Below are 57,671 nucleotides of genomic sequence, written 5' to 3'. Positions count from 1 at the left end.
AACGAAACTGTAGAATTAGCAAGAAGAGATACGTTTACCAAAGAGATCGTTGCATTAGACAGAATTAATGTTGTTGTAAAGGATTTATTAGAAGAGATTCAAAACAGCTTATTTAATAAAGCTTTAGATTTTAGAAATAGTCATATAACAGAAGTAGATACTTTTGATGAGTTTAAAGCAGTATTAGAAAGTAAAGGCGGTTTCATTTCTGCGCATTGGGATGGTACTATAGAAACAGAACAAAAGATAAAAGATCTAACAAAAGCGACAATACGATGTATTCCTCTAGAAAATAAAAAAGAAGAAGGAAAGTGCGTATTTACTGGTAATTTGTCAACTCAAAGAGTGTTGTTTGCAAAAGCATATTAAATTTTTTGAAAAAAAAATTAATTAGTTGTTGCAATATTGAAAAAGTACTGTATATTTGCACCCGCAATGGAAACATTGTTGGTTCATTAAAGAATGATAATAACCAAATGGCCCGTTCGTCTATCGGCTAGGACGCCAGGTTTTCATCCTGGTAAGAGGGGTTCGATTCCCCTACGGGCTACAATTTTTAATTAGAAAAAATAAAATGGCAAATCATAAGTCAGCTTTAAAAAGAATTAGAAGTAACGAAAAGAAAAGAGTGCTTAACAGATACCAGCACAAGACTACTCGTAATGCTATAAAAAAATTACGTGAGTTAACTGATGCTAGCGAGGCAAAAACAATGTTGCCATCTGTTATTAGTATGATTGATAAGTTAGCTAAGAAAAATGTTATCCACTCTAATAAAGCTGGTAACTTAAAATCTCAATTAACTAAACACGTTGCTGCGTTATAATCGTAGAAACTGCTAAGAATATATAAAGGCTTTCGATTTCGGAAGCCTTTTTTTGTGTCTATATATTTATAATTGATTACTATGTTTGTTAGAATCAATTAATAAAAAAGCCTTGAAAACTAATTCAAGGCTTTTTTTACATTATAAAATTGTTTGAATACGGTGTGTGTTACCCATTCATAGAGATTAAGAACTCTTCGTTATTTCTGGTTTGTTTAAAACGATCGTTTATAAACTCCATAGCTTCCACAGGGTTCATATCAGCAAGGTATTTGCGCATTACCCACATTCTTTGAATCGTGTTGTCGTCTAATAATAAATCATCACGTCTTGTGCTAGAAGAAGTAAGGTCTATCGCTGGGAATATACGACGGTTAGAAATCTTACGATCTAATTGTAATTCCATATTACCAGTACCTTTAAATTCTTCAAAGATAACTTCATCCATCTTAGATCCTGTTTCTGTTAATGCTGTAGCGATGATAGTTAAAGAACCACCATTTTCAATATTACGTGCTGCACCAAAGAAACGTTTTGGTCTGTGCAAAGCGTTTGCATCAACACCACCTGATAAAATTTTACCAGATGCAGGTTGTACTGTATTGTATGCTCTTGCTAAACGTGTAATAGAGTCTAGTAAGATTACAACATCATGTCCGCACTCTACTAATCGTTTTGCTTTTTCTAAAACAATATCTGCAATTTTTACGTGTTCGTGCGCTTCTTTATCAAAAGTAGAGGCAATCACTTCGCCACGTACATTACGTTGCATGTCTGTTACTTCTTCAGGTCTTTCATCAATTAGTAAAATCATTTGATATACTTCAGGATGATTAGCTGCTATAGCGTTAGCAACATCCTTTAGTAACATAGTTTTACCAGTTTTTGGTTGCGATACAATCATACCACGTTGCCCTTTTCCTATTGGCGAAAACAAATCCATTATCCTTGTAGAAATAGTGCTTTGTTTTTCAGCAATATTAAATTTCTCTTTAGGAAAAAGAGGAGTTAAGTGTTCAAAAGCAACACGATCTCTTACAACATTAGGATCTTGGCCATTGATTTTACTTACCTTAATAAGGGGGAAATATTTTTCACCTTCTTTAGGAGGTCTTACATGACCAAGAACAGTATCACCTTTTTTAAGTCCGAATAAACGTATTTGAGATTGCGATACATAGATATCATCAGGTGAAGTTAAGTAGTTGTAGTCAGATGATCTTAGGAATCCATAACCATCTTGCATTATATCTAGCACACCTTCACTTTCAATAATAGCATCAAATTCAAAATCTGGCTCACGATAACGGTTTCTATTATCTTTATTACCATTGTTTTTTTGATTGTTATTATTGTTGTTGTTTCGGTTTTGTCTATTATCGTTTTTTTGATTGTTGTTGTTAGAGCGTCTGTTGTCTTCCTTACGATCGTTAGACTTATTGTCTTGACGTTGTTGTTTTTGAGGAGCGTCGTTGTTAGACTTTTTTTCTTGAGGCTTAGAGTTTTCCTTTTTCTCAGATTTCTCAGAAAATTCTATAGACTTCTGATCGTTATTTTCTTTTGGTTTTCTCTGTACTCGCGCTCTTTTTTGTTGAGGCTTGTTTTGTTTTGGCTCTGGTTTAGAGTCTGTTTCAACTGTAGATTTTACAGCTTCAGGATTAGCAGCTTGATAATCTAAGATTTGATATACCAAGTCTAGCTTTTTCATAGAGCGATACTTAGGTACATTGAGTTGTTTAGCTATATCCTGTAACTCAGGAAGCTTTTTAGCTTTTAACTGTGAAATTTCAAACATTCGTATGTAATATAATGTATTATAATTTGATATTATTAATTCAAGATTTTCTAAATGAAATAAAAAGAAAAAAAGTGAAATTAATTTGGAAGATAGAACTATGCAAACCAGTGTGTTGCTTCATTCTATTGCAATAATACAATTTTATTTTAAAACAATTTCTATCTTTTTAAAAAATAAACTGCTAATTTTGCAACGCAATTTTTTAATTGAAGATATGATTCAGCGCATACAAACACTTTATTTATTTTTATCTGTTGTTATTTCGGCAGGACTAATATTTGTGTTTCATTTGTGGACTAACACAGAAGATGTAAAAGTTTTTGCAGCAAATGATTATTTGTATTTAAGCTTGTTTTTAGCTTCTGCTTTATTATCTTTAATCGCGATTTTTAGTTTTAAAAATAGAAAGTCTCAATTTGTAATGGGACGAGTGAATATAATATTAAACTTTATTTTACTAGGAATCTTTGTATATCAATCTCTAAATATATCTGGAGAAACGAATGTTTCTGAGAAAGGTATTGGGATTCTTCTTCCTATTTTTTCTATTGTGTGTTTAGTCTTGGCAAACAAGGCTATTAAAAAGGACGAAGATCTTGTAAAATCTGTAGATAGATTACGATAGAACCTAAAATCTTAGTAGTATTAGTGCGAAAAACCCAGACGCTGCCGTCTGGGTTTTTCATTTTTATCTGTCAAATTCTATAACTTCTAAGTCTTTAATATTTTTACCTTCTATATTAAATCGTAGCATGGTTCTTTTTTGATGAAATCCATGTTTGCCAACAGCACCAGGATTCATGTGTAAAAGATTTAGTTTTTTGTCTGGCATTACCTTTAGAATATGAGAATGACCACAAATAAATAAATCTGGTGGGTTATTTTGAAGTGCTTCTTTAACCCAGCTATTATATTTTGGAGGATATCCTCCGATATGAGTGATGTAAACATCAACCTCTTCGCATTGAAAACGAAGATTCAAAGGGAATTCGGCTCTTGCTTTGGTGTCATCAATATTGCCATAAACTGCTTTTAGTGGCTTGTATTTTTTTATTTCGTCTGTTACTTTTAAATCTCCAATGTCACCAGCATGCCACACTTCATCAGCTTGCTTTACGTATTTTATAATAGTGTCATCAATGTAACTATGTGTGTCTGATAAGAGCAGTATCTTTTGCATTAAGATAATATTGTGATTTTAACTAACGATTCTATGTATCTTTGTGACTTTAAAAAGCAAAAATAGCCAATCTTTTGAGATATTTTTTAGAGTTGTCATACAATGGTAAAGCCTATCATGGTTGGCAAAATCAGCCAAATGCTATTTCGGTACAAGAAGTTATAGAAAAAGCGTTGAGTACTATTCTAAAGGAAAAAATAGATATTGTCGGTGCAGGTAGAACAGATGCAGGCGTACACGCGTCTCAAATGTTTGCCCATTTTGATTTTGATAACCCAATTAAACCTGAAGATTTAACTTATAAGTTAAATTCTTTTTTGCCTAAAGATGTTGCAATACAAGATGTTTTTAGTGTTAACGCTGAGGCACATGCAAGGTTTGATGCCTTAAGTAGAACATATCATTACAGAGTTTCAACTTTAAAAAATGTGTTTGATTATGATTATTCATATCAAATGCATTTGCCTTTAGATATTGATGCTATGAACAAAGCTTGTAAAATCTTATTTGAGTATAACGATTTTCAATGCTTTTCTAAAAGTAAAACAGATGTAAAAACGTATAATTGTGATATTATGGAAGCTATTTGGGTACAAAACGGATCTGAACTACTGTTTACCATAAAAGCTAATCGTTTTTTAAGGAATATGGTGCGAGCCGTTGTTGGTACAATGGTTAATGTAGGTTTAGGAAAATTAAAGCCTGAAGATTTGCATCAAATAATAGAGTCAAAAGACAGAGGTAAAGCTGGTTTTTCAGTTCCGGCACATGGATTATATTTGGTGCGTATTGCATACCCAGAAAATATTAGATAAGAATAAACATTTATAGGGCTAATTTTGGCTTAAAGATGGCAGAAAAAAATAAAAAGAAAATATTCGATACATCGCTTTTTAAGCGATTACTACATTATATAAAGCCTTACAAAACAGTATTTATAATTTCTTTAGTCTGTGTTGTAGGTTTAGCTGTTTTTGGTGCGCTTAGACCAAGGATTTTAAAAGATGCAATAGATGTAAAAATAGCTAACAAAGAGTATGGTGGTTTCATGTTTTATATGGGTATTATGCTGGTGCTTCTTGTTTTGGAAGTAGTGTCTCAGCTACTATTTATCTATTATGCAAGTTGGCTTGGACAGTCTGTTGTAAAAGATATACGTGTAAAACTTTTTAAGCACATTCTAAAGTTTAAAATGACCTACTTTGATAAATCTTCTGTAGGAGTTTTAATTACCAGAGCTGTAACCGATATGGAACGTATTGCAGATATTTTTGGGCAAGGTTTGTTTATGATATTTAGTGATATGCTAAAGATGTTAGTTGTTGCAGTGTTTATGGCATTTATTAACTTAAAATTGAGTTTGATTGTTTTTGCAACGATGCCTATTATTATAGTTGCTACTAAAATTTTTCAGAAGTATATGAAACGTGCTTTTGAAGATGTACGTACAGAAGTATCTAACCTTAATTCTTTTGTGCAAGAGCGTGTAACAGGAATGAAAATTTTACAGTTGTTTACGCGAGAGGCAACAGAATACAGGAAGTTTAAAGCTATAAACGAGCGTCATAAAAAAGGATGGTTAAAGACTGTTTGGTACAATTCTATTTTCTTTCCTATTGCAGAATTTGTGTCTTCACTTACAATGGCTTTGGTTATTTTGGTAGGTGGTTTTACAGCTTTAAATGTTGGAGCGACTACAACTTTAGGGGATCTTATTTCTTTTACCATGTTTATTCCAATGCTATTTAGGCCGTTGTATCAAATAGCTAACAAATTCAATACATTACAAATGGGAATGGTAGCTGCTGATCGTGTTTTTAGAGTTTTAGATACGACTTCTAATATTAATGATCATGGTACTATTGAAGCCAATCATTTTAATGGTAAAATAGAATTTGATAATGTTAGATTTTCTTATATTAAAGATGAAGAAGTCCTTAAAGGAGTTTCGTTTAATGTTGAAGCAGGTGAAACTGTGGCTATTGTTGGTGCAACAGGAGCTGGTAAATCTACCATAATTAATTTATTGAACCGTTTTTATGAAATAGATTCTGGTCATATTAGAGTGGATGGCACAGACATAAAAGATATGACTCTAAGCTCGTTGAGAAATCAAATAGCAGTAGTGTTACAAGATGTGTTTTTGTTTGCAGATACTATTCTAAACAACATTACACTAAATAATGAATACATCACAGAAGAGGATGTAGTCTCGGCAGCTAAAGCTATTGGTATACACGATTTTATAACAAGTCTGCCAGGTGGATACCACTACAACGTAAAGGAACGTGGTGTTATGTTATCTTCAGGTCAACGTCAGTTAATTTCGTTTTTAAGAGCTTATGTTACCAATCCTAGTATTTTAATTTTAGATGAGGCAACATCATCTGTAGATTCGTATTCAGAGCAATTAATACAAGATGCTACAGATACAATTACTAAAGGAAGAACATCAATTGTAATTGCGCATAGATTAGCGACTATTCAACAAGCAGATAAAATTATTGTTATGGATGCTGGGCAGATTGTCGAAATGGGAACACACAAATCTTTACTAAAAAAGAAAGAAGGGTATTATAAAAACCTTTACGAAGTTCAGTTTTTAAAAGCCGAAGCAATATAGCTTATAGTAGGTTTTTTAATATTTTTCTAAAGCATACCACTTAAATATAACACCACATTTGTTGTTATATAATATATAGGAAATATCAAGGGTTAAGCTGTCCTGTGGAAATTAAATAAATAACAACTACTACAGTTATTGCAAACAGAATTATACCAAATACAATCATATATAAAATGTAGGCTATAAAGTATCTAATAAAGGCGTCTATAAATTTTGTAGAATAGAGTTTTTTAAAGACATAAGCTCCATAAACTATTAGAGGCAAAGTAATTATTATAGATATAAAAAGGTAATCTTTAATACCAAAGAGAGCCATCAAAATATATACAAAAAAGCTAATATAAATTGTTTGAGCTGTTAGATACAAATTAATTACAAGGTGCTCTGTGTAGTTATATTTGGGTTTGTTTAGATAAATCAGCCAAGTACCAATAGCAATAAAAGGCATAAAAAGCGAAAAGAAAACACCTTGATAATTATTAAAAACATCAGGGAAATTTTCAAACAGATTTTTATTTCCGTTTCCAGCCATTTTAAAACTTTCATCAAAAGCTGAACTTTGAGATTCAATAAATTCAGGAAAAAAGTTTTTCAGAATAAACATTTGAAAACCTAAAACCGTAAGTGAAATAGCGTAGTAGGTAACAACATTTAAGTGTGTTTTTCTTTGTCCATTTATAAAGCCATCAATGACCTTATCTGGTTTAGTGAATAGAGAAATAAATGTTTTTAAAAACTTATTGTCAATAGATAAAAACTGCTCGTTTAATTGTTTTATGAGCACTTTAGGTGTCAGGCGATTGTTAATCACTTTTGCACCACACTCATCGCAATACTTCTGAGTGTCCTTAAGCGTGTTATTGCAATTTTTACAGTTCATTTAGTTTAAGTCTTCTTTAATCTTTTTTACAAGATCATCTGTGTCTTTAAACATCACAAATTCACCATTTTTAATGTAAGATAATTGCCCTGTTTCTTCACTCACAGCAATGGCAAGAGCATCTGTTTTTTCGGTAATACCAATCGCAGCTCTATGTCTCAGCCCAAAACGCTCAGGTATATGTTTTTCGTTGTTAACAGGTAAAATCACACGTGTGGCTTTTACCACATTTTTATCAATAATAATAGCACCATCGTGCAACGGACTGTTTTTAAAAAAGATACTTTCAATAATAGGTTGAGAGACCAAAATATTCATCTCATCACCAGTGTTAGTTAAAAAGTCAAGGTTATTGTTGCGTTCAATAACAATTAATGCTCCAGTGTTTGTAGCACCCATTTTATTGCAAGCCGTTATAATTGCATCGACATCTGTAGAGGTTTGGTCGTCGTTTTTTAAGAATTTAAAATTTTTGAAAATCCCCTTTTTACCACCAATATTTGTTGAGCCTACGAGCAATAAAAACTTTCGGATTTCGGGCTGAAAAACTACAATAAGTGCAATAATACCAACCTTCATAAAACCATCAAAAATGCTGTAAAGCATCTGCATTTGCAGGTAGTCTGTAAGTCGCCAGGCAAAATAAATAATAAGAATACCAATAAAAATATTGATAGCAACTGTGCCTTTTACAAGCTTGTAGATGTAATAGAGTAGAATAGCCACTAGGAAAACATCTACAAAGTCTATAAATCTAAATTCCCAAAGTTGTAAGTTTTCCAAAGTTAGTGCTTTTTGCTAATTTAATAATTTATGTTAATAAATGAATTCGTTATTAGATATACTATTTTGAAAAGTAGCTAAGTTGTTTTTAATTGTAATGTAATCTTGAAAACTTAAAGATTCATTAAAGCTCATAATAAGTTTGATCGATTCACCAAATTCAGATTTTAAAATTGGTAATACTGAAGAAAAGTTTTCCTTTGAAAAACTAATATTTAAATTTGCAGAGCTTGAAAAGGTTATTTCTTTCAAGCTATTAACTGTCATTATACATGTCTTGTAGTCTTGTGATATTTCACTTGAATTAGAATAATTCACATCAGAAAACTCAACAAACCCCAAATTCTTAATACTTTTATCATTACAAGTAAAGTAATTCTTTGCGGCTTCATTCTTATGCATAGAAGCTTTTTTACGTTTATCTTGTAGATATTGAATATGAGGAATAGCTTGTTTTAACGTTAAACGCTTATCTACATTAACTAGCCAGTTTGTTGTGCCAATAAGGTTTTTTCTGTTAAAAAGCGTTGAGTCAGGTTGTGTTTCATCATAAAAAATGTAAGCATGAGAGACATCTAAAACTTCAGTGATTTCTGCACTTTCAATTTTTGGTAGTTCTAATACACGCTCGTTGTTGCAGTTTAAAAATGCAGTTACCAATAAGAGATATAAAAGCTTTTTCATTTATTTCTGCTTTAATTGATTAAATAGAGTGACACACTCCATAGCTTCTTTTACATCGTGCACTCGTAAGATTTTTGCACCTTTTTGCAACGCAACCATGTGTAAAGCAGTTGTGCCATTAAGTGCATTTTCAGAAGTTGTATTTAATGTTTTATAAATCATAGATTTTCTAGAGACACCTGCTAAAATGGGTTTGTCCACAATTTGCAATAACTCCATATTGTTGAGGAGCTCGTAATTTTGTTTTGTTGTTTTAGCAAAACCAAAACCAGGATCTATAATAATATCGTTGATTTTTGCAGCATGCGCTTTTGCAATACGTTCGGCAAAATAGCTGTTAATGTCTTTAATTAAATCGTCATAATCGGTTTGCTGCTGCATGGTTTCAGGATTTCCTTTCATGTGCATCATTATGTAAGGCACACCAAGTTGTCCAACGGTTTCAATCATGTTGTCGTCTAAATGACCAGCCGAAATATCATTAATGATTGCCGCTCCAGCTTCAATACTTTTTTTTGCAACTTCACTTCTAAACGTGTCAATAGAAATTAGGGTTTCAGGATAATGCTTCAGAATAAGTTGTACAACAGGCACCACACGACTTAATTCTTCAGCTTCACTTACGTAATCTGCTCCTGGACGCGAACTGTAACCACCAATATCTACAAAAGCAGCACCTTCGTTAAGTATCGTTTCAACCTGATTTAGAATTGATTTCTCGTCTTTGTATTGTCCACCATCATAGAAAGAATCTGGTGTTACGTTAAGGATTCCCATCACTTTGGGAGTAGAGATGTCAATAAGTTGGCCTTTGCAGTTTATGGTCATGCTAGAGTTGTAAAATTTCATTTTAAAAAAGCCAAAGTTAACATATTCATAAACTTTTAAGTCCGAAATAAATGAATGGATACAGAACTTTGAACTTTAAACTAAATAAGCGAAATTTACAGAAATTTTTACGGAATTATATGCAAGATACATCAAAACAATACAATGCTGTTATAGAAAAGTGCAGAACACTTTTTGTAAATAAAATGAGCGATTACGGAAGTGCATGGAGAATATTAAGATTACCATCGCTTACCGATCAGATTTTTATAAAAGCACAACGTATTAGAGGGTTACAAGAAAACGATGTAAGAAAGGTTGATGAAGGTGAAGTAAGTGAGTTTATAGGTATCATTAACTACTGTGTTATGGCATTAATTCAGTTAGAAAAAGGTGTTGTAGAGCAGCCAGATATGGATACGGAAGAAGCAACAAAATTCTATGATGAAAAAGTGGCACTCACTAAAGAATTAATGATGAACAAAAATCATGATTATGGTGAAGCTTGGAGAGATATGCGTGTAAGCTCGTTAACCGATTTAATTTTACAAAAACTATTGCGTGTAAAGCAGATTGAAGACAACGCAGGTAAAACCATTGTAAGCGAAGGTATAGATGCTAATTATCAAGACATGATAAATTATGCTGTTTTTGCAATGATTCATCTTGGTGAAGGTGAATAAATTTCAAATTACAAAAACTAAATTCCAAAAGATTTGGGAAATTATAAGATTTATAATTTAGAAGAGAGAACTTTTGTTTTTGCAAGAGATTGTCGTTTTTTGGTAAGGGATTTAAAAAATACAATTTCTAATATAGAAGATGGTAAACAATTGGTGAAATCTTCGGGTTCTGTTGGGGCAAATTATATTGAAGGAAATGAAAAACTCGGTGATAAAGATTTAAAGTTTAGATTGAAAATCTAAAGAAAAGAAGCTAAGGTGAGTGAATATTGGTTAAGGCTATTGAAAGAGTTAAACGAAAACGAAAATGATAGGATTGAAAATTTAAGAAGGGAAGCTAATGAAATTAGAAAAATACTCTCGGCTATTATTAACAAGTTAAAATAAAAGAAAAAATTAAATCTTTAATTAATTGTTTGGAATTTAGTTTTTGATTTTTGGAATTTAATATTTATGAAATACATCACACACATAAGCAGAATATTAGTTGGAGTTTTATTTATAATCTCAGGATTTATAAAGCTTAACGATCCGTTAGGATTTTCTTATAAACTGCAAGAATATTTTGGATCAGACGTACTAAATATGGAATTTATGATTCCGTACGCCTTATTGCTTTCTGTTTTTGTTGTAGTTTTTGAGGTTGTTTTAGGTGTGTTTTTACTCATTGGTTACAAACCAAAATTTACAGTTTACAGTTTGTTGGCAATGATAGTGTTCTTTACATTTTTAACCTTTTATTCAGCATATTTCGATAAAGTCAAAGACTGTGGTTGTTTTGGTGATGCATTAAAATTAACACCTTGGGAAAGCTTTACTAAAGATGTCATTTTATTAGTGTTGATATTGATTTTGGTAGCAGGTTTAAGACATATAAAACCACTATTTACCAAATTACCAACAACTGTAATTGCGCTACTTAGTTTTATTGTATCGTTATGGTTTGGTTACCATGTGTTAATGCATTTACCAGCTATAGATTTTAGAGCTTATGCAATCGGTAAAAACTTACCAAAACAAATGGAAATTCCAGAAAATGCAGCAAAACCAGTTTTAGAATATACATGGACATTTAATGTTAATGGTGAAGAAAAAGAGTTTGTGACCAACGGAAGTTATCCAGCTGTAGAAGGCGAGTATGTTGGTGTTGAAACAAAGACAATAGATGAAGGTTATGTGCCACCAATTCAAGATTTTTCTATTGAGTCTGAAGATGAAAACCTAACGACTTATTTTATGGAAAAAGATAAGCTGGTAATGGTTGCAATGTACAATATTACAACTGCCGAGTCAGATGGTGTTGCTAAATTAAAGACCTTTACAGACCAGGCTATTAAAAAAGGATATACTGTAATTGGCTTAACCTCTTCTGGTGAAACCGAAAAACAAAACGTAAAGCAAGATTACAATCTTAATTTTGATTTTTATCTATGTGATGAAAAAGTGGTTAAAACAATTGTCCGTGCAAATCCAGGTATCGTTGTTTTGGAAAAAGGAACAGTTGTAAATAAAGCACACTGGAATGATATTGAGGATATAGAGCTTTAATTTGATAAGATACTTCGTAAATAAACTATTCTATGCATTCATCACCTTATTAGGTGTAGTTACTGTTATTTTCTTTTTATTTACCATTCTTCCAGGTGATCCTGCAAAGATGATGTTGGGTCAAAATCAATCTGCTGAGCAAGTTGAAGCTGTTAAGAAAAAATATGGTTTTGATAAACCAATCGGAACACAGTTTTTGTACTACTTAAATGATTTATCTCCAGTGTCATTTCACTCTAATAACACAGAAGATTATACGTTTTTAAGCACTAATAAGTATAATGCAGCAAGGTTATTTACAATCGGAAATACTACAACGGTTGTAAAAACACCTTACTTAAGAGAATCCTTCACCAAGCAAGGCAAAAAAGTAACAGATGTTATTGGTGAAACTATTCCAAATACCTTTGTTTTGGCAGTCTCAGCCATTACAATAGCCATAATTCTTGGTATTATTTTCGGAATAATTTCAGCATTATATAGAGATACATGGATAGATAAAACCATACAAGTGTTAAGTACGTTTGGTATGAGTGTACCATCTTTTTTTAGCGCAATTCTGTTTGCATGGTTGTTTGGTTTTGTGTTGCACAAATACACCAATTTAGAAATGACAGGTAGCCTTTACGAATTAGATGATTTAGGTGAAAAAATGACCATAAAATGGAAAAATTTGATACTTCCTGCTATTGTTTTGGGTATTCGTCCGTTGGCTGTCGTTATTCAACTCATGCGTAATTCGCTACTAGATGTAATGAGTCAAGATTACATAAGAACCGCAAGAGCAAAAGGATTAAGCGAGTTTAAGGTGATAAAAAATCATGCTGTAAAAAATGCTTTAAATCCAGTAGTAACTGCAATTTCAGGATGGTTTGCTTCTATGCTAGCAGGAGCTGTTTTTGTAGAGTACATTTTTGGGTGGAATGGACTCGGAAAAGAAATAGTTAATGCGCTTAACACTCTAGATTTACCAGTGATAATGGGATCGGTTTTAGTCATTGCAATCGTCTTTATAACCATTAATATTTTAGTAGATATTATATACTCATGGTTAGACCCAAGGGTAAAACTCTCTTAACAAATAGATGATGTTTGTCTTCTGCTGATATGCATTATTATCTTATTTTTGTAATTCAAAATTTTAATAATAAAACTAATAAAATTCCTTCCTGAAGTTTATGCTGAGCGTAGACGAAGTAGGAAGGTTAGGATGGGCTTATGAGAAAACATATTGTTGCTGGTAACTGGAAAATGAATAATGATTTATCGCAAACTGAAGCTTTAATTAATGCTATAAAAAAGCAGGTAAAAACTTCGGATGCAGAGGTGATGATAGCGCCAACATTTACCAACCTTTGGCAAGCCTTTCAATCGACTAAAGACTACGATGTAGAAGTTATAGCACAAAATATGCACTTCGCAGAAAATGGAGCTTATACAGGAGAAGTGAGTGCTTCAATGTTAAAAAGTATAGGTGTAAATACTGTAATATTAGGTCATAGTGAGCGTAGAGCTTATTTTAATGAAACAGATGAAACCTTAGCAAAAAAGGTTGATACAGCATTAGAAAACGAAATGAGAGTTATTTTTTGTTTTGGCGAAGAATTAGCAGATCGTAAGTCAGGAAAAGAAGAAACTGTTGTAGAAGATCAAATTAAAAACGCATTATTCCATTTAGAAGCAGATGCTTTTAAGCAAATTGTTTTAGCATACGAGCCAGTTTGGGCAATTGGTACAGGTGAGACAGCAACACCAGAACAAGCACAAGATATGCATGCATTTATTAGAAAAACATTAGCAGCAAAATATGGTGCTGAAGTTGCAGATTCTGTGTCTATCTTATATGGAGGAAGTGTAAAGCCAAATAATGCTCAAGAAATTTTTTCTAAACCAGATGTAGATGGTGGTCTTATTGGTGGAGCTTCGCTTAAGGCTGAAGATTTCTTTGCAATAGTAAATGCATTTTAAATGAAAAACCCAATTTACATAGGTTACGAGTTTAAGGTAGAACCACTTCAACCTGCTACAGAAATATTAATTGCTGAACTCGGTTATGCTGGGTTTGAAAGTTTTGTAGAAGATTCTGAAGGTGTTACTGCTTACATTCAAAAAGAGGATTGGAATGCTTTTATTCTAGATGACATTCAGATCCTTAATTCTGAAGAATTTAAGATTACTTATGAGTTTGATGAAATAGAGCAAACCAACTGGAATTCAGAATGGGAAAAGAATTTCAATCCAATAGTTGTAGACGATTTGGTAACTGTACGTGCTCCATTTCATGATAAACCAGATACAAAATTCGACCTCATTATAGAGCCAAAAATGAGTTTTGGTACAGGTCATCATGAAACCACACATATGATGATTCAGCATATTTTAAAAAATGATTTTAAAAATAAATCGGTTTTAGATATGGGTTGTGGTACTGGTGTTTTGGCCATTTTAGCAGAAAAAGTAGGTGCTACAAAGCTAGATGCTATAGATATAGATAATTGGTGTTACCTTAATAGTTTAGAGAATGTAGAGCGAAATGATTGCGAACATATTTCGGTATACGAAGGTGATGTAAAGCTTTTGGAGAATAAACACTACGATACAATTATAGCTAATATTAACAGAAATATTCTATTAGCAGATATACCAAGTTATACTAAGTGTTTGAATGCTAACGGAGAGTTGTATCTGAGTGGTTTTTACGAAGAAGACGTGTCTTTGTTAGAAGACTTATGCAACAAGCACATGTTAAAATTGAAAGAAACAATAAAAAGAGGAGATTGGGTATCTTTAAAATTCATAAATTAGATAAATAAATCATGCTTTGCAGGTTTTGATGAGGCATATGATTGATTTAGTACAGAGAAATCTTACTCCAAGCATATACAACTATGACGAAAGAAAAATTATTAGAAGAACTCCTTGTTGAAGAAGAGGTAATAAAACAAAATGAGATTGTTTTATTTAATGACGATGTTAATACCTTTGATCATGTAATAGATACACTAATCTACGCTTGCGATCACACACCAGAACAAGCAGAACAATGTTCTATTATTGTTCATTATAAAGGTAAGTGTACCGTAAAAACAGGTGCTTACGAAGATTTAAAACCAAGATGTTCTAAGCTCTTGCAAGCAGGACTTAGTGCAGAAATCGTATAAAAAATAAAATCCCTCAATCGAGGGGTTTTTTTATTTTGTAATTCTTCCTACAGCGCAACTTACAAAAGATTTAGCCTTTTTAGGAAGTGAGTTTTGCTCGCCAACAATTGGGTAGCCCAAGTTTGAAAGCCTTACTTTAACTGCTTCTAAATCTTCATTAGAATTGAAATTAAAGCTGACTAGATTTTTGTAGTTGTTTACTGTAACTTCAGAGATACCATTTAGTTTAGACAATTGTGTTGTTATGGTGTTAGCACAACCTCCACATTTTAAATTTTGAATTTCTATAGTCGCTTCCATAGTTTAAAGTGTAGAAGGACAAACAAAATCAGTTGTAGGTAAATCAGTTTTTTTAATAGCGCCAAAACCACCAGCAATATCTACCAGATTATGATAGCCTCTAGCTTTTAGAATAGAAGCCGCAATTACAGAACGGTAACCACCTGCACAATGTACGTAGTAAGTTTTGTCCTTTGCAATTTGGTCCATCTGATTGTTAATGTAATCTAGAGCAAAATGTTGAGCGTTTTCAAGATGCATACTTTTGTACTCTCCATCCTTACGAACATCTAGAATATTAAGGTTATCGGCTTTTGCTCTTTTAGAAAATTCTTCGGCAGATATAGACTCTAATGTATCTATATCTTTCCCTGAAGTTTTCCATGCCTCAATACCACCTTTAAGATAACCCAATGTATTGTCATAGCCTACACGAGATAATCTAGTAACAGCTTCTTCAGATTTTCCTTCTGGTACAACAAGTAAGATAGGTTGCTTTATATCTGTAATTAAAGCACCAACCCAAGGAGCAAATTGTCCGTTTAATCCTATAAAAATTGAGTTAGGTATGTGTCCTTTAATAAAATCAGACTGTGGTCTTACATCTAAAACAAGAGCAGATTCATGATTGGCTAAAGCCTCAAATTCTTCTGGAGTTAAAGGGTTATTTCCTGTTTTTAAAATATCATCAAAGGTGTTATAGCCAGTTTTATTCATCATAGCATTCTTAGCAAAGTATTGTGGTGGTGGTGTAATACCGTCTAACACTTCGTCTATAAATTCTTCTTTGGTCATGTTTTCACGTAGAGCATAATTTGTTTTTTTCTGCTCTCCTAAAACACCAACAGTTTCTTTGCTTAAGTTTTTGCCACAAGCTGAACCTGCACCATGAGCAGGATACACAATAACATCGTCTGCCAATGGCATAATTTTTTCTCTTAAAGAGTTATATAACATACCAGCTAAATCACGTTCGGTAAGATCTGATTTTATGGCTAAATCTGGTCGACCAACATCACCTAGAAAAAGGGTGTCTCCAGAAAAAATAGCATGGTCTTTTCCGTTTTTATCTTTTAGCAAATACGTTACAGATTCTAGTGTGTGTCCTGGTGTGTGTAGTACTTTTATAGTGAGCTCACCAAGCTTTAATTCTTCGCCATCAGTAGCAGAATGAATATTGTATTCTGTTTTTGCGCCAGGACCAAAAACGATAGTAGCTCCTGTTTTTTTAGCTAAATCTACATGGCCAGAAACAAAATCTGCATGAAAGTGTGTTTCTAAAACATACTTAATTTTTGCATTATTAGCGTCTGTTTTATCAATGTATTGTTGAGTTTCTCTTAAAGGATCTATGATTGCAACTTCTCCTTCAGATTCTATATAATATGCGCCTTGGGCTAAACATCCTGTATATAATTGTTCTATTTTCATAAGTCAATATTTTTAATTTATACTAAGAGAAGTGAGTTTTTTATCACACTCTTTAAATTTATGCTAAATTATAAAAGCAAAAAAAATCTTATTGTATTATTTGTTACATAAGTGCTTCATTAATGAGGAAGCTTATCTTTTAAAATGCCGTATAAAAACGTTCCCACTAGTGCTCCAAAAATAACGATGAGTATAGAAAATGCACCTGTACCAACGAGAATGTACATTGGTCCAGGACACGCTCCACTAAGTGCCCAACCTAAACCAAATATACTGCCGCCAACAATATACCTCACAAGACCTTTGTCTTTTAAAGGCACGTGTAAGCGTGTGCCTTGTATCGTTTTGAGATGAGTCTTTTTTGCAATTAATAATAATATGATGCCTGTGAAAACGGCAGAAGCTATAATACCATACATGTGAAAAGATTGAAACTTAAACATCTCATAGATACGATACCACGAAACGGCTTCAGACTTTACTAATACAATTCCGAAGAATATTCCAACTAAAAAAAACTTTAAAAACTTCTTCATATTAAAACAGTATTGGGAATATTAAATGAATCATTATTAAACCACCAATAAAGAATCCGACAACAGCGATTAAAGAGGGTAGTTGTAGGCTGCTTAGACCTGTAATAGCATGGCCAGAGGTGCAACCACCTGCGTATCTTGTACCAAAACCAACAAGCAAGCCTCCTATAAGGAGTATAGATATACCTTTAAAACTTAACACATTTTCCCAGGCAAATAGCTCAGGAGGTAAGAGGCTATCTCCAGCATTTTTAAAACCAAGCTGGTTTAAATCTGTAATAGTCTCAGCACTTAGATTAATATTGGTTGGGTCTGAAAGAAGAAAATGAGCAATAAAACCTCCGCAAACAGCGCCAAGCACAACAATTAGATTCCATCGTTGGCTTTTCCAATCAAATTTAAAGAAGTCAGAATATTTGTCTGCACCACCAATTGCACATATAGTTCTTAAGTTAGAAGACATGCCAAAGGTTCTTCCAAAGTAGAGTAGTAAAAACATAACAATAGCAATACTTGGTCCAGAAATGTACCATGGCCAAGGCTTTAAAATGTATTCCATAAAATTTATTTTAAGGCAAAAATAGAACTCTTAATTTAGGTCTCTGTTACATAAGTTACTAAAATTCTAGAACAGATATTTTATTTCTACCGAGTTTGATTTTGCTTTCTTTTTCTAACTGTTTTAGTAGTCTGGAGATAACCACTCTAGATGTATGCATATCTTCAGCGATTTCCTGATGTGTAATTTCTAGAGAAGGAGAGGAAGAAAGTTTTACTTTGTCTTTTAGGTATTTTAGTAAGCGCTCGTCCATTTTCATAAATGCGAGAGTATCAATAGTCTCTAGCATTTCGTCAAAGCGAGTTTGGTAACTTTGTAGTATAAAGTTTCGCCAGCTTTCGTTGTTGTGGTACCAAAGGTACATCTTGTCTATAGGAATCATAATGAGCTTAACATCTTCATCGGCTACAGCTCTAATCTTGCTAGCTGATTTAGACATGCAGCATGTAAGAGACATAGCGCATGTGTCTCCAGATTCTAAAACATAGAGTAGTAGTTCGCTCCCTTCATTATCTTCTCTTAGTACTTTGATGTTACCTTTTATTAAGAGCGGAACGTATTTTAGTTCCTCTTTAATATCAATAATAATATCGTTTTTTTTAAAGGTTTTTATGTTAGCAATTTGAGATATATTGCTAATAATTTCTTCATCAAATAAATAAGAAAAAGGATCTAAAATGTCTTTTGTAACCATGTTTCAAAAATACTAATTACAATTTTGAAAAAATAGTTTGGTTGGTTTTTAATAATTATATTATATTTGCACCCACTTTAAAACGGCCTCGTGGCGCAACTGAATAGCGCATCTGATTACGGCTCAGAAGGTTACAGGTTTGAATCCTGTCGAGGTCACAACAAAAAGCAAGCAAATTATGCTTGCTTTTTTTATATCTTCTATTTAACTCAATTATAATCTTGCTGAGTATTTGTGAAATTTAAGACTTTACCTTGCCTGTAATATCATCAATGTTTAGAAGAAATACAATTGGAGTTTCCATGTTAAATGTTTTGCTAGAAAACTGACTGATATAGTCTAAGTCTTTGTGTTCTTTTTTTAAGACAAGGTTTTTAATGCCTAAAGAAAATTCGTGTAAGTAAAGTTTAGAGGTGCTTCCTTCGGCTTCTTTATACTGACCGTGTACCATTACAGATTGCCACTTGTTATTGCTGTAGATATCTGTAACAGTCATAGATATTGATGTGTGTCTTCTCATAGATCTAATTTTGTGTCCATTACCAGAGTAGCAAATAATGTAGTTTTCTTCATCATTATAATAATAGGTAATAGGAATAGTATATGGCCTGTTACCACTGATGTAAGATAAATATCCTATGTAATTGTTTTTTAAAATCTCTGAGGATCGTTTGTGTTCTAAATTCTTAATCATAACAATAGGTTTTATTTTATAAGTTACTAACTAAGATGTTGTTTTTTAATGATTTTGGTCAGTTTTGAAAAAAAAATGAGCAACTGTTAGCTGGCTAACATTTTAGAAAATAGTGGTGTGCTAGATTTGTTGTAAGAAATTTTAAAAAACAACAAGCGATGATTAAAAAAACATTTTTAGGATTAATGGCATTAAGTTTATTTGCTGTATCCTGTAGCAATGACGACGATAATAACACGTCAACAACGTCAGATTTAACTTTAAATCTTCAAGGTTTAGAAGCATTAGGAAATGATTATGTTTACGAAGGTTGGATAATAGTAGATGGCCAGCCAGTAAGTACAGGTACTTTTTCTAGTGTTTCTTTTCCGCAAACATTTCCTGTTAGTACGGCACAATTAGAAAATGCTACAACATTTGTATTATCAATTGAGCCAGCAATTGATCCAGATCCTGCGCCAGCAGCTACTAAACTATTAGCTGGTGATTTTTCCGGTAATGTTGCAAACGTTAATTCAGATAATATTGTAGTTGGTTCAGGAAGTACTATCTCTACATTAGGAGCTTCAACAGGAAAATATATTTTGGCTACTCCTACAGATATGGATGATACAAATGAAGCTAGCGGAGTTTGGTTTTTGGATAACACAAATGCACCAAATCTTGTTGCAGGTTTAAGTTTGCCAACTTTGGCTGATGGATGGAAATATGAAGGTTGGGTTGTGTTTGATGGTACACCAATAAGTACAGGAACATTTACAAGCGCAGATTCAGCAGATGATAATGCAACAACATCATTATTTAAAGGAGATGCCGGAAATGGCCCAGGATATCCAGGTGAGGATTACTTACAGAATGCTCCAGCCGGATTATCATTTCCAACAGACTTAAAAGGACGAACAGTTGTTATTTCCGTAGAGCCATATCCAGATAATAGTAGTGCACCATTTACATTAAAGCCATTAGCACATATGGTACCAGCAAATGCAATGGATCATACAGTTATAGATATGGGAGATGGTCCTGTTGAAACTATAATGGGATCTGTAACAAGAAACTAAAAATATAAAAACAGGAATGTGTTTTTAAACAATTTTCAATTTGAAAAAGAGAATTTACCGCTAAAGCGATAGATTAAATTGAGTTTTGAAAAGGCTGCCAATAGGCAGTCTTTTTTTTAGTCTAAAGCATTTTTGGTAATATACACACGCCAGCCAATTATAGCTAGTTGAAGCTTTGTGGCCTTGCTAAGATCTAATTGTCTTTTTGAATAGCTGGGAAGAAGCGCCTTGTTGATTTTTGCAATAATCTTAAAGATAGATTTCTTCATTAGATGGCTAATTACATTTTTTAATCCTTTTTGACTTTGGTAAAAATAGTAAAACTTATTCTAGAACTAAGTTTTACTCGTTTTTTGATTGATTGTTTTTTTGTTTACACCCTCTTTATTGTAAGGAGTGTTGATTAGTTGGATTTAGAATATCGAAAATATAATATCGATAATCAGTTTTGCTAAAGTCATCATATTTTTTTTGGTTTAGAGGTTAATATTTGATTTAAATTCTTGATTGAGTTTTCAATATATATCGGCAAACAATAGTCTTCCAAACGTTTTTATAAAAATCGACGAATTTGCATTTACATTTATAACTAAAAAGATGAAATATATTACTAAATTATGTGACTTGTCTTTATTGAAGTTTATAATTGTAATCTTAAAATTAATTTAAGGTTACATATTTATATGTTTGTAGAGGGTTTTTGGGTTGGTTTTTTAAATCGTAGAGGCATTTTGTCTTTAAAACACTAAAATTTTAACTTTTCATCTTTTGAGAGTTTTATTTTATGGGTAGTGCTTATGTGTTTTTTCAACTGATTTTTCTAAATAATTTTTAATTAACATTAATAGTTTTTTTTACCACTATCTTTGAAAAAAATTAAAGTATGAAACGTTTTTTAATAATCTTGGCATTATTTCTTTTTCATAATGCTTGGAGTCAAGTGTTAATTATTAATGAGCTAGATCCGGATTCTCCGAGTACAGATACAGAAGAGTTTATTGAGTTAAAATCTCAAACACCAAATTTTTCTACAGATGGTTATATTTTGGTATTCTTTAACGGATCTTCTAGTGGTGCAGACTCTAGCTACATGGTAATTGATTTAGATGGTTACCAAACAGATAATAATGGGTTGTTGGTAATAGGTAGTGAAGGAGTTTACCCATTTCCGCAATTATTAATATCAGAAAATGCTATACAGAATGGTGCTGATGCTGTTGGTATTTATCAGGCTTCCGTTAATGATTTTCCAGAAGGTACTCTGGCAACACAGACTAACCTTATAGATGCTATGGTTTATGGAACAAATGATTCTGATGATACAGGTTTATTAAATTTACTTGGAGAAACCATTCAGCACAACGATACTGGTACTAATGCTAATCCTAAGTCCATCCAGCGTTTTGTTGATGAAATGGATAATGAAACCTTTGCATCTGCAACACCAACACCAAGACGTGAAAATGATGGTTCTGGTATAGCGATAAACCCAATTCAGATATCAGTTGCAGAAACGCAATTTGATGAAGGAGCGTCTTTTGATATTACATTTACTGCAGAAAGTAATGTAGCTTCAGATTTAAACTTTACCATTAGTCTTAATAATTATGGGTTTAATACTTCAGATTATACAGGGAATACCAGCTTAACGATTTTAAGTGGAACCAATTCAACATCCACAACAATAACGCTAACAGATGATTCTGATGATGAAGGCGATGAGGTATTGAGAATTCAGTTTTCAGATTTAGAAGAGCCAATTGTTCCAGGAAATAATTTTGTAGAGGTAAGAGTAGTGGACAACGATTTTACAGTTGCAGCTTGGGGAACGCCAACAAATCCTACCTCAGGAATTGTACAAAGTACGCAGCCAGATGGTTATTATGATAGCTTAGATGGTTTGTCTGATTTGGCCTTGAGACAAGCTTTGCAAGATATAATTGCAGATCCTAGCGTTGTAAGAGCGCAGACTTATGCTGATATCATAGATATTTTAAAAGAAGCCGATCAAAACCCAGCCAACAGCAATCAGGTTTGGCTACTGTATACCGAAGAAGGTAGAGCAAAGTTAGATATACAGACAGGAAGTAGTAATGCTGGTAAATGGAATAGAGAGCATACTTTCCCGAGATCAAGAGGTGGTTTTGATGATATTGAAGAAGATGAAATTGCTGATGGAGTAGATGTGTTTTGGACAACAGAGGCAGATTCTTTACGTCACGGAAACTCAGATGCACATGCTCTACGAGCAGTAGATGCGGTTGAGAATAGTACTCGCAATAATCAGCATTATGGACAATATATTGGTCCAAGTGGTACTTTAGGTAGTTTTAGAGGCGATGTGGCGCGTAGCGTTTTGTATATGGAAATTAGATATAATGGATTAGAAGTTGTAAATGGTTATCCATCAGCAACTGGTCAATTAGGTGATTTGGCAACATTATTAGATTGGCATAGAAACGATCCGCCAGACGATTTTGAAATGAATAGAAACAACGTAGTATACACATGGCAGTTTAATAGAAACCCGTTTATAGATCAACCTAATTTGGTGGAATATATTTGGGGAAATAATGTAGGCGAAGTTTGGGATCAACCGCTTAGTTTGGATGAAAATGAATTGCAAAATGTTTCGTTATACCCAAACCCAACGTCTGGAAGATTGCACATAAATTCAGCCAATGCAGTAAATGTTGAGGTGTATTCTGTGGAAGGTAAGCGATTAAGACAATATAATGCTGTAGATAGTTATGTGGATTTAGATTTAGCTTCTGGTTTGTATTTAGTAAAACTAACCAACAGCAAAGGCTTTTTAACCAAAAAGATAATAATAGAATAATAGATTATATAAACTGAAATAAAAAAAAGCCAAACTCAATATTGATGTTTGGCTTTCTCCGTTTTGATTGATTGATGAAACTTTAATCTTTTTTGGTTTTTATAATAATGACACCATTTTTTGCTTTGTCTCCATACTTGTCTGTTGCAGACTTATCTTTAAGGACCGTTACAGACTCAATGTTTTTGGGTTTTATAGTTATAAACTTATCTTTAGAGACTTCCTTATCGTCTATAATGTATAAAGGATCTTTGCCACTAGATGTTGAAATAAGTATATTTTCATCGTCAAATGCATTTTGAATGATAATTATATCTTCTTCTTTGCTTATATCGTCATTACTTATCCATACATTGTTTCCGCTTTTTTCTTCTAAAATAACGTCAACGTCATCATCCTCTGAAATTACTTCTAGAGTTTTTACGCTTTTGTTTTTGTCCACCACAACATACAAGGTGTTGTCTTTAGCTTGGTTAACTTTCTCTTTGCTAACTACAAACACATTATTACTGTTTCCTGTTTTTTGAATTTTGTGCTTACCACCATCTTCAGTTTTTATGATGTAAGAATGCTTTTTTGTTTTGTGATCTTCGTTGCCAATTGTAATAGTGTTGTGCTCTTTGTCTAAAGCAATGTGTATTGGTTCTATGGCTTCATCATCAGAACTTATTTGATATTTGGTACTTGAGTTTTTGGATTTTGCTTCAATTTTTATAGCTCTAATTTCGCCTTTTTTATTGCGCTTAATCCCTTTTATTTTTAAGGTAACACCTTCTTTTTTAAGCTTTTCTTTTATGCTTTCTAGTTCAGTATCTGTCGTGTTTTTATTTATTGTTGTTATGATAACCTCTTTTTCTGAAGCAATTGACTCTTGCTTTACTTTTTGTTTTTCAGACTTAGCAGATTTCGGTTTTTCTTCTTTTTTAGTTGAAAGCTCTTCATGTTGCATGCCAAGAGATTTCATTTTAGAGATAGCTCTTTTTTGTAGCGCTCTGTAGTCGGATTCATTTTGTTTTTTGTCAATATCAAAATGAAAACTAGCATTTTGAGGACTGCCAACATAGCCAGCATAATCATCAAAAAACTCTTTGTAAATAATAAAATCTTCAATTGGAGTTTCTGCATTTCCGCCTCCATAGCTACGATTGTAGAATTTTACAAAAACATCAATAAGCTCATCATTAGAGTTTCGTTTTATTTGGCTAAATACAAGTGTTCCTCCTTTGTCTTCAATCGCTTTAGACATAGCTTTTAATTCCAAGTCTGTTGTGTTTTTGGTGACTAAAAACTCAAGCGTTTCATTTCTGTTTTCTGTTGTGATGGTATTGTTTACATACACTTTTTCAGTGTTCATACTCATTAATAAACCTGCTAAAAGTGGAAGAATTAATAAGTACCTCCATTGTTTTTTACGGTGAGATTTAGATGTGTGTAACATAATGATTCGTTTTTTGATTTGTGAATTATAGAAATTATTTGATAATGAAGTATTAGTGTTGTGTATACTGGTTTTTAGTAGTAAATGCTGATAAGCTTTTTCGTTTTTTGTAGTAGACTGCGTTTCACGATCAGCGATATATTCCAGATTTTGATGCACTTCTTTTTTGTAGAACCATATCAATGGATTGAACCAAAAGATTACGCATGCTAGTTGAGAAAAAAGAACGTCTAAAGAATGCATTTGGTTAACGTGCACTTTTTCGTGCATTAATATGAGCTCTAATTCTTCGTTATTAAAGTCTTTAGGATTAAAAACAATCCATTTAAAAAATGAGAATGGTGATATTTTATGATTAACGGTTACATAGGTATATATACCTTCTTTGTTTTTAGGATTTTTGATTAGTAACCATATTAAAGACCCAAACTGAAATAAAAACTGAAGGAATAAAATGCCAAAACCTATGGCATAAATAATTGGTAACAATGATGACCATTCAAATTGCTTTTCTGTAATAATATTACTTGGTGAGGTGATAGCTACATTATTTGTTTGAAAAGAAATTTCTGGCGAAGCTACTGTTTCTACAGGAATATAAATAGGAATGACAACAAGCGGAAATACTAATGCTAACACCAAACCAATAATTAAAAACCAGCGGTTATGATTAAAGAAAGTTTCTCGTTTTAATAACAACTGAAAGCATATATAGAATACGCAAATAACAGCTGATGCTTTTAATAGATATTCCATGGTTACTTTTTGTTTTCTATAATTGCAATAATCTCCTTTAGTTCGTCAACACTAATTTTTTCCTCTTTAGCAAAAAAGGACACCACGTTTTTATAAGAACTGTTAAAGTAGTTTTCAATAGCAGTATTCATAAAACGTTTTTTGTAATCTTCCTTAGAAACAATAGGGTAGTATTGATGTGTTTTTCCGTAAGCATTATAACTCACATACCCTTTTTCTTCCAAGTTTCTAATTATGGTAGATAAAGTGTTGTAGTGTGGTTTATCTGTTTCTATTTCTGCCAATACATCTTTTACAAAAGCTTTTTCTAGCTTCCATAAAATATGCATTATTTCTTCTTCTTTGTTAGTGAGTTTTTGCATTTTCTATTAGTTTTTAATCACCTATTAATTCTATAATCTTATTGTTTAATTTTTCACCTCTCAAGTTTCTACCTACAATAATTCCTTCTTCATTAATTAAAAAGTTATCAGGAATTCCATTAATACCATAAATCAATGAAGCCTTATCAGATCGTTTTAGGTCACTTACATGAATCCATGCTAGTTTGTCTGTCTCTATTGCTTTTATCCATTTTTCTTTATCGATGTCATGTGAGACTGCAAAAATTTCAAACCCAAAAGAATTGAACCTATTGTAAGTTTTTATAAGATTTGGATTTTCTTTTTTGCATGGAGCACAATTTGAACTCCAAAACTCTAATAGGGTTAGTTTACCTAAATTATCGGATAGCTTTAGTGTTTTACCGGTTGTGTTTTTCATTTCAAAATCGACATAATAATCGCCAATTCTTGGATTCTTATTTAGTTCTATAAAAGAAGCGATTTCTTTACCGTAAAGTGTATTTTTATTTTCTAAAGAAAAATTATTAAAAAGCTTTTCGGTTGTTTCTTTTCCCCAAGTCGTAGAATATGTGGCTAAAATGTTTGCGCTTACAATACTATTAGGGTTATTGTTGATGAATTTTTGTTCAATTTCACGTTGTTCTTTACTATGAGGTTCAACCTCTTTTACTAGGTTGTATAGTTTTTGGCTTAATGTTTCTGATTCTGATCCAGTGATTTTAGCATTTCTAAAATCTGTATTGCTGGCATCAAAAGTCATGTCATCATTCTCCAACCAAATAAATCTGTAATGAGAAAAGTCTTTTGTTCGTAAGATTCCTGTAACAATAGGTTCAGGTAAATTCCTTTCGAATGCAAATTTATTATCAACTACAATAGTAGAGTCTAATATATTATGAGATTCAATATCAAGGAACAATAAAGTTCCATCTTCAATGCTATTGGTAGTGCCAGTTAATGAAAACTTTATTTGCTTTTCCTCCTTGCAAGATAAGCAAAGAGTTATTAAGAAAAGTATTGTGATTTTTCGCATTTAAAAATGTGTTGATTTAAGTTCTTAGATTCAAATATAACTATTTTTATAGTTGATCAACTATAAAAATAGTTATTTAACGAAAAATTTAGTTTTTGTTTGCTTTGAAAATGAAATACTATCTTCGCAATTCTTAAAAAATATGAATTAAATATTTGGGTTGTAGATGAGTGTATTTCTTGTTATAGCTGGCTTAGCTTTGTTGGTTGTTGGTGGTGATTTTTTGGTTAGAGCTTCTGTAGGTTTGTCCTTTAAGCTAAAGATTTCTAAGTTGGTTATTGGTATGACAGTGGTGTCTTTTGCAACGTCTGCACCAGAACTTTTGGTGAGTTTACAGGCTGCTTTAGATGGTGTTACAGATATTGCTTTGGGTAACGTTATAGGTTCTAATATTGCTAATATAGGTTTAGTGCTAGGTATTACAGCAATTATTTCTCCGTTGGCTGTAGATCGAGATTTTTACCGATTAAATTGGCCTATGATGATGTTGGTATCCTTTGCGTTATATTATTTTTTGAAGAATGATGAACTGCTCTCTGCTTTAGAAGGAGCAATTCTTTTTATAGCCTTAATTGTATTTTTGGTTATACTCATTAGAAGCTCTAGAAAAACGATTAAAGCAAATTTAGATGAGGTTGATGATGCATTAGCAGTAGTATCTAACTTTAAGATTGTAGCTTGGTTAATTATTGGTGCTGCAGGCTTATATTTTGGATCAGAATGGCTTGTAGAAGGTGCAAAAGACCTTGCAAAAGCGGTTGGTATAAGTGATTATGCAATTTCTGTAACGGTTATTGCAATTGGTACGAGTGTTCCAGAATTAGCAGCTTCTGTTATAGCGGCTTTAAAACGTGAAAAGGCTATTTCTTTAGGAAATTTAATTGGCTCAAATATATTTAATATTGCTTCGGTATTGGGTTTAACAGCTATAATAAAACCTATAGCTGTAAATCCTGAAACACCAGAAATCTTATCGACCAATATTTTTTGGATGATAGCATTTGCAGCCGTATTAGTGCCTCTAATGCTTATTCCAAAACGATTTGTTATTGGGCGTTATAAGGGCATGTTGTTGTTTGGTGCTTATATGATATTTATCTTTTTGGCTTTAAAATAAGATACAAAAAAAGCTCATAATAATTATGAGCTTTTTTTATTTATAAATTAATGCTGTTGATTAAACATCAGCACTTTTTACTGTCTTTACAATTCTACCTGCAACTTTGTAAGGATCTGCATTAGAAGCTGGACGACGATCTTCTAACCAGCCTTTCCATCCTTTTTCAACTGTGATGATAGGAATACGGATAGAAGCACCTCTATCAGAAACTCCAAAGCTAAACTCATCTATAGCTTGTGTTTCGTGGTCACCTGTTAAACGTTGGTCGTTAAACTCTCCGTAAACCTCTATATGTTCTTTTACAACAGGTCTAAACGCTTCACATATTTTTTCGTAAGTCTCTTTGCTTCCACAAGTTCTTAATGTAGTGTTAGAGAAGTTAGCGTGCATACCAGAGCCATTCCAATCCATATCTTTACCTAATGGTTTTGGGTGGTATTCAATGTAATAACCATATTTTTCTGTTAATCTGTCTAATAAATAACGTGCTACCCAAATCTCATCACCAGCCTTTTTTGCTCCTTTAGCAAATAACTGAAATTCCCATTGACCAGAAGCAACCTCTTGGTTTATACCTTCAAAGTTTAATCCAGCAGCAATACATAGGTCTGCGTGTTCTTCAACTAAATCTCTACCATGAGTATTTCTTCCACCAACAGAACAATAATACAAACCTTGTGGAGCAGGATAACCACCAACAGGGAAACCTAATGGTAATTGCGTTTTCTTGTCCATAATAAAGTATTCTTGCTCAAAACCAAACCAAAAATCGTTATCATCATCATCAATAGTAGCTCTTCCGTTTGAGGCGTGAGGTGTACCATCAGCATTTAATACTTCAGTCATTACCAAATAACCATTTTTTCTTGTAGGATCAGGATAGATAGCAACAGGCTTCAATAAACAGTCAGAAGAACCACCTTCAGCTTGTCTTGTAGAACTACCATCAAAAGACCAAATAGGGCAATCTTCTAATTTACCACTAAAATCGTCCTCAACTTTAGTTTTACTTCTCATGTTTTGAGTTGGCTTGTAACCGTCTAGCCATATGTACTCTAATTTAGATTTACTCATCAGTAATAGGATTTATAATTTGACACTGCAAAGATTGCTCTTTTTTTTAAATGGTCAAAAAATATAGGGTCTTTTAGGTGAAATGTTATTAATACTTGTTAATAAACCCTAAATTTTAAGGGGTCTGTATCTTTGATTTTGATAATTTCGTATTTTTGGGCCAAAATATTACTAATATGTCAACATTGAGATTTTTCGCTGTAAAAGAATCATTAAAAAGAAAACCTTTAAAAATTAAAGAGCCAAAACGACGTTCAGAAGTATTTGGTGCTAATGTATTTAATGAGGCTTCTATGCGTCAATATTTAACCAAAGAAGCTTTGTCTAGTATTATAGAGGCAGTAACTAAAGGCACTAAAATAGATAGAGTTTTAGCAGACCACATTTCTACCGGAATGAAAGAATGGGCAATTTCTAAAGGAGCTACACATTATACACATTGGTTTCAGCCACTAACAGGTGCTACAGCAGAGAAGCATGATGCTTTCTTTGAGACTATTGGTGATGGTATTGCAATTGAAAAGTTTGGTGGCAGTCAGTTAGTGCAGCAAGAGCCAGATGCTTCTAGTTTTCCAAATGGAGGAATTCGAAATACGTTTGAAGCAAGAGGTTATACAGCATGGGACCCAACGTCTCCTGCTTTTGTTTATGGTACAACTTTGTGTATTCCTACAGTTTTTGTCTCTTACACAGGCGAAGCTTTAGATTACAAAACACCATTATTAAGAGCGTTGCATGCAGTTGACAAAGCGGCTGTTGCTGTTTGTAAATATTTTGATAAAAATGTTAAAAAAGTAAGTGCTTCTTTGGGTTGGGAGCAGGAGTATTTTTTAATAGATAATGCGTTAGCAACATCAAGACCAGATATTGTACTTACAGGAAGAACATTGTTAGGACACTCGCCTGCTAAAGGCCAGCAGTTAGATGATCATTATTTTGGTACTATTCCATCTAGAGCGATGGCTTACATGAGAGATTTGGAAAACGAATGTATGTTGTTGGGTATTCCTGTTAAAACAAGACATAATGAAGTAGCACCAAATCAGTTTGAATTAGCTCCAATTTTTGAAGAAGCCAATCTTGCAGTAGATCATAATTCATTGTTGGTAGATGTGATGCAAAAGGTGGCTAAGCGTCATAATTTTAGCGTGTTAATGCACGAAAAACCTTTTGCAGGTGTTAACGGTTCTGGTAAACACAATAACTGGAGCTTGAGTACAGATACAGGAATAAATCTTTTGTCTCCTGGTAAAACACCAATGAGTAATTTACAATTTTTAACCTTTTTTATAAATACCATAAAAGCAGTACAAACACACGAGGAATTGTTAAGAGCTGCCATTGCATCGGCAAGTAATGATCATCGTTTGGGAGCTAATGAAGCACCACCTGCTATAATTTCTGTTTTTATTGGTGCGCAATTAACCAAAGTATTAGAGGAGCTAGAAACCGTAACAAAAGGGAAACTATCACCTCAAGAGAAAACAGATTTAAAACTAAATGTTGTAGGTAAAATTCCAGAAATTCTATTAGACAATACAGATCGAAACAGAACTTCGCCTTTTGCATTTACAGGTAATAAATTTGAATTTAGAGCTGTAGGTTCTAAAGCCAATTGCGCAAATCCTATGACAGTGTTAAACTCCATAGTAGCGAAACAATTAATAGATTTTAAAGAAGAAGTTGATGTTTTAATTGATAAAAAATCAATGAAAAAAGATGACGCCATTTTTAATGTGTTAAGAGAATACATTAAGACATCAAAGGCAATTCTTTTCGAAGGAAATGGTTATAGTGAAATATGGGAAAAAGAAGCTAAAAAAAGAGGCTTAAGTAATAATAAAACGACACCAGAAGCACTAAAGGTAAAAGTGTCTAAATCTTCAATAGAGCTGTTTGAAAACCTTGGTGTTATGAATGAAGTAGAATCTAAGGCTCGTTATGAGATTGAAATGGAGGAGTACATACTTCATGTTCAAATAGAGAGTAGAGTTCTTGGAGATATTGCACGTAACCATGTGGTGCCTACTGCTGTAAGATATCAAAACATACTGATAGAGAATGTAAAGGGACTTAAGGCTATTTATGGAGATCAATTTAAAGATTTTGCTAAAGAGCAATTAAATATTATCGAACAGATTTCTAGACACATTGAGGCTATTAATTCTTCGGTGACTAAAATGATAGAAGAACGAAAAAGTGTTAATTCTCAGGGTAATATAGAAAAGAAAGCAAAAGGGTATTGCAATAAAGTAAAACCACTTTTTGATGATATAAGATACCATTGCGATAAGTTAGAACTTATGATAGACGATGAGCTTTGGCCATTAACCAAATACAGAGAGTTGCTTTTCACTAAATAAAGGAGTTAGGCCTGTGATATACGTAGTAATACGTATAAATATTGGTGCAAAAATTAGAATTAGTGTCGTTTGTCGATAACAATTGTCTAGTTGTCGAAAACCCTATGAATTGTAGCAAAAAAACTAGTTTTCACCATTTTTAAAATATGTTTATTTAGTATGTTTGTAGTGCTATTAATCAATATTTGTAAAAATGAAGAAGTTACTTTTAAGTGTAGCTATTCTAGTGGGTGCGACCTTAATTTTATCACAAGACAACTCTGAGGATATAAAAGATGTTGTTAATGATGAGGTTGTTAACATACAGCCAACGCTACTGACGGAATCTTAAAAATTAAGACATTAATAAGGCCAAAGGCCATTAAAAATTACAAAGGATAAAATCATATTTATGGTTTTATCCTTTTTTATTACAGTTGGTCTTTGATTTTGTGATGCTTTGTGAAATATTTTTCTATATTGTGCAGCCTCAGTCATTTAGGTCACCTGCACTTACATACAAATTAAACTTTTATGATTGCTATTAATAAAAATCAATTTCTAACAATAATCTTTATTTTTTTTAGCCTGTATTTTGTGTCTGCACAAGAATCTGATGTACAGGAAGAATCAACAATACAAAACAGTAAAGCGTTACACCGAGAATTAGATTTTTTAGAGTTGCGAGGAAACCACGTGGTTGATGCTCTCGCAGGAACAACAATGATTTTTGGCGATTATCCAGATTCAGAACTAGACTTTTTTTTAAGAGTAGGTTATAAGTATCATATTATAAGCAATCTTAATGTTAATCTATCATTCAATAGATATAGTATTGCAATTAGCGATACAGCTAAAGAAAATTTTATGTCCTTTGATTTTAATCTTGAATATTTAATAATTCCGCACCGTAACATTTCCCCTTTTGTATTTGGAGGTTATGGTTATAATGCGTCTAGTGGGTTTGAAGAAACACACACCAAAGTTCAATTTGGTTTAGGATTAGAGTACATGATAATGGATGGATTAGGATTAAAACTATTTGGAGATTATAATTATGTGCTTTCTAACGAAATGGAAGGTTTAATAGTGCCAGATAATGACGAATCTTTTCTGAGAGTAGGTCTAGGTGCAAACTTATATTTTGGTGGAAAAAAACGAAAAGAGAAGATATTAGAAAATATTGAAACCGTAATAAATTCTAATTTAATCAAATAATTAATTTCTATTCTTACTTTTGCAGTACTAAGAATCATTAATAGTTTCAATGAGTAATTCTGTAAGCAAAAGATATGCACAAAGAGGAGTTTCTGCCTCAAAAGAAGATGTACATAATGCTATAAAAAATATAGATAAAGGACTTTTTCCTAAGGCTTTTTGTAAAATAGTACCAGATTATTTAACCAATGATGAAGCGTACTGCTTAATAATGCATGCAGATGGAGCAGGTACTAAGTCTTCTTTAGCTTATATGTACTGGAAAGAAACAGGAGACATCTCTGTTTGGAAGGGTATAGCCCAAGATGCATTAATTATGAATATTGACGACCTACTTTGTGTAGGTGCTACAGATAATATTATGTTATCTTCTACCATAGGAAGAAATAAAAACCTTATTCCTGGAGAAGTTATTTCAGCAATTATTAATGGTACAGAAGAATTAATAGAAGATCTTAAAAGCTTTGGAGTAACCATACATTCTACAGGTGGTGAAACGGCAGACGTTGGTGATTTAGTAAGAACTATTATTGTAGACTCTACTGTAACGGCTCGTATGAAACGGTCAGACGTCATAGATAACGCTAATATTTCTGAAGGAGATGTTATTGTAGGTTTAGAATCTTTTGGTCAAGCCACTTACGAGACGGATTACAATGGAGGAATGGGTAGTAATGGATTAACATCGGCAAGACATGATGTTTTTTCAAAATATTTAGCAGAAAAATATCCTGAAAGCTTTGATGCTTCAGTGCCAGAAGAATTGGTGTATTCTGGAGATACCAAGCTTACAGACTCTGTAGAGGATTCTCCAATAGATGCAGGTAAATTGGTATTGTCACCAACCAGAACATATGCTCCAATCATTAAGAGTATTCTTAATAAATATAATAGTGATACTGTACATGGTATGGTGCATTGCAGTGGTGGCGCACAAACCAAAATCCTTCACTTTGTAGATAATCTACATATAGTAAAAGATAATATGTTCAAAATTCCACCGTTATTCAAACTTATACAAGAACAATCTAATACAGATTGGAAAGAGATGTATCAAGTTTTTAATTGTGGGCATCGTATGGAATTGTACGTTAAGCCAGAGATTGCAGAAGATATTATAGCAATTTCAAAATCGTTTAATGTTAATGCTCAAATTATAGGTAGAGTAGAAGCTTCTGAAGAAAAGAAGCTAACTATAGAAAGTGAATACGGAACTTTTAATTATTAAACACCATCAAGCAATATGCAGAATATAAAAAAGTATGTTTTAGGCTTTACGTTTTTATTTAGTTTATGTATTTCGGCACAACCAGATTCTTTGTTTTTAAGAAAGCCAAAATCAAAGTTAAATTTAGGTTGGAATACAGATAATGAAGTTGGTTTTTTTCTTAACCAAGTTTCGTTTAGTAATTGGAGTGCTGGTGGTACAAACTCTATTTCTGCAATACTTAGCGGTAAAGCTTCAGCTAAATACAAAGAAGAAACTTACTTTTGGAATTCGTCACTCAATCTGCGTTACGGTTTAAATAAGCAAGAAAAGCAATCACTGTTTAAAACAGAAGATGTTATAGAAGTGGTTTCTAACTTTGGATTAGAAAAAAGTTTAGAGAGTAATTGGTTTTACTCAGCAAGATTTAGTTTTAATACGCAGTTTGCAAACGGATACAGTAGTCCAGATGATGAAAACCCTATTTCAAGATTTATGGCACCTGGCTATGTGTTTTTAGGAACAGGTATGGAGTATGGTAGACATATAGAGCGTTTTTCTGTATATGCATCTCCATTGACATTAAAAACAACCTTTGTGCTAGATGAAGAGTTGGCTAATCAAGGTGCTTTTGGTGTTAATCCTGCGATATACGATATGGAAGGAAATATTGTAAAAAAAGGAGAAAACACGCGTCAAGAGTTTGGTGTCTTACTTACAGGACAGTTTGAAGATGAGGTTTTTGATAATATAAAACTAAATTCACGCTTAAGACTATATACAGACTATCTAGTAAACTTTGGTAATGTCGATGTAGATTGGGAAGTTAACTTAGATATGAAGGTTAACAAATTTGTTCAAGCTACATTAGGATCTCATTTAAGATATGACCATGATATTAAGTCTGAGATAGAGACTAATGAAGTTACTAATGAAGAAATAGTCGTAGAAGGTCCAAAAATTCAATGGAAACAGTTACTTGGTGTTGGTGTTGTGGTAGATTTAGAGAGTATAATTGCTGGTAGTTAATCATTTTACTTTTATTTCAGTACATTTTCATTGAGATACCTGTAACTTTCTAATTCCTTTAAATTTTTAATTTCTTTTGTAGTTGCATTTTTTAGCAAATAGATCTTGTCTGCACTATCAATAATGTGCAGGTACATATGGTCAGATACAATAACTATTTTATTTCTTTTTTCTTCTTCAATTAAAGTTTTAATAGCTTCAATATGTATTGGTGCCAAATGGGAAAAAGGTTCATCTAAAATAGTGATGAGGCTTTTAGATTTTAGTACTAAATAAGTTTCTATAACACGACGTTCGCCTCCAGAAAGCTTACCCATACTATAAGATTTGTAGGCTTTAAAAGCATTAAAATTTGATGTAAATTCCTCCCAGTTGACACCAAACATGTTAAAAGCAGTTTTAACAGCCATACCATCTGGAATAAAATGATATTGCGGCAGGTATTTTATAAATCCGGTTTTGTAAAGTGGTTGTAGAATAGGTTTGTTGTCTATTCTAATTAATTTATACTTAGGTTTTAAGTTGCCAAAAATAATGTCTAGTAAGCTGTTTTTACCACATCCATTACTGCCTATTATAGCTGTTGCTTTTGTCTGTTTCGGCCTTTAGGTAAATACCGCTTAAGATGCGCTTGTTTTTAAAATTCAATTCTATGTTGTCTACTTCTAATATCATATTCTGTAATTAAAGTAGCTTAAATAAAAAAAGGATGAATACCGTAAGCAGGCTGTCTAAAACAAACATAGAAATAAAGAGCGATTGTGTTGAGAATCCTAAATTTTTATAAAACGTTAATTTGCGTTTACTTGCAGTTTCGTTAGTGACATACCAGGCAAAAACAGTTAGAAATGATTTTGTTAAAACAGCAGCAATATAATGCGAATCAACAAAACCAAGTAAAAGAGTAATTATAAACGACCAAGTGATATAGGTTTTGTAAAAGTGAAAGAAAATCAAAAGGTGTTTCATAAAATTAAGGATGAGTTTCTTTATATAAAACCTTTTATCAACGAAAGAAAAACACTGGTAATTAAACTGTCTAGCAAAAATATAATACTAAAAAACTTAAGGTTAGACACACCTCTTATTTTATAAAAATTTAAGCGTTGCCTTAATTTTCTATCACTAATCATTATCCATAGCAGAAAGACCAGGAATAATTTAGTGCAAAGCGCTAAAATCAATTCTGGATTAATTACCGTAATAGCAATGGTCACTAAAAACGACCATAGAGCAAGCGGCTTGTAGTAGTTTAGTATAGAGGTAAACTGCTTTCGCATACTACCTACAACGCTAAAAGATTAAAAAATATTTTTTAAAATAGTAGTAAAATGTACTTTCAATAAAATCTTCAAATTCGGGTGTAAGTTTCTAAAGACTTAAATCTCGATAATAGCGTAAAAAATTGTACTTTTGACTTCCAATTTTTTGAAGAGAGATGTTAGAGAAAATTCAGATTGTAAAACAACGATTCGATGAGGTAAATGACCTCATAATTCAACCAGATATAATTGCAGATCAGAAGCGTTACATTCAACTAAATAAGGAGTATAAAGACCTTAAGAAAATAGTTGATAAAGGTGACGTTTATAAAGAATTATTAGATAATATTTCTGAAGCTGAAGAGATCATAGCAGATGGCTCTGATGCAGAGATGGTAGAAATGGCAAAAATGCAGTTAGATGAAGCTAAAGAGGATTTGCCTAAAATTGAAGAAGAAATACGTTTCTTATTGATACCAAAAGATCCAGACGATGCCAAGAATGTTGTAGTAGAAGTACGTGCAGGAACAGGTGGAGACGAAGCTAGTATTTTTGCAGGTGACTTATACAGAATGTATTCAAAATACTGTAGTAACAAAGGCTGGAAGGTAGATGTAGTAAGTACAAGCGAAGGAACATCTGGAGGTTTTAAAGAAATTATTTTCGAGGTTTCAGGTGAAGATGTTTACGGTACTATGAAGTTCGAAGCAGGTGTACATCGTGTACAACGTGTACCACAAACAGAGACACAAGGTCGTGTGCATACCAGTGCAGCAACTGTGGTGGTAATGCCAGAAGCAGAAGAGTTTGATTACGAACTAGACATGACAGAGGTTCGTATAGAGCGTACTACATCAACAGGTCCTGGCGGTCAGTCGGTAAATACAACATACTCTGCAATTAAGCTACACCACGAGCCAACAGGTATGATTGTAAGTTGTCAAGATCAGAAATCATCGCACAAAAACTTAGAAAAAGCCTTAAAGGTTTTACGTTCGCGATTATATGAAGAAGAATTAAGAAAGCGTCAGGCAGAAGCTTCAGAAAAACGTAAGAGTATGGTAAGTTCTGGCGATAGAAGTGCCAAGATTAGAACGTATAACTATCCTCAAGGTCGTGTAACCGATCACAGAATTGGATTAACCTTATACGATTTATCAAACATCATAGACGGAGATATTCAAAAAATCATAGACGAATTAATGCTTGCAGAAAACACTGAGTTGTTAAAAGCCAGCGACGAAGCAATATAAATTTTAAGCCTCTTTTTTGAGGCTTTTTTTATGAAAAGAAGACTTATAATTTTACTATCCATTGTAGGAGCTATAATTATTTTGGCAAAAGTAATAGGTGTTTTGTCTTATTATACAATTCCAAGTACTTCAAACGAACCTAATTTAAAATTAAATTCAAGATTGATAGGTTCAAATTTAATAAAGCCTAAACCTATGGATTTTGCCTATTTTAAATTTTCAGATAGTTTGGATGGCTGGACAATAATAAAAAGATTGATTGCAGTACCTGGAGATAAGTTAGAGTGTAGAAGGGGAGTGATTTATGTAAATGACAAGAACGTAGATACCATGTTGAATTTAAGATATTCATATGTGGTTTCAAATAATGTTGGGAAAAATTTAAAAGAAGAATTTAAAGATGATGAATCTTTTCAGATGTATGCAAAAGGCAATGATTCTGTGGTTGTTTTTTTAGATTCTGATTATGTGGCTAGTTCTCAATTAAAAATTAAGAGACGCCTAAGTGATGATTCTTTAACACTTTCTAGAAACATTTTTTCTAAAGAAAGTAATTGGAATATAAGTAATTTTGGACCTATTGTTTTACCACCAAAAAAATATTTTTTTCTCGGAGATAATAGAGATAACTCGTTAGATTCTAGATATAGAGGTTTTGTAGATGAGGATAATATAATAGGAACATTAATCTATAATTTTTAATGACAACACAACAACTAATCAATCAAATCAAGAAAAAACAATCCTTTCTTTGCATAGGATTAGATGTAGATTTAAATAAAATTCCTCAGCACCTTTTAGAGGAAGAAGACCCAATATTTGCTTTTAATAAAGCTATAATTGATGCAACACACCAGCTTTGTGTGGCATACAAGCCTAACACTGCTTTTTATGAAGCCTACGGAATTAAAGGCTGGCAGGCTTTAGAAAAAACCATAAATTATCTCAACGACAAGCATCCTGAAATATACACTATTGCTGACGCAAAACGAGGAGACATTGGTAACACAAGTACAATGTATGCAAAAGCTTTTTTTGAAGATTTAGGTTTCGATAGTGTTACCGTAGCACCATATATGGGCAAAGATTCGGTAGAGCCTTTTTTAACTTTTGAGGATAAGCACACCATTTTATTGGCTTTAACATCTAATCAAGGAGCTTTCGATTTTCAAACTAAAACCGTTGATGGAGTAGAGCTTTATAAGCAGGTTTTAAAAACTTCAAAAACTTGGAAGAATTCTGAGAATTTAATGTACGTGGTTGGTGCCACAAAAGCAGAGTTTTTAGCAGATATTAGGCAAATCATACCAGATAGTTTTTTGTTGGTGCCAGGTGTTGGTGCACAAGGAGGTAACCTTCAAGATGTTTGTAAATACGGAATGACTGATACTGTAGGTTTGCTTATTAATTCTTCCAGAGGAATAATATATGCATCTCAAAATGATGATTTTGCACAGGCTGCAGCAGTAAAAGCTAAAGAGTTGCAGTTGCAGATGAGTGAAATTCTTAATGCTTAAAATTAGCTAATCTAAACTCATTTCAACATCTCAAGATGAAATACTTAGATCAGTTAAATAGAAACGTTGAGCTAGAGCATACACCAAAACGAATTGTATCTCTGGTGCCTTCGCAAACCGAATTGTTAGTTGATTTAGGACTAGAAAACGACCTTGTTGGTGTTACAAAATTTTGTGTACACCCAAATCATCTCAGAAAACAAAAAACCATTGTTGGTGGCACAAAACAGATTCATCTTAATAAAATAAAAGCGCTTCGGCCAGACATTATACTTTGTAATAAAGAAGAAAATACAAAGGAAATCATCAGAGATTTAGAAGATGTAGCTCCTATACATATTAGTGATGTAGATACTATAGAAGATTGTTTAGAGCTTATAAAAATGTATGGTACTATTTTCAATAGTTCTAAAAAGGCTTCGGAGTTAATTGAAGCTATTAAAACGGAAAGACAAAAATTTCAATCTGCATTACAATCTACAAGTAAGAAGAAAGTAGCCTATTTTATATGGAAGAATCCTTGGATGGTTGCAGCTTCAAATACGTTTATAAACACAATGATTAATGAGGCTGGTTTTAGTAATGTTTTTGAGAGTGAAGCACGTTATCCTGAAATAGATTTAGAGGATTCAAAATTAAAAGAAGCCGATTTAATATTCCTTTCAAGTGAGCCCTATCCTTTTAAAACTAAAGATATAGAGGGTTTTAGAGAGCAGTTTCCGTTAAAAGATATAAGTATAGTTGATGGTGAAATGTTCTCTTGGTACGGAAGTCGATTGTTGAAGTCTTTCAAATATTTTAAAGAAACATTTTATTAAATAGAAAAGTCGGTACCTAACTAAAATACCGACTTTCATCTAACTAACTTGTTCTAATCTCTTTTAAGACTTAATCTCTTTTGCGGTACAAAGATGTTGACTTTCTAGCTTTTAAATGTTATGTTAATATTAGCTTATAATTAAATGTAGTTTAATAACTTAGGGTAAAACAATATCAATCATGAGAAAAGTTTTACCATTTTTTGTTGTTGCATTGTTCTCCATCTCACTGGTTGCGCAAGACTCTAATTGTAATTGCTGTACAGAAAAGCATTCAGAATTTGATTTTTGGGCTGGCAGTTGGGAGGTTACCAATGCTGATGGTACAAAAGCAGGAGAGAATACTATAGAAAAAATACAAGGCAAATGTGTGCTTCAAGAAAACTGGATTAGCGCTACACCAGGATATACAGGTACAAGCAATAATTTTTATAATTATAAAACCAAACAATGGGAGCAAATCTGGATAGATAATCAAGGGCAAAGTTTGCATCTCAAAGGAAATAAGGTTGGTAATCAAATGATTTTACAAACAGATGAAGAAACTAATAAAGAAGGAAAAGTTATAGTTCATCGCATTACTTGGACCGATAACAAAGACGGAACCGTTAGGCAGCTTTGGGAAACAATAACAGAGGGTAAAGATGTAACAATTGCTTTTGATGGTTTGTACACACCAAAAGATTAGTTGGCTTGTATATTAGTGTCATCTATAATAAACTTTAGTTTATTAAGCTGATTTAAGACTTTTGTGGCTTTAAATTCAGAAAAATCACTAAGTGCATGGTCTGTTTCTCTAAGATTGTATGCATCCTCGATAAGTCGCAGGTATTGCTGTCTTAGTTTAAACCTCTTTCGGATCAATCGTTCTGAATTCTTCACAGTATAGGAATATTGATTGAAATCCTAATTTACTAAATATTAAGCAAATAAACTAGAATTTGTTGATAAATAATATGTTAAGGGTTTGGTTTTTAGTCCTGTAGGGCAAAAACCTTTTTAAGTAAATCCGTAGTTCTAGATGAAACTTTGGTTCTAATTTCTTTTTCTTCAACAGCAATCATGGTGTACACACCTTTTAAAGCTTCTGTGGTTACATAATCTGTTAAATCTGGATTAACGTTGTTAGTAAGCGGTAAATTATTGTACTTGGTTATAAGATTATTCCAAATTTGATCCGCACCAACTTTACCAAAAGAATTGCTAATCACAGGCTTAAATTTGTCGTATAGTTGCGTTTGAGTTTTAGAAGTTAAGTATTCTGTTGCAGCATTATCTTCGCCAAGTAAAATGTTTTTTGCATCATTAAAAGTGATGTCTTTAACTGCATTAACAAAGATTGGAGTAGCCTCTTTTACAGCATCTTCTGCAGCTCTGTTAAGTGCTTTTATACCTTCGTCTGCCAAACTGCTTAAACCTACTTTTCGTAAGGCGTCATCTACTTTTTGTAATTCTTCAGGTAATAGAATTTTAACCAGCTCATTTTTATAAAACCCATTTTTTTGAGTTAGCTTGGTTACTTGTTTGTCAATACCAAGGTCTAATGCTTGGCGCAGACCAGCAGCCATATCTTCATTACTTAATCCACTTGTTTGCGGAAGTTCGTTAATAACGTTTTGTAGCTCAGCACAAGAAACTAAGAAAACAACAGTAAAAAGTAAGAATATTTTTTTCATGATAAAAATGAATTGTTTGAGAGCTCAAAGATAGTCTAAACAGATCTAAATGTAGATTTAAGAATCTTAAAAAAAAACAACTTAAATATTAAATTATAATATGTCTAGTATGTCAGTTTTGTTATAGTATTTCAGGATAGTATTCTTTGTAAATTTTTGTGATAGTTTCTTCGTTTATAGGCTTTATAAGATATTTTTCTACCGTTGTAATATTAATGACATTTTGGTAGTCTTTTTGGTCAACAGAAGAAGTTAAAATATAGATTTTAGGATTATAGCTCGTTTTTTTCTTGTAGCCTTGGAGTTGGGTTAAAAAATCCCATCCATCCATCACAGGCATATTAAGATCTAGAAAAATCATTTGAGGCAATACATTGATTGAGTTTGAATTACTTTCCATAAAATCAAACATTTCTTTACCATTTTCGAATAGCAGTATATTTTCCTCTCTAATGCCTATGTTTTTTAAAAGTATTTGAGTGACTTTTCTAAAAACCATATTGTCATCTATAATCGCGGTTTTATTCATTGTTTAATGGGAGTTTTAATTTTATTCTAAACGCAGTGCCCTTGCCTAATGTGCTATATATATCAATTTTTCCATTTAATTTTTTTACGCAAAGCTTGGTGTAGTATAGGCCATAACCGTTAGAATTATTACTTTTTTTATGAAAACGTTTTCTTTTCTTAAATAAATGCTTTTTAAAGTAAGATAGATTAATACCTACTCCATTATCTCTGTACAAAATACTGTAAGTATCATTAACGCGGTAAGCTATTATTTTAACTTTTAGGTTGGTACTGTTTTTTTTGTATTTGTAAGAATTACTAAGCAGGTTGCTAAAAATAGTATCGATGTAGTTTTTCTGTATAGTAAGATCTTGTTTAATGTCTAGGTCTATAAGTGTATTTGCAGGAGCAAGTTTTTTAGTATTGTTTATAATGCTTTCAATACCTGTTTTTAGAGATATTCTATTATCGCTTTTTTGATCTTCATTTTTAATAAAATCATGGTACTGTACCAAAGAGTTTATACCTTGATGAAGCCTGCTTATAGAGGTGTTAAACATGGTTTGTACCTCTTCATTAGTAAAGCCTTCCTGAGAAGCTGTCTGTTCGGATATCTTTTGTAGCTCTTCTAAAGCTATAATAGGTTCTCTCAGATTATGTGAGGTAATTGAAGCAAAATCCTCTAAGTAAGCATTTTTTCTCTTTAATTTTTTATTAAGAGAGGTTAGCTCTTCGTTTAGTGAATTTAATAGTTTGTTATTAGCCTTTAGTTGTGATGATTTTCTTGTGATTTCAACATAAAAAAGAATAAAATTATAAGAGTAGAAAAACATGTTTATAAACGAGGAGGTGTTTAAAAACAAAATAATAAAGAAAACGGCCTGTACTATGGTTATTATCTTATAATAAGCAGCAAAAGATGCAAAAATTATGAATAAAACAGGAATTAAAAAAAAGTACGGAAAGTAGTTGTAAGGGTGTGTCTTCTTAGATACAACCTCATTAAACTTTATTGGGTCTATTTTGTTGATGAGCTTTAGTTCAAAAAGCGAAATAGAGTTCATAAAGAAAATCATAGCTGTATTCCAACTAAGCGTTTCAAAACCAGAAATGGTGTTTAATTCATCCATATCTAGTAAATAGTAGAAAACAGCAAATGAAGATAAAATATATAAAGTGCTATTTAGAATTAAGAATACTATTTTAAGCTTTTTTACTTTTATAAAGTACATACTTGAGTAAGCTATACAAAACATTAAAATAGTTGCTCCAGAGCTAAGGTTGTTAAAGTCGTTTTCTAAAATGCTAAGATTTGCTATTGAGAATTGTATAACTTGAATGAGAAGACCCAAAAAGATTAACCCTTTGATTAAGTTAGTTTTTTTTAGATAGTATATAGAGCCCAAAATCAAAAAACCAATACTCGTTATTACTTTCATGGTTGCATTTGGGTTAATGGTAAAGCCAGAAAAAACGTTGTAGAAATCGTCAGTTACCCAATAATAAATGTTAACCACAGATACCATTATGGTAACTAATGCAGTTAATTTATAGGAGAAAAATAAGTTAACACCAAAATGTTTTCTCGAAAAATTAAGCATAGCGCCTTTTTGTTTATTGGGTTATAAGGGGATTATGCAAACAAGGATTCTATCAAGGAATAATAAATTTAATAAAATATGAAGTAATAAACAATTAAGTTTAATAATTTATTTAGTCTTTTGATTGGATTTTTTGTCTTAAAATGGTTGTTTTTTTGAATATTCAGTAAATTTGCACCTCAATTAAGCAAGATTTTTACGAATGGAACAAATTGCACCATATAAACCAAAACATAAAGTACGTATAGTAACTGCAGCTTCTCTTTTTGATGGGCACGATGCAGCTATAAATATAATGCGCCGAATTATTCAATCTACAGGAGTGGAGGTCATTCACCTTGGGCACGACAGAAGTGTAGAAGAGGTTGTAAATACAGCGATACAAGAAGATGCAAATGCTATAGCAATGACGTCTTATCAAGGCGGACACAATGAGTACTTTAAGTATATGTACGATTTGTTGAAAGAAAAAGGAGCAGGCCACATCAAGATTTTTGGTGGTGGAGGTGGAGTAATTCTTCCGGAAGAGATTAAAGAACTAATGGATTATGGTATTACCAGAATCTATTCGCCAGATGATGGAAGAGAACTCGGATTACAAGGAATGATTAATGATTTAGTTCAAAAATCAGATTATGCCATAGGTGATCAGTTAAATGGAGAAGCAAATACACTTCACGAAAAGAACCCAAAATCTATAGCGAGAGTTATCTCTGCAGCCGAAAATTTTCCTGAAGTAGCCAAAGAAGCTTTAGAAACTATTCATACTAAAAATGAAACTTCAAAAACACCAGTTCTCGGAATCACAGGTACAGGTGGTGCAGGTAAATCGTCGTTAGTAGATGAATTGGTGCGTCGTTTCTTAATCGACTTTCCTGAAAAAACTGTTGGGTTAATTTCTGTAGATCCTTCAAAACGTAAAACAGGTGGTGCACTATTAGGAGATAGAATCCGAATGAATGCCATCAATTCACCGCGTGTGTATATGCGTAGTTTGGCAACACGTCAATCTAACCTAGCGCTTTCTAAATATGTTAATGAAGCCGTTGAGGTTTTAAAAGCTGCTGAGTACGATTTAATCATCTTAGAAACGTCTGGTATCGGACAATCAGATACCGAAATATTAGAGCATAGCGATGTGTCACTTTATGTAATGACACCAGAATTTGGTGCAGCCACACAGCTCGAAAAAATCGATATGTTAGATTTTGCTGATTTAGTAGCGATTAACAAATTCGATAAACGTGGTGCTTTAGATGCCTTACGTGATGTGAAAAAGCAATATATGCGTAACCATAATCTGTGGCACGAAGATCCAGATACAATGCCTGTTTTTGGTACTATCGCATCTCAGTTTAACGATCCTGGAATGAACACGCTTTACAAAGCGATAATGGATAAAGTTGCTGAAAAAACTGAAGCAGACTTAAAATCGACTTTCGAGATTTCTAAGGAAATGAGCGAGAAGATTTTCGTTATTCCACCATCTCGAACACGTTACCTGTCAGAGATTGCAGAGAATAACAGAGCTTACGACAAAACAGCTGATGCTCAGGTAGAAGTAGCTCAAAAGCTTTACGGAATTTTTAAAACCATTTGTTCCGTTGGTAATGTCACCTTGAGCGCAGTCGAAAGGTCTTTTATAGGAAAACAAGGTTTAGACCAAGATGAGATCCTGAAACAAGTTCAGGAAGACAAAAAGGATTTTATTAAAATGCTTATCGCAGAATTCGATCGCGTAAAGCTAAACTTAGATCCTTACAATTGGGAAATCATTACAGGTTGGGATGATAAGGTAAACCGTTACAAAGATCCTATTTATAGTTTCAAAGTAAGAGATAAAGAAATTAAGATAGAAACGCACACTAAGTCGTTATCGCATTCCGATATTCCTAAAGTAGCTTTACCAAAGTACCAAGCTTGGGGCGATATTTTAAGATGGTGCTTACAAGAAAATGTGCCAGGAGAATTCCCGTATGCTTCAGGATTATATCCTTTTAAAAGAACAGGTGAGGATCCAACGCGTATGTTTGCAGGTGAAGGTGGTCCAGAGCGTACCAACAGACGTTTTCATTACGTGAGTTTAGGGATGCCAGCAAAGCGTTTATCTACAGCTTTCGATTCGGTAACCTTATACGGAAATGATCCAGATTACAGACCAGATATTTATGGTAAAATTGGAAATGCAGGTGTAAGTATTTGTTGTTTAGACGATGCTAAAAAACTGTATTCAGGATTTAATTTAGCAGATGCTATGACATCGGTAAGTATGACCATTAATGGTCCTGCGCCAATGTTGTTAGGCTTTTTTATGAATGCAGCCATAGATCAGCAATGCGAAATTTATATCAAAGAAAATGGTTTAGAAGATGAAGTTGAGAAAAAGATAAAAGCTATTTATAAGGACAAAGAACGTCCTAAATATAATGCTGAAATTCCTGAAGGAAACGATGGTTTAGGGTTGATGTTATTAGGTGTTACAGGTGATCAAGTATTGCCAAAAGACGTCTACGAAGACATTAAAGCAAAGACCATTGCTCAGGTAAGAGGAACGGTTCAGGCAGATATTTTAAAAGAAGATCAGGCACAGAATACTTGTATTTTTTCAACAGAATTTGCTTTACGTTTAATGGGTGATGTGCAAGAATATTTTATTGAAAATAATGTACGCAACTTCTACTCAGTTTCTATTTCTGGGTATCATATTGCTGAAGCAGGTGCAAATCCAATTTCTCAGTTAGCATTTACGTTGGCTAATGGATTTACCTATGTAGAATACTACTTAAGTCGAGGAATGGACATAAATAAATTTGGTCCGAATTTATCATTCTTCTTCTCAAATGGTATCGATCCAGAATATGCGGTTATTGGTCGTGTAGCACGTAAAATTTGGGCAAAAGCCTTAAAACATAAATATGGTGCCAATCCAAGAGCACAAATGTTGAAGTATCACATTCAAACATCTGGTCGTAGTTTACACGCTCAGGAAATTGATTTCAACGACATTAGAACTACGCTTCAGGCATTGTATGCTATTTACGACAACTGTAATTCGTTACATACAAATGCGTATGACGAAGCCATTACAACACCTACGGAAGAATCTGTGCGTCGTGCAATGGCAATTCAGTTGATTATCAATAAAGAATTAGGTTTAGCTAAGAATGAAAATCCAATACAAGGCTCTTTCATTATTGAAGAATTAACCGATTTAGTAGAAGAAGCTGTATTGACTGAGTTTGACAGAATCACAGAACGTGGTGGTGTACTTGGTGCTATGGAAACGATGTATCAACGTAGTAAGATTCAGGAAGAAAGTTTATACTACGAAACCTTGAAGCATAATGGTGAATTCCCAATTATTGGAGTAAACACATTCTTAAGCAGTAAAGGTTCGCCAACAGTACAGCCTGCGGAAGTGATTAGAGCAACGGAAGAAGAAAAAGAAGACCAAATTAAAACGCTTCAAAATTTACATAAAGCTGCAGATACAGCCGATTTATTAAAAGACTTACAACACAAAGCCATCAACAATCAAAATATTTTTGAAGCCTTAATGGACGTTTGTAAAGTATGTAGTTTAGGGCAAATTACTTCAGCATTGTTTGAAGTTGGTGGTCAGTATAGACGAAATATGTAAGCAGATCGCCAAATTTTTCAACTGTAAGAAAGAAAAATTTGAGCAGACTGCTTATCCCAAACTTGTTTTGGGATCTCATAAAATTATAGTCACTTAATTACTTTAAAAATTTGTGTGAATCACTTATGCTGAGCGTAGTCGAGGCATCTTATAAAATGATTACAAACAACCATTCCAATTGAAAACGGAATGGTTGTTTTATTTTTTATAAAACCTATAACATACTTTCAGTAAAACACCCAATAACTTTGCATTCTATTCAAAAGATTAAATAACGTTATGACAACATATCCAAAACGATTTTCGCATATTGGTATTACAGTGCCAGATATTAATAAAGCCGCTAAATTTTATTCAGAAGTGATGGGTTGGTACACCATTATGCCACCATCTTTAGTAAAAAAGGAAACCGATACTGCCATAGGGCAAATGTGTATTGATGTTTTTGGCGATGATTGGGAAACCTTTGAAATCGCGCATTTAGCAACGTCTGATGGTATAGGTGTAGAGCTGTTCAGTTTTCCTCACGGTAAAAAGGAAGCGCCAGAATTTAATCCATTTAATACAGGTTTGTTTCATTTCTGTGTGCAAGATCCAGATATTGAAGGTTTAATTGAAAAAATTGTTGCAGCTGGTGGAAAACAGCGTATGCCAATTAGAGAGTATTACCCAAACGATAAGCCTTATAAAATGTGTTATGTTGAAGATCCTTTTGGGATTGTTTTCGAAATTTATACACACAGTTACGAGTTAACGTATTCGTCTGGTGCTTATGCAAATGAAGGCTAATAAAATGTTTTAAAATGAAAAAGTTATTCATAGTATCACTATCTGTTGTATCATTTTTCGCTTGTAAAAACGATACTAAAAAAGAAACAGAAGACATTAAAACTTCAGAATCAATTTCTGAAAATAAGCAAGATGTTATTGAAGTTGCCAGTTTTAAAGGTCAGCAAGTCACAGGTGTTACGGTAACGCAAAACGGTCGTGTGTTTGCTAACTTTCCAAGATGGCGAGATACGGTTAAATATTCTGTAGTTGAGGTGTTTGAAGATGGTTCATCTAAGTCGTATCCAAACGACATTTGGAATTTATGGCAACCAGGCGAGCAGCCAAAAGACGATCAATTTCTAGGTGTGCAATCTGTAGTTGCTTTTGAGGATAAATTGTATGTTTTAGATACGAGGAACCCTAAATTTTCAGGTGTTGTAGATGCGCCAAGAGTGTTCGTATTTAACTTAAATACTAATGTTTTAGAGCAAACGTATAAGTTAGATAAGGACAGCTATCATAGCGATTCTTACATTAACGATTTGCGTGTAGATAAAGCAAATAACAAATTGTATTTTACAGATTCTGGTCACTCAGGATTAGTTGCTTTAGATTTAAAAACCGGAAAAAGTACTCGAATTTTAGATAACCATAAAAACACTACAGCGGAAGTGTCTGAGCTTACGTTTAATAACAAAGTTTGGAAAAATACAGTGCATTCTGATGGAATTGCGTTTGACCAAAAAAATCAACGCTTATTTTACCACGCGCTTACAGGTTACAGTTTATACTCTATTCCTGTGAGTAGTTTCAATTTGAAAAACTCAATTGAAATTGAAGCTTCCGTAAAATTTGAAGCTAAAACTGCAGCACCAGACGGAATGATTTTTGACCAAAAAGGTAATCTGTATTATGCCGATTTAGAGCACAATAAAATTAATTATATCACACCAAACGGAACTATTAAAACTTTAGTTGAAGGAGATGATGTAAAATGGGCAGATACTTTTAGTATTTACAATGGGTATTTGTATTACTCCAATTCTAGAATTAACGAGGCTTCAGGCGATATAAGTAACTTAGATTTCACTATTAATAAAGTAAAGCTCTAAGAGGTAATTTCCTTTTTGCATCTTTTTCATAAATCTGGCGTCTATTGGCAAACCATTGAAGTTATGAAACAGAATACCATTAAAGATGCATTTTATAATGAATTGCAACTCGGAAAGAAACTGCTTAAGAAAAATCAATTCTCTAAAGCATTCTATCGTTTTGAAAATGCGCACATTTTAGGACAAAATCACCTGTATAGGCATACGATTTCTCATTTTTGGCTGTTGTTTTGGGCGATAAAAAATCAAAGTGTTAATGAAGCTTTTGGGCAGATCTTAAGAATACTGGCTTCAGTTTTATTCACTTTATTTTGGGTTCCTGTTGGGAATACAGGTGGTGCAAACGTCTCAGCAGTAAAACCAATGCCAATTCGAAAAGAGCTTCAAAAATATTTTTAAAAAAGTTGCATCTTTTTTCAACTTCTATCGTCTATTAGGCGAACATTAAATCCTTAAGTTATGAAAACAGATAAAACTTGTCAATGCAATTGCGAACCTTGTAACAATGGAAAATGTACAGATTGTACTTGCGAAAATTGTACGTGTACCAATTGTAATTGTTAAATTTATAGTCACTTAGAGTGCGGTCGAAAACACATCTCGACTGCACTCAATGTGATAACTGATTAATAGTGATATACGATTTATTATGACTACTAAAGAAGCTTGGGACACCTATTCATCAGACATAAAACGTTTTATAATTAGTAAAACTAATGATGTTAATATTGCAGATGATATTCTGCAAGACACTTTTATTAAGGTACATACAAAACTTCATACTTTACGAGATGACGACAAGCTAAAACCTTGGCTGTTTTCTGTGGCCAGATATACTGTTTTAGACCATTTTAAAACTTCAAAAATTAAAGTTGAACTGAATGGTTTTGAAGCTGAGGATACAACTTTAAATCCAGAGCATACCGAAAAAGATTGCTTAAGAGGTATTCTAGTAAACTTGCCAAAAAAATACAGAGAACCCATTTTCTTGTCAGACATTATGGGTTTAAAACAACAAGAAGTCGCTGAGCGTTTAAACCTTTCCTTACCAACAGTTAAATCTCAAATACAACGTGCCAGAAAACAAATAGCTCAAGGTTTTATGGATTGTTGTGGCTACCAAATGAACGATGAAGGTCATTTAGTTGGCGAGATTAAAGATAAAAAGGATTGTAAGGTTTGTAATTAAAGTGTTAGCATCCAATTGCGCTTCAGTTTTCTAAAGGTTCTGATTTCGCCACGTAAAAGCGGTAAATAATCTTTACCGTTACTCTTAGAACGCTCTAAACGTCTGCAGTTACTGTATAGTTTGCTGGTTAAACGCTCTAGGCTATCTAGATGTTTGTGTTTTTTGTCAGAATGACGCTCGCGTTCTGCATTAATAATTTCTGGTGCCAGGTTTGTGGATTGTTGCACAATATCGCCAGAAAAGTAAATGTCGCTATCTTCTGTACCATCTTCGTTCAAATAAGATAAATCGTGATTAATGTATGTCGAGATACTTCTCGAAAGCATAATAATATCCATTGCCTTTTGATATACAGGCAGTTCTGATAAATGCGAAGGTAGGTGGTAACTCATAATTTCAATAGCAATTGTTACGAAATTACTCAAGAAAAATGAGATTTAACTTTAATATTTAAGGTTAAATATTATATTAGCTTTAATATTTATGTTATTTTAAATTATTTCTTTAAATGGTTATTGATAAACTCAATTGGAAGATTTTAAAGTGTCTGCAACAAAATGCGCGTATGTCTAATACAGAGATTGGAAGACGTGTTGGTATTACCTCACCTGCTGTAAGTGAGCGTATTAAAAAGATGGAAGATGCCGAAATTATTCAAGGATATACCACTTTTGTTTCGCCTTTTGAAGCTGGCTATCAGTTAAAGGCATTAATTACCTTAAGAGCATTTATGGGAATGTTGAAACCCTTTCTGGAAAAAGTAAAAACCTACGACGAAGTTGTAAACTGCTACCGAATTACAGGAAACGAAAATATTGTAATGGAAGTGGTCTTAAAAAATCAAAAACACTTAGAAACGTTCATAGACCAATTAATTACTTATGGAGAAACTAAAACACAGATTGTATTATCTCACGTGGTAAAACATAGTGAGATTAAGCCTTTAAAGTGATTTAATCTTCATCAAAAAAATTATCTTAGTTAAAGGGAATATCATCATCTGGGTCGTGATCGTCGTAATTTATACCTGGCGGATTAAAAAGTCCCCAACGATCTATGATGTAGTTCCATATATCAAAGGTTTTAACCCACTCAGCAAAAAGTATTCTAAATTCATCTATTTCGTTACGTAACAAGTCTAGGTATTCCTCATCCTTATAGCCGTGCATTTGTAATCCTCGGGCATCGGTTATAAGTTCTCTTGCGGCTTTTCTTATGATGGTAGCATTTTCCATTTTTAAATCATATGGTGTGTCCTCACTGGCCACACTAGCAATTTTAGCAGGAATAATCATCGCATTTTTTCTAAGATAATGGAGGTTGTTTTGTAGCATTTCTGCTTCAATTTCTTTTTTAAATTCTATGTCTGTCTGCTCAACGGCTTTTACCAAATGCTCTACAAGATTTAATATGTCTTCTGCCTTTTGGAATAGTGGTAATTTTTCCCAGTCTTCTTTCATAGTTTTTGTTTTAATTTGATATGCTCTGCAATCATTTTAGCGTGAATGCGAGAGTTTTCAATAAACCATTTGTGCGTTTCCATTCCACCACAAATTACACCTGCGAGATACAACCCTTTTATATTAGATTCCATTGTTTTGTCGTCGTAGAAGGGAATATGACGTTCGTCTTTAGAAAATTCAATTCCTGCTTTATTCAAAAACTTAAAATTAGGTTGGTAACCCGTTAAAGCCACGACATAATCGTTTGGTAAAATGATTTCGCCATCAGGTGTTTTGACAGTAATCTGATGTTTTTCAATTTTAATAATTTCAGAATTAAAATAGGCTTTAATGCTGCCCTCTTCAATTCGGTTGATAATATCTGGTCTTACCCAATATTTTACACGCTCGCCAATACTTTCGCCTCGAACAATCATTGTAACATTTCCACCTTTGCGGTATATTTCTAAAGCCGCATCTACAGACGAATTACTGGCACCAACAACAGCAATATTTTGCAAAGTAAAAGGATGTGCTTCCTTGTAATAATGAAACACTTTTGGCAAATCTTCGCCAGGTACATTCAGCAAGTTTGGTATGTCATAAAACCCAGTCGCTATAATGACTTTTTTTGCTTTGTAATGGCTTTTGCTGGTAATGACTTCAAAATGATTTTCAACCTTGTTAATAGTTGCTACTTCTTCATACAATTTAATGTTTAATTGATTTGAGGTTGCCACTCTTCGGTAGTACTCTAAAGCTTCGTTTCTGGTTGGTTTAGGATTGTTGCTTATAAAAGGAATATCGTCAATTTCCAGCTTTTCAGAAGTTGAAAAAAAGGTCATATTCAAAGGATAATTAAAAAGTGAATTGGTTAATGCGCCTTTTTCAATGACAGCGTAGTTCCAGTTATGTTTTTTACATTCTAAGGCGCAGGCAATCCCAATAGGTCCTGCGCCAATAATTATGATGTCTAAATCTGTTTTTTTCATAGGTTTTATAAAGGTAACGCAATTCGAAATTTTAACTCAAATTACGTTCTTTTATTAACATTCTTTTTAAATATAATAGTAATAAAACACCAACAAAACTAAGTGCTAACATAATAAACCAAGTAGTGTCGTACCCTAAATTATCAACCAATCTTAGACCAATATTATGCCCAAAAATGTGCGCAATGGAAAATGTCATTACGTACATAGAAAGATACTCGCCTTGCTTTCCTTTTTTGGCACGTTCCATTGCAAATGCGTTAGAAAACGGAAAGGCAATCATCTCGCCAACAGTCATAAATAAAATACCAATAACCAATATGCCAGTCCACGAGGTTAGGTTAATGACCAAAAAGCTAATCGCTGTAAGTAATAACCCGAATAAGGTTAAGCCAATTTTTGAACGTTTTAACTGCTCTAACCAATGGATTAATGGCATCTCTAATAAAAAAATGAACAAGCCATTTAAACCTAAAAGCAATCCAATTTCAACAGGTGTTAACGTGTGTACTTCTTTGTAATACAAAGGCATTGTAGAAAAATACTGTAAGAATACTATACCAAAAATTACCATAGCTACAAAAAACACCCAAAACGGTTTGTCGCTGTATACAGATTCTGGGTTTTCAACTTTAGTTTCGTCTAATGGTTTTGCTTTTCTAGGATTTAAAACAGAAATCAATAACAGTGTTGCCAATATACAAGTAACACCATCTACCCAGAATAAACCACCATAACCCATTGTGGAAATGATTAATCCACCAACAGCAGGCCCAGCCGAAAAACCAAGGTTTATAGCAAGTCTTATCAATGTTACAGAGCGTGTTTTGTTTTCTGGTTTGCTGTATACGCTCATGGCCACAAACATTGCAGGTCTAAAGGTGTCTGCAACAAGCATAACAAAAAATATAGCTAAGCAAATACCTGCAAAAGTGTCTAAAAACTGTAAAGCAATAAATAAGATACCAGTACTAAAAAGACTTCTTACCATAACCTTGTAGTAGCCAATAGAGTCAGTAAGTTTTCCGCCAATCCACGTACCAGCAACAGAGCCAAGTCCAAAAGCACTCATTACCCAACTGATTTGTGATAATGATAAACTTTTGTCTTCTTCGAGATATAAGGTTAAAAACGGAATGACCATTGTACCTGCACGATTAATAAATGTAATGAGCGCAAGCCACCAAACTTCATTAGATAAACCATTAAAGGTTTTAAAGTAATTGTTGAATAATGTTTTCATTTTGGTTGATTGATATAAAAATAAAAAGTCCGACGGTTACGTCGGACTTTTAAATATTGTTTAATAGTATATAGGAATAGCTACAATAGATAATACGTCCGAATGATTTCCGAAGAAATTGTCCAGGTTTGTTTGGTATATCTATAAACTGTTAACATATTATTTTTTAATAACTTGAATCAAAGCTACAATAAAATTTGATAAGTTGTATTTTTGGGTTTTAAATATTTAATGATGAAAAACTTTTTTTTAATTTTTTTATTGGTGTGTACAGTTGCATGTGCACAAGACAAGCAAGCATTAAGTGGTGAAACTGAATGGCAAAAAGAAATGAATGCTGATTTTAAAGATGCTAGTAAGTCGCCATTAAAGAAAAAAGATTTAAAAAAGTTTAAAGGTTTAGATTTTTTCAAATTTGATAGCACTTTTGTTGTAAAAGCCGTGTTGAAGAGAACACCTGAAACAAAGTGGTTTAAAATGAAAACAACTACAAGTAGAGAGTCTGAAGAACGTGTGTTTGGTATTCTAACGTTTGAGTTGAAAGGGCAGAGTTTTCAATTAAATGTGTATCAAGGTAAAGAATTAATGACTACTGAAGGCTATGAAGATTATTTGTTTTTACCTTTTTTAGATGATACTAATGGCGACACAACTTATGGAGGAGGACGCTATATTGATTTAAGAATTCCTGAGGAAAATGAAATAGAAATAGATTTCAACAAAGCTTATAATCCTTATTGTGCATATAACGAAAAGTATTCTTGTCCAATTGTACCTAGGGAAAATTATTTGCCACTAAAAGTTGAAGCAGGAGTAAAGGCTTTTAAGAAGTAAACTATGTTCTAAGCCAGTATTTAAAGTCTTCCCTTTGGGAAGATTTAGATGGGTTTTTACTTAACCAAATACATTCCTAAGAACACAGCTAAAAAGCCAACAATAAAACTAGCAATAGTATAAATCGCAAAAGTCATAAAATCGCCTGATTTTAAAAACACATGATTCTCATAAGCAAAGGTTGAAAATGTGGTAAAACCACCACAAAAACCGGTTGCAAGTAGCAAGGTTTGGTTTTGTGTAAGACTATCATTTTTGGCAGCAAGCCCAAGGATAATCCCAATTAATAAACTACCAATAATGTTGGCGGCAAAAGTACCGTAAGGAATACCTGTTTGGTTACTGTTTAGCCATTTTCCTATGAGGTAACGAAGTGTACTTCCAAATCCACCACCAATAAAAACGAGAATGAGTTGTTTCATCTATTTTATAGGAATGTAGATTTCGGTAACCCAATCTGCGGGATTTGGATAATTTCCTGGGTCAGTGGTGTAGATTTCAAAAGGCTTTTCTTCAGATTGTTCTAAATTGTTTTCTGCTAAATGCTTCATAGTAGCTTCCCAGGCCTTAGGTAAATTGGTGTAGTTACCTTTAAAAGTAGTTTTTAAAACTTTTATATTCGGAATGAAGTTAATAGAAACATCAGAACCTTCTGGTAATACGATTTTTTCTTTTACAGGAATTCCATTACTCATTATTACATCAGTAGAACTCATATCGTTGTATACTGTTAGTGGCATTCCAGATTGTTTTATACCATTTTTACCCATAAACATCATAATGGCACCAAAATTTTCGCCCATTTTAGCACTAATGTTTTGAGAATTGGCATTAGTCGTTTTGTATAGGTAGTAGCCACCACCATATTCAGTGACGCCATTTATTGTGACTTCAAAACGCTTCATATCTTCTTGTGTAATGCTATCTAATTTTTCTAAACTACGTTCATAATTAGGACCAATTAGTTTTTCCATACCTCCCATAAGAGTGGAAACAAGTTTAAAACCAAAGGGTAGATTTTTTCCAGAGATAGACCAGGTTACATCTGTAGAGCCATCTTCTTTAGGTTCCAGTTTCCAGGATACATCAGATTTAGGAAATTCAGCAATCTGCATTTCTTGGGTAATAGAATTGTGAGGATTGGCCGCAACAGTTGTCATAGTGCCAACACCATCTTTATCTTCCCAAGAATATGAGCCACCTACACCTTCGTGTTTTTCAGGGAAGGTTAGTTTCATTTCAGGATCCGCTTCAATCCAAGACGACCAGTCTTTCCAAGTTTCAAAATCTATAATTTTATTATACAGTACTTCTTGAGGAGCTTTTATGTTTCGGGTTCGCGTAACTTCAAAAGAATTTGGTTGTACTGCAATGTATATTGATAATCCAATAAATAGAATAAGGAGCAGTAACAGTATATATTTTAGAGCCTTCATTTTAGTTTTATTTAGTAGTTATCCAAAGATAGTAATTTGTCTTATAAGTGTTACATTTGTGAGAATTCAAAAAAACTAACTTATAATATGAACTTAAAATCAATATTTGCAATTTGCTTTATAGCGGTTTTTGCTTGGTCTTGTAAAAATGACAGTAAAGAGCCAGTAAAGGACGATACTACAGAAAAAGTAGCAGGAGAATTTGATTTTAATGTAGAGCAATTTGCCGACATTAAAATCTTACGTTATCAAATTTCTGGATGGGATAATTTAAGTCTAAAAGAACAGAAATTAGTGTACTATTTAACTCAAGCTGGTTTAGCAGGTCGTGACATCATGTGGGATCAAAACTACAGACACAACCTTAAAATCCGTAAAGCTTTAGAGAACGTTTACAGTAACTATTCTGGAGATAAAACTTCTAAAGATTGGATGGCTTTTGAAGAATACTTAAAACGTGTTTGGTTTAGTAATGGTATTCATCATCACTATTCTAACGACAAGTTAAAGCCTACGTTTTCTAAAGATTACTTAAATGAATTATTAAAAGTAACAAGCACCAAATTAGATGGTGTTGCTTTTGATGTGATCTTTAATGATGAGGATTCTAAGAAAGTAAATCAAGCTAAAGGTGTAGACAACGTTGCATTATCTGCGGTAAATTTTTACGGACCAAATGTTACTAATGCTGATGTAGAAAAATTCTATGCAGCAAAAAAATCACCAAATCCTAACCAGCCTTTATCTTATGGGTTAAACTCACAGTTAGTAAAGGAAGATGGTGTATTAAAAGAGCGTGTATATAAATCTGGAGGGCTTTACGGTTCTGCAATAGATGAAATCGTTAAGTGGTTAGAAAAAGCACAAGGTGTTGCAGAAAACAAAGCACAAGGAGATGCATTAGGATTATTAATTCAGTATTATAAAACTGGAGATTTACAAACCTGGGATGATTACAATGTTGCTTGGACAGCAGCTACCGAAGGTAATGTAGATTACATTAATAGTTTTATTGAAGTATATAACGATCCATTAGGATACAGAGGTTCTTATGAGACAATTGTACAAATCAATGATTTTGAAATGTCTAAAAGAATGAAAGTGTTATCGGATAACGCGCAGTGGTTTGAAGATAATTCTCCTTTAATGGATGAGCACAAAAAGGATAGTGTAGTAGGTGTTACGTACAAAGTAGTTGCTGTTGCTGGTGAAGCAGGTGATGCATCACCAAGTACTCCAATTGGTGTTAACTTACCAAATGCCAACTGGATTAGAAAGGAAGTTGGAAGTAAATCTGTATCTCTAGGTAACATTATTGAAGCTTATGCAAATTCAAAAGGTTCTGGTCGTTTAAAAGAGTTTGTACACGATGAAGAAGAGTTACAACTTGAAGAAAAGTATGGGCAATTAGCAGACAAGCTTCACACAGCATTGCACGAAGTTATAGGTCATGCATCTGGTCAGTTAAATCCTGGAGTAGGAGAGACTAAAGAAACATTAAAGAACTATGCATCTACTCTAGAAGAAGGACGTGCAGATTTAGTAGGTTTATATTATTTATACGATTCTAAACTTCAAGATTTAGGATTAGTTGACGATTGGAAATCTGTAGGAAAAGCAGCTTACGATGGTTACATAAGAAATGGACTTATGACTCAGCTAGTTCGTTTGAATTTAGGTGACGACGTAGAGGAAGCACATATGAGAAACCGTCAATGGGTTTC

General features: G+C 32.9%; 60 protein-coding genes, 2 tRNA genes and 1 pseudogene (2 of these 63 running past the window's edge). 35 read left to right on the top strand and 28 right to left on the bottom strand.

Translation table 11 applies throughout. From position 1 onward, the window contains the following. From proS to rpsT, 3 genes are all read left to right on the top strand, one after another. Positions 1-369: the 3' portion of a proline--tRNA ligase gene (proS, locus tag P7122_RS11265; protein WP_278005899.1), read on the top strand. Its footprint begins 1,110 nt before the window's first position; 369 of the gene's 1,479 nt are visible here — the last part of the coding sequence; its start codon lies off the left edge, out of view; its stop codon occupies positions 367-369. Positions 370-478: 109 nt separating this feature from the next. Next, positions 479-550 (top strand) — tRNA-Glu (locus P7122_RS11260). Positions 551-574: 24 nt separating this feature from the next. After that, a complete protein-coding gene (rpsT, locus tag P7122_RS11255; RefSeq protein WP_278005898.1) occupies positions 575-826 on the top strand; it encodes a 30S ribosomal protein S20 in 252 nt (83 codons plus the stop codon). 169 nt (positions 827-995) lie between these two features. Here the strand turns inward: rpsT and rho are convergent, their stop codons facing one another. After that, complete coding sequence (gene rho, locus P7122_RS11250; RefSeq protein ID WP_278005897.1) at positions 996-2,621, bottom strand: transcription termination factor Rho; 1,626 nt, start codon at positions 2,619-2,621, stop codon at positions 996-998. A gap of 217 nt (positions 2,622-2,838) precedes the next feature. On the opposite strand from rho, the gene P7122_RS11245 reads away from it, so the two are divergent. Further along, positions 2,839-3,249, top strand: coding sequence for a DUF4293 domain-containing protein (locus P7122_RS11245; RefSeq protein WP_278005907.1), 411 nt, complete (start codon positions 2,839-2,841; stop codon positions 3,247-3,249). 63 nt (positions 3,250-3,312) lie between these two features. On the opposite strand, the gene P7122_RS11240 is transcribed toward P7122_RS11245, so the two are convergent. Then, complete coding sequence (locus tag P7122_RS11240) at positions 3,313-3,804, bottom strand: metallophosphoesterase family protein (protein WP_278005896.1); 492 nt, start codon at positions 3,802-3,804, stop codon at positions 3,313-3,315. Positions 3,805-3,878: 74 nt separating this feature from the next. Between P7122_RS11240 and truA the strand changes: the two genes are divergently transcribed. Both truA and P7122_RS11230 read left to right on the top strand, forming a co-directional pair. Next, positions 3,879-4,619 (top strand): tRNA pseudouridine(38-40) synthase TruA, encoded by a 741-nt coding sequence (gene truA / locus P7122_RS11235; protein ID WP_278005895.1) that lies wholly within the window; start codon positions 3,879-3,881, stop codon positions 4,617-4,619. 35 nt (positions 4,620-4,654) lie between these two features. Then, the gene (locus P7122_RS11230; protein ID WP_278005894.1) at positions 4,655-6,427 is read left to right on the top strand and encodes an ABC transporter ATP-binding protein; all 1,773 of its coding nucleotides are present in this window, start codon (positions 4,655-4,657) and stop codon (positions 6,425-6,427) included. Positions 6,428-6,512: 85 nt separating this feature from the next. Here P7122_RS11230 and P7122_RS11225 read toward each other — a convergent pair whose 3' ends face one another. From P7122_RS11225 to folP, 4 genes are read right to left on the bottom strand one after another with little or no spacing between them, the layout of a single operon-like run. Next, positions 6,513-7,310 carry a DUF3667 domain-containing protein gene (locus P7122_RS11225; protein ID WP_278005893.1) on the bottom strand — a complete coding sequence of 266 codons (798 nt, stop codon included), beginning with the start codon at positions 7,308-7,310 and terminating at the stop codon, positions 6,513-6,515. Next, positions 7,311-8,093 (bottom strand): diadenylate cyclase CdaA, encoded by a 783-nt coding sequence (cdaA, locus tag P7122_RS11220; RefSeq protein ID WP_278005892.1) that lies wholly within the window; start codon positions 8,091-8,093, stop codon positions 7,311-7,313. A gap of 33 nt (positions 8,094-8,126) precedes the next feature. Then, positions 8,127-8,777 (bottom strand): hypothetical protein, encoded by a 651-nt coding sequence (locus tag P7122_RS11215; RefSeq protein WP_278005891.1) that lies wholly within the window; start codon positions 8,775-8,777, stop codon positions 8,127-8,129. Continuing rightward, positions 8,778-9,605, bottom strand: a complete 828-nt coding sequence (folP, locus tag P7122_RS11210; protein ID WP_278005906.1) for a dihydropteroate synthase — start codon at positions 9,603-9,605, stop codon at positions 8,778-8,780. A gap of 140 nt (positions 9,606-9,745) precedes the next feature. On the opposite strand from folP, the gene P7122_RS11205 reads away from it, so the two are divergent. The 7 genes and pseudogenes from P7122_RS11205 (at position 9,746) to P7122_RS11175 (ending at position 14,997) form a co-directional block, all read left to right on the top strand. Continuing rightward, on the top strand, positions 9,746-10,288 hold the full coding sequence (locus P7122_RS11205; protein ID WP_278005890.1) for a DUF1599 domain-containing protein: 543 nt from the start codon (positions 9,746-9,748) through the stop codon (positions 10,286-10,288). 33 nt (positions 10,289-10,321) lie between these two features. Next, positions 10,322-10,675: pseudogene (locus P7122_RS11200) on the top strand (four helix bundle protein). A gap of 66 nt (positions 10,676-10,741) precedes the next feature. Next, positions 10,742-11,836: a BT_3928 family protein gene (locus tag P7122_RS11195; protein WP_278005889.1), complete on the top strand. Its 1,095-nt coding sequence runs from the start codon at positions 10,742-10,744 to the stop codon at positions 11,834-11,836. 1 nt (position 11,837) lies between these two features. Beyond that, the gene (locus P7122_RS11190; RefSeq protein ID WP_278005888.1) at positions 11,838-12,914 is read left to right on the top strand and encodes an ABC transporter permease; all 1,077 of its coding nucleotides are present in this window, start codon (positions 11,838-11,840) and stop codon (positions 12,912-12,914) included. Between the two features lie 140 nt (positions 12,915-13,054). Then, positions 13,055-13,804: a triose-phosphate isomerase gene (gene tpiA, locus P7122_RS11185; RefSeq protein WP_278005887.1), complete on the top strand. Its 750-nt coding sequence runs from the start codon at positions 13,055-13,057 to the stop codon at positions 13,802-13,804. Next, positions 13,805-14,641 carry a 50S ribosomal protein L11 methyltransferase gene (prmA, locus tag P7122_RS11180; RefSeq protein ID WP_278005886.1) on the top strand — a complete coding sequence of 279 codons (837 nt, stop codon included), beginning with the start codon at positions 13,805-13,807 and terminating at the stop codon, positions 14,639-14,641. Between the two features lie 83 nt (positions 14,642-14,724). Further along, positions 14,725-14,997 carry an ATP-dependent Clp protease adaptor ClpS gene (locus P7122_RS11175; RefSeq protein WP_278005885.1) on the top strand — a complete coding sequence of 91 codons (273 nt, stop codon included), beginning with the start codon at positions 14,725-14,727 and terminating at the stop codon, positions 14,995-14,997. A gap of 30 nt (positions 14,998-15,027) precedes the next feature. On the opposite strand, the gene P7122_RS11170 is transcribed toward P7122_RS11175, so the two are convergent. The 5 genes from P7122_RS11170 to P7122_RS11150 all read right to left on the bottom strand — a co-directional run bounded on the left by P7122_RS11170 (position 15,028) and on the right by P7122_RS11150 (position 18,496). Continuing rightward, on the bottom strand, positions 15,028-15,297 hold the full coding sequence (locus tag P7122_RS11170; protein ID WP_278005884.1) for a heavy-metal-associated domain-containing protein: 270 nt from the start codon (positions 15,295-15,297) through the stop codon (positions 15,028-15,030). 3 nt (positions 15,298-15,300) lie between these two features. Next, positions 15,301-16,707 carry an MBL fold metallo-hydrolase gene (locus P7122_RS11165; protein ID WP_278005883.1) on the bottom strand — a complete coding sequence of 469 codons (1,407 nt, stop codon included), beginning with the start codon at positions 16,705-16,707 and terminating at the stop codon, positions 15,301-15,303. A gap of 119 nt (positions 16,708-16,826) precedes the next feature. After that, complete coding sequence (locus tag P7122_RS11160) at positions 16,827-17,243, bottom strand: DUF6691 family protein (RefSeq protein WP_278005882.1); 417 nt, start codon at positions 17,241-17,243, stop codon at positions 16,827-16,829. 1 nt (position 17,244) lies between these two features. Next, positions 17,245-17,802 carry a YeeE/YedE family protein gene (locus P7122_RS11155; RefSeq protein WP_278005881.1) on the bottom strand — a complete coding sequence of 186 codons (558 nt, stop codon included), beginning with the start codon at positions 17,800-17,802 and terminating at the stop codon, positions 17,245-17,247. A gap of 58 nt (positions 17,803-17,860) precedes the next feature. Continuing rightward, the gene (locus P7122_RS11150; protein ID WP_278005880.1) at positions 17,861-18,496 is read right to left on the bottom strand and encodes a Crp/Fnr family transcriptional regulator; all 636 of its coding nucleotides are present in this window, start codon (positions 18,494-18,496) and stop codon (positions 17,861-17,863) included. Positions 18,497-18,580: 84 nt separating this feature from the next. Between P7122_RS11150 and P7122_RS11145 the strand changes: the two genes are divergently transcribed. Then, positions 18,581-18,654, top strand: a tRNA-Arg gene (locus tag P7122_RS11145). An 83-nt stretch (positions 18,655-18,737) separates the two neighbouring features. On the opposite strand, the gene P7122_RS11140 is transcribed toward P7122_RS11145, so the two are convergent. Continuing rightward, positions 18,738-19,190, bottom strand: a complete 453-nt coding sequence (locus P7122_RS11140; protein ID WP_278005879.1) for a pyridoxamine 5'-phosphate oxidase family protein — start codon at positions 19,188-19,190, stop codon at positions 18,738-18,740. Positions 19,191-19,348: 158 nt separating this feature from the next. On the opposite strand from P7122_RS11140, the gene P7122_RS11135 reads away from it, so the two are divergent. Beyond that, on the top strand, positions 19,349-20,251 hold the full coding sequence (locus P7122_RS11135) for an anti-sigma factor (RefSeq protein WP_278005878.1): 903 nt from the start codon (positions 19,349-19,351) through the stop codon (positions 20,249-20,251). A gap of 116 nt (positions 20,252-20,367) precedes the next feature. Here the strand turns inward: P7122_RS11135 and P7122_RS11130 are convergent, their stop codons facing one another. Then, positions 20,368-20,520, bottom strand: a complete 153-nt coding sequence (locus P7122_RS11130) for an SsrA-binding protein (RefSeq protein ID WP_278005877.1) — start codon at positions 20,518-20,520, stop codon at positions 20,368-20,370. 614 nt (positions 20,521-21,134) lie between these two features. Between P7122_RS11130 and P7122_RS11125 the strand changes: the two genes are divergently transcribed. Beyond that, on the top strand, positions 21,135-23,090 hold the full coding sequence (locus P7122_RS11125) for an endonuclease (RefSeq protein WP_278005876.1): 1,956 nt from the start codon (positions 21,135-21,137) through the stop codon (positions 23,088-23,090). An 82-nt stretch (positions 23,091-23,172) separates the two neighbouring features. Here P7122_RS11125 and P7122_RS11120 read toward each other — a convergent pair whose 3' ends face one another. The 3 genes from P7122_RS11120 to P7122_RS11110 are packed head-to-tail and all read right to left on the bottom strand — an operon-like array spanning position 23,173 to position 26,661. Then, positions 23,173-25,284 (bottom strand): M56 family metallopeptidase, encoded by a 2,112-nt coding sequence (locus P7122_RS11120; protein ID WP_278005875.1) that lies wholly within the window; start codon positions 25,282-25,284, stop codon positions 23,173-23,175. 2 nt (positions 25,285-25,286) lie between these two features. After that, positions 25,287-25,646 carry a BlaI/MecI/CopY family transcriptional regulator gene (locus P7122_RS11115; RefSeq protein WP_278005874.1) on the bottom strand — a complete coding sequence of 120 codons (360 nt, stop codon included), beginning with the start codon at positions 25,644-25,646 and terminating at the stop codon, positions 25,287-25,289. Between the two features lie 13 nt (positions 25,647-25,659). Next, on the bottom strand, positions 25,660-26,661 hold the full coding sequence (locus P7122_RS11110; RefSeq protein WP_278005873.1) for a TlpA disulfide reductase family protein: 1,002 nt from the start codon (positions 26,659-26,661) through the stop codon (positions 25,660-25,662). A gap of 166 nt (positions 26,662-26,827) precedes the next feature. On the opposite strand from P7122_RS11110, the gene P7122_RS11105 reads away from it, so the two are divergent. Next, positions 26,828-27,778, top strand: a complete 951-nt coding sequence (locus tag P7122_RS11105) for a calcium/sodium antiporter (protein WP_278005872.1) — start codon at positions 26,828-26,830, stop codon at positions 27,776-27,778. A gap of 60 nt (positions 27,779-27,838) precedes the next feature. Here P7122_RS11105 and P7122_RS11100 read toward each other — a convergent pair whose 3' ends face one another. Beyond that, positions 27,839-28,855, bottom strand: a complete 1,017-nt coding sequence (locus P7122_RS11100) for a glutamine synthetase beta-grasp domain-containing protein (protein WP_278005871.1) — start codon at positions 28,853-28,855, stop codon at positions 27,839-27,841. A 176-nt stretch (positions 28,856-29,031) separates the two neighbouring features. Here P7122_RS11100 and P7122_RS11095 point away from each other — a divergent pair, with 176 nt between their 5' ends. From P7122_RS11095 to P7122_RS11075, 5 genes are all read left to right on the top strand, one after another. After that, a complete protein-coding gene (locus P7122_RS11095) occupies positions 29,032-31,218 on the top strand; it encodes a glutamine synthetase III family protein (protein ID WP_278005870.1) in 2,187 nt (728 codons plus the stop codon). A gap of 193 nt (positions 31,219-31,411) precedes the next feature. Beyond that, complete coding sequence (locus P7122_RS11090) at positions 31,412-31,549, top strand: hypothetical protein (protein WP_278005869.1); 138 nt, start codon at positions 31,412-31,414, stop codon at positions 31,547-31,549. Between the two features lie 245 nt (positions 31,550-31,794). Then, positions 31,795-32,415, top strand: a complete 621-nt coding sequence (locus tag P7122_RS11085) for an outer membrane beta-barrel protein (RefSeq protein WP_278005868.1) — start codon at positions 31,795-31,797, stop codon at positions 32,413-32,415. A 49-nt stretch (positions 32,416-32,464) separates the two neighbouring features. Continuing rightward, positions 32,465-33,643: an AIR synthase related protein gene (locus P7122_RS11080; RefSeq protein ID WP_278005867.1), complete on the top strand. Its 1,179-nt coding sequence runs from the start codon at positions 32,465-32,467 to the stop codon at positions 33,641-33,643. Positions 33,644-33,658: 15 nt separating this feature from the next. Next, positions 33,659-34,651 carry a DUF3078 domain-containing protein gene (locus P7122_RS11075; protein WP_278005866.1) on the top strand — a complete coding sequence of 331 codons (993 nt, stop codon included), beginning with the start codon at positions 33,659-33,661 and terminating at the stop codon, positions 34,649-34,651. A gap of 11 nt (positions 34,652-34,662) precedes the next feature. On the opposite strand, the gene P7122_RS11070 is transcribed toward P7122_RS11075, so the two are convergent. After that, entirely contained in the window at positions 34,663-35,187 is a 525-nt protein-coding gene (locus P7122_RS11070; RefSeq protein WP_278005905.1) for an ABC transporter ATP-binding protein, read from the bottom strand. Positions 35,188-36,089: 902 nt separating this feature from the next. On the opposite strand from P7122_RS11070, the gene prfA reads away from it, so the two are divergent. From prfA to P7122_RS11045, 5 genes are all read left to right on the top strand, one after another. After that, positions 36,090-37,166, top strand: a complete 1,077-nt coding sequence (gene prfA / locus P7122_RS11065; protein ID WP_278005865.1) for a peptide chain release factor 1 — start codon at positions 36,090-36,092, stop codon at positions 37,164-37,166. 30 nt (positions 37,167-37,196) lie between these two features. After that, on the top strand, positions 37,197-37,868 hold the full coding sequence (lepB, locus tag P7122_RS11060; RefSeq protein WP_278005864.1) for a signal peptidase I: 672 nt from the start codon (positions 37,197-37,199) through the stop codon (positions 37,866-37,868). Beyond that, complete coding sequence (gene pyrF, locus P7122_RS11055; protein ID WP_278005863.1) at positions 37,868-38,683, top strand: orotidine-5'-phosphate decarboxylase; 816 nt, start codon at positions 37,868-37,870, stop codon at positions 38,681-38,683. The genes lepB and pyrF overlap by 1 nt, the downstream gene beginning before the upstream one ends. A 35-nt stretch (positions 38,684-38,718) precedes the next feature. Next, positions 38,719-39,501 carry an ABC transporter substrate-binding protein gene (locus tag P7122_RS11050; protein ID WP_278005862.1) on the top strand — a complete coding sequence of 261 codons (783 nt, stop codon included), beginning with the start codon at positions 38,719-38,721 and terminating at the stop codon, positions 39,499-39,501. A gap of 181 nt (positions 39,502-39,682) precedes the next feature. After that, a complete protein-coding gene (locus P7122_RS11045) occupies positions 39,683-40,189 on the top strand; it encodes a hypothetical protein (RefSeq protein ID WP_278005861.1) in 507 nt (168 codons plus the stop codon). On the opposite strand, the gene P7122_RS11040 is transcribed toward P7122_RS11045, so the two are convergent. The 4 genes from P7122_RS11040 to P7122_RS11025 all read right to left on the bottom strand — a co-directional run bounded on the left by P7122_RS11040 (position 40,186) and on the right by P7122_RS11025 (position 43,288). Then, entirely contained in the window at positions 40,186-40,383 is a 198-nt protein-coding gene (locus P7122_RS11040) for a Lacal_2735 family protein (protein ID WP_278005860.1), read from the bottom strand. The two genes, P7122_RS11045 and P7122_RS11040, sit on opposite strands and share 4 nt — an antisense overlap. 92 nt (positions 40,384-40,475) lie before the next feature. Further along, positions 40,476-41,177 (bottom strand): DUF4197 domain-containing protein, encoded by a 702-nt coding sequence (locus P7122_RS11035; RefSeq protein ID WP_278005859.1) that lies wholly within the window; start codon positions 41,175-41,177, stop codon positions 40,476-40,478. A gap of 121 nt (positions 41,178-41,298) precedes the next feature. Further along, entirely contained in the window at positions 41,299-41,706 is a 408-nt protein-coding gene (locus P7122_RS11030; RefSeq protein ID WP_278005858.1) for a response regulator, read from the bottom strand. Further along, on the bottom strand, positions 41,699-43,288 hold the full coding sequence (locus P7122_RS11025) for an ATP-binding protein (protein WP_278005857.1): 1,590 nt from the start codon (positions 43,286-43,288) through the stop codon (positions 41,699-41,701). Before P7122_RS11025 ends, P7122_RS11030 begins: the two co-directional genes overlap by 8 nt. A 202-nt stretch (positions 43,289-43,490) precedes the next feature. On the opposite strand from P7122_RS11025, the gene P7122_RS11020 reads away from it, so the two are divergent. The 5 genes from P7122_RS11020 (at position 43,491) to P7122_RS11000 (ending at position 50,000) form a co-directional block, all read left to right on the top strand. Further along, entirely contained in the window at positions 43,491-46,928 is a 3,438-nt protein-coding gene (locus tag P7122_RS11020) for a methylmalonyl-CoA mutase family protein (protein ID WP_278005856.1), read from the top strand. Positions 46,929-47,207: 279 nt separating this feature from the next. After that, positions 47,208-47,717, top strand: a complete 510-nt coding sequence (locus P7122_RS11015; RefSeq protein ID WP_278005855.1) for a lactoylglutathione lyase family protein — start codon at positions 47,208-47,210, stop codon at positions 47,715-47,717. A 14-nt stretch (positions 47,718-47,731) separates the two neighbouring features. After that, positions 47,732-48,811, top strand: coding sequence for an SMP-30/gluconolactonase/LRE family protein (locus P7122_RS11010; RefSeq protein WP_278005854.1), 1,080 nt, complete (start codon positions 47,732-47,734; stop codon positions 48,809-48,811). Positions 48,812-48,874: 63 nt separating this feature from the next. Continuing rightward, a complete protein-coding gene (locus P7122_RS11005; RefSeq protein WP_278005853.1) occupies positions 48,875-49,210 on the top strand; it encodes a DUF3703 domain-containing protein in 336 nt (111 codons plus the stop codon). A 250-nt stretch (positions 49,211-49,460) separates the two neighbouring features. Further along, a complete protein-coding gene (locus tag P7122_RS11000) occupies positions 49,461-50,000 on the top strand; it encodes a sigma-70 family RNA polymerase sigma factor (protein ID WP_278005852.1) in 540 nt (179 codons plus the stop codon). Here the strand turns inward: P7122_RS11000 and P7122_RS10995 are convergent. Then, entirely contained in the window at positions 49,997-50,392 is a 396-nt protein-coding gene (locus tag P7122_RS10995; RefSeq protein ID WP_278005851.1) for a hypothetical protein, read from the bottom strand. The two genes, P7122_RS11000 and P7122_RS10995, sit on opposite strands and share 4 nt — an antisense overlap. A gap of 116 nt (positions 50,393-50,508) precedes the next feature. Here P7122_RS10995 and P7122_RS10990 point away from each other — a divergent pair, with 116 nt between their 5' ends. Further along, positions 50,509-50,952: an Lrp/AsnC family transcriptional regulator gene (locus P7122_RS10990; RefSeq protein ID WP_278005850.1), complete on the top strand. Its 444-nt coding sequence runs from the start codon at positions 50,509-50,511 to the stop codon at positions 50,950-50,952. Between the two features lie 25 nt (positions 50,953-50,977). Here the strand turns inward: P7122_RS10990 and P7122_RS10985 are convergent, their stop codons facing one another. Genes P7122_RS10985 through P7122_RS10975 form a run of 3 tightly spaced genes read right to left on the bottom strand, consistent with a single transcriptional unit; the run spans position 50,978 to position 53,677 of the window. Next, positions 50,978-51,460 (bottom strand): hypothetical protein, encoded by a 483-nt coding sequence (locus P7122_RS10985; protein WP_278005849.1) that lies wholly within the window; start codon positions 51,458-51,460, stop codon positions 50,978-50,980. Next, a complete protein-coding gene (locus P7122_RS10980; protein WP_278005848.1) occupies positions 51,457-52,434 on the bottom strand; it encodes a YpdA family putative bacillithiol disulfide reductase in 978 nt (325 codons plus the stop codon). Before P7122_RS10980 ends, P7122_RS10985 begins: the two co-directional genes overlap by 4 nt. 31 nt (positions 52,435-52,465) lie before the next feature. Then, complete coding sequence (locus P7122_RS10975; RefSeq protein ID WP_278005847.1) at positions 52,466-53,677, bottom strand: MFS transporter; 1,212 nt, start codon at positions 53,675-53,677, stop codon at positions 52,466-52,468. A gap of 234 nt (positions 53,678-53,911) precedes the next feature. Between P7122_RS10975 and P7122_RS10970 the strand changes: the two genes are divergently transcribed. Then, on the top strand, positions 53,912-54,511 hold the full coding sequence (locus P7122_RS10970; protein WP_437130091.1) for a DUF1684 domain-containing protein: 600 nt from the start codon (positions 53,912-53,914) through the stop codon (positions 54,509-54,511). A 56-nt stretch (positions 54,512-54,567) separates the two neighbouring features. Here the strand turns inward: P7122_RS10970 and crcB are convergent, their stop codons facing one another. Beyond that, positions 54,568-54,933 (bottom strand): fluoride efflux transporter CrcB, encoded by a 366-nt coding sequence (gene crcB, locus P7122_RS10965; RefSeq protein ID WP_278005845.1) that lies wholly within the window; start codon positions 54,931-54,933, stop codon positions 54,568-54,570. Beyond that, complete coding sequence (locus P7122_RS10960; protein WP_278005844.1) at positions 54,934-55,947, bottom strand: SRPBCC family protein; 1,014 nt, start codon at positions 55,945-55,947, stop codon at positions 54,934-54,936. A gap of 87 nt (positions 55,948-56,034) precedes the next feature. Here P7122_RS10960 and P7122_RS10955 point away from each other — a divergent pair, with 87 nt between their 5' ends. Further along, positions 56,035-57,671, top strand: partial view of a dipeptidyl-peptidase 3 family protein gene (locus tag P7122_RS10955; RefSeq protein ID WP_278005843.1) — the 5' portion only. Its footprint extends 403 nt past the window's final position; only the first 1,637 of its 2,040 coding nucleotides appear in the window; the start codon lies at positions 56,035-56,037; its stop codon lies beyond the right edge, outside the window.

Origin of the sequence: Winogradskyella marincola, from assembly GCF_029624125.1 — a bacterium.
Taxonomy (GTDB): Bacteria; Bacteroidota; Bacteroidia; order Flavobacteriales; family Flavobacteriaceae; genus Winogradskyella; species Winogradskyella marincola.
This window is presented reverse-complemented; position numbering and strand designations above follow the sequence as displayed.

Coding starts and splice junctions, on each gene's coding strand:
- rpsT (WP_278005898.1), top strand. CDS start 575: ATGGCAAATCATAAGTCAGCTTTAAAAAGAATTAGAAGTAACGAAAAG.
- rho (WP_278005897.1), bottom strand. CDS start 2,621: ATGTTTGAAATTTCACAGTTAAAAGCTAAAAAGCTTCCTGAGTTACAG.
- P7122_RS11245 (WP_278005907.1), top strand. CDS start 2,839: ATGATTCAGCGCATACAAACACTTTATTTATTTTTATCTGTTGTTATT.
- P7122_RS11240 (WP_278005896.1), bottom strand. CDS start 3,804: ATGCAAAAGATACTGCTCTTATCAGACACACATAGTTACATTGATGAC.
- P7122_RS11230 (WP_278005894.1), top strand. CDS start 4,655: ATGGCAGAAAAAAATAAAAAGAAAATATTCGATACATCGCTTTTTAAG.
- P7122_RS11225 (WP_278005893.1), bottom strand. CDS start 7,310: ATGAACTGTAAAAATTGCAATAACACGCTTAAGGACACTCAGAAGTAT.
- P7122_RS11215 (WP_278005891.1), bottom strand. CDS start 8,777: ATGAAAAAGCTTTTATATCTCTTATTGGTAACTGCATTTTTAAACTGC.
- folP (WP_278005906.1), bottom strand. CDS start 9,605: ATGACCATAAACTGCAAAGGCCAACTTATTGACATCTCTACTCCCAAA.
- P7122_RS11205 (WP_278005890.1), top strand. CDS start 9,746: ATGCAAGATACATCAAAACAATACAATGCTGTTATAGAAAAGTGCAGA.
- P7122_RS11195 (WP_278005889.1), top strand. CDS start 10,742: ATGAAATACATCACACACATAAGCAGAATATTAGTTGGAGTTTTATTT.
- tpiA (WP_278005887.1), top strand. CDS start 13,055: ATGAGAAAACATATTGTTGCTGGTAACTGGAAAATGAATAATGATTTA.
- prmA (WP_278005886.1), top strand. CDS start 13,805: ATGAAAAACCCAATTTACATAGGTTACGAGTTTAAGGTAGAACCACTT.
- P7122_RS11175 (WP_278005885.1), top strand. CDS start 14,725: ATGACGAAAGAAAAATTATTAGAAGAACTCCTTGTTGAAGAAGAGGTA.
- P7122_RS11170 (WP_278005884.1), bottom strand. CDS start 15,297: ATGGAAGCGACTATAGAAATTCAAAATTTAAAATGTGGAGGTTGTGCT.
- P7122_RS11165 (WP_278005883.1), bottom strand. CDS start 16,707: ATGAAAATAGAACAATTATATACAGGATGTTTAGCCCAAGGCGCATAT.
- P7122_RS11160 (WP_278005882.1), bottom strand. CDS start 17,243: ATGAAGAAGTTTTTAAAGTTTTTTTTAGTTGGAATATTCTTCGGAATT.
- P7122_RS11155 (WP_278005881.1), bottom strand. CDS start 17,802: ATGGAATACATTTTAAAGCCTTGGCCATGGTACATTTCTGGACCAAGT.
- P7122_RS11150 (WP_278005880.1), bottom strand. CDS start 18,496: ATGGTTACAAAAGACATTTTAGATCCTTTTTCTTATTTATTTGATGAA.
- P7122_RS11140 (WP_278005879.1), bottom strand. CDS start 19,190: ATGATTAAGAATTTAGAACACAAACGATCCTCAGAGATTTTAAAAAAC.
- P7122_RS11135 (WP_278005878.1), top strand. CDS start 19,349: ATGATTAAAAAAACATTTTTAGGATTAATGGCATTAAGTTTATTTGCT.
- P7122_RS11130 (WP_278005877.1), bottom strand. CDS start 20,520: ATGAAGAAATCTATCTTTAAGATTATTGCAAAAATCAACAAGGCGCTT.
- P7122_RS11125 (WP_278005876.1), top strand. CDS start 21,135: ATGAAACGTTTTTTAATAATCTTGGCATTATTTCTTTTTCATAATGCT.
- P7122_RS11120 (WP_278005875.1), bottom strand. CDS start 25,284: ATGGAATATCTATTAAAAGCATCAGCTGTTATTTGCGTATTCTATATA.
- P7122_RS11115 (WP_278005874.1), bottom strand. CDS start 25,646: ATGCAAAAACTCACTAACAAAGAAGAAGAAATAATGCATATTTTATGG.
- P7122_RS11110 (WP_278005873.1), bottom strand. CDS start 26,661: ATGCGAAAAATCACAATACTTTTCTTAATAACTCTTTGCTTATCTTGC.
- P7122_RS11105 (WP_278005872.1), top strand. CDS start 26,828: ATGAGTGTATTTCTTGTTATAGCTGGCTTAGCTTTGTTGGTTGTTGGT.
- P7122_RS11100 (WP_278005871.1), bottom strand. CDS start 28,855: ATGAGTAAATCTAAATTAGAGTACATATGGCTAGACGGTTACAAGCCA.
- P7122_RS11095 (WP_278005870.1), top strand. CDS start 29,032: ATGTCAACATTGAGATTTTTCGCTGTAAAAGAATCATTAAAAAGAAAA.
- P7122_RS11090 (WP_278005869.1), top strand. CDS start 31,412: ATGAAGAAGTTACTTTTAAGTGTAGCTATTCTAGTGGGTGCGACCTTA.
- P7122_RS11080 (WP_278005867.1), top strand. CDS start 32,465: ATGAGTAATTCTGTAAGCAAAAGATATGCACAAAGAGGAGTTTCTGCC.
- P7122_RS11075 (WP_278005866.1), top strand. CDS start 33,659: ATGCAGAATATAAAAAAGTATGTTTTAGGCTTTACGTTTTTATTTAGT.
- prfA (WP_278005865.1), top strand. CDS start 36,090: ATGTTAGAGAAAATTCAGATTGTAAAACAACGATTCGATGAGGTAAAT.
- lepB (WP_278005864.1), top strand. CDS start 37,197: ATGAAAAGAAGACTTATAATTTTACTATCCATTGTAGGAGCTATAATT.
- pyrF (WP_278005863.1), top strand. CDS start 37,868: ATGACAACACAACAACTAATCAATCAAATCAAGAAAAAACAATCCTTT.
- P7122_RS11050 (WP_278005862.1), top strand. CDS start 38,719: ATGAAATACTTAGATCAGTTAAATAGAAACGTTGAGCTAGAGCATACA.
- P7122_RS11045 (WP_278005861.1), top strand. CDS start 39,683: ATGAGAAAAGTTTTACCATTTTTTGTTGTTGCATTGTTCTCCATCTCA.
- P7122_RS11035 (WP_278005859.1), bottom strand. CDS start 41,177: ATGAAAAAAATATTCTTACTTTTTACTGTTGTTTTCTTAGTTTCTTGT.
- P7122_RS11030 (WP_278005858.1), bottom strand. CDS start 41,706: ATGAATAAAACCGCGATTATAGATGACAATATGGTTTTTAGAAAAGTC.
- P7122_RS11025 (WP_278005857.1), bottom strand. CDS start 43,288: ATGCTTAATTTTTCGAGAAAACATTTTGGTGTTAACTTATTTTTCTCC.
- P7122_RS11020 (WP_278005856.1), top strand. CDS start 43,491: ATGGAACAAATTGCACCATATAAACCAAAACATAAAGTACGTATAGTA.
- P7122_RS11015 (WP_278005855.1), top strand. CDS start 47,208: ATGACAACATATCCAAAACGATTTTCGCATATTGGTATTACAGTGCCA.
- P7122_RS11010 (WP_278005854.1), top strand. CDS start 47,732: ATGAAAAAGTTATTCATAGTATCACTATCTGTTGTATCATTTTTCGCT.
- P7122_RS11005 (WP_278005853.1), top strand. CDS start 48,875: ATGAAACAGAATACCATTAAAGATGCATTTTATAATGAATTGCAACTC.
- P7122_RS11000 (WP_278005852.1), top strand. CDS start 49,461: ATGACTACTAAAGAAGCTTGGGACACCTATTCATCAGACATAAAACGT.
- P7122_RS10995 (WP_278005851.1), bottom strand. CDS start 50,392: ATGAGTTACCACCTACCTTCGCATTTATCAGAACTGCCTGTATATCAA.
- P7122_RS10990 (WP_278005850.1), top strand. CDS start 50,509: ATGGTTATTGATAAACTCAATTGGAAGATTTTAAAGTGTCTGCAACAA.
- P7122_RS10985 (WP_278005849.1), bottom strand. CDS start 51,460: ATGAAAGAAGACTGGGAAAAATTACCACTATTCCAAAAGGCAGAAGAC.
- P7122_RS10980 (WP_278005848.1), bottom strand. CDS start 52,434: ATGAAAAAAACAGATTTAGACATCATAATTATTGGCGCAGGACCTATT.
- P7122_RS10975 (WP_278005847.1), bottom strand. CDS start 53,677: ATGAAAACATTATTCAACAATTACTTTAAAACCTTTAATGGTTTATCT.
- P7122_RS10970 (WP_437130091.1), top strand. CDS start 53,912: ATGAAAAACTTTTTTTTAATTTTTTTATTGGTGTGTACAGTTGCATGT.
- crcB (WP_278005845.1), bottom strand. CDS start 54,933: ATGAAACAACTCATTCTCGTTTTTATTGGTGGTGGATTTGGAAGTACA.
- P7122_RS10960 (WP_278005844.1), bottom strand. CDS start 55,947: ATGAAGGCTCTAAAATATATACTGTTACTGCTCCTTATTCTATTTATT.